Annotated in this window: 52 protein-coding genes and 2 pseudogenes (2 of these 54 running past the window's edge); 37 read left to right on the top strand and 17 right to left on the bottom strand. The window is 60.0% G+C overall.

Annotated elements, in window-relative coordinates; all coding sequences use genetic code 11:
* Positions 1–569, top strand: the 3' end of a protein-coding gene (locus AMC88_RS15325; RefSeq protein WP_012484610.1) for an MATE family efflux transporter. It extends 835 nt beyond the left edge of the window; the window shows 569 of its 1404 coding nt (coding positions 836–1404); its start codon lies beyond the left edge, outside the window; its stop codon occupies positions 567–569.
* An 18-nt stretch (positions 570–587) separates the two neighbouring features.
* Here the strand turns inward: AMC88_RS15325 and AMC88_RS15320 are convergent, their stop codons facing one another.
* Complete coding sequence (locus AMC88_RS15320) at positions 588–908, bottom strand: antibiotic biosynthesis monooxygenase family protein (protein WP_010003937.1); 321 nt, start codon at positions 906–908, stop codon at positions 588–590.
* Between the two features lie 463 nt (positions 909–1371).
* Positions 1372–2688 carry a DUF7256 domain-containing protein gene (locus AMC88_RS15315; protein ID WP_012484609.1) on the bottom strand — a complete coding sequence of 439 codons (1317 nt, stop codon included), beginning with the start codon at positions 2686–2688 and terminating at the stop codon, positions 1372–1374.
* A 393-nt stretch (positions 2689–3081) separates the two neighbouring features.
* On the opposite strand from AMC88_RS15315, the gene AMC88_RS15310 reads away from it, so the two are divergent.
* Positions 3082–4191, top strand: a complete 1110-nt coding sequence (locus AMC88_RS15310) for a sulfite oxidase (protein ID WP_257784688.1) — start codon at positions 3082–3084, stop codon at positions 4189–4191.
* Between the two features lie 174 nt (positions 4192–4365).
* Here the strand turns inward: AMC88_RS15310 and carA are convergent, their stop codons facing one another.
* Positions 4366–5571 (bottom strand): glutamine-hydrolyzing carbamoyl-phosphate synthase small subunit, encoded by a 1206-nt coding sequence (gene carA, locus AMC88_RS15305; RefSeq protein WP_012484607.1) that lies wholly within the window; start codon positions 5569–5571, stop codon positions 4366–4368.
* 270 nt (positions 5572–5841) lie between these two features.
* Between carA and AMC88_RS15300 the strand changes: the two genes are divergently transcribed.
* A complete protein-coding gene (locus tag AMC88_RS15300) occupies positions 5842–6294 on the top strand; it encodes a GatB/YqeY domain-containing protein (protein WP_012484606.1) in 453 nt (150 codons plus the stop codon).
* Between the two features lies 1 nt (position 6295).
* Here the strand turns inward: AMC88_RS15300 and AMC88_RS15295 are convergent, their stop codons facing one another.
* Positions 6296–7183, bottom strand: coding sequence for a hypothetical protein (locus AMC88_RS15295; protein WP_012484605.1), 888 nt, complete (start codon positions 7181–7183; stop codon positions 6296–6298).
* A 671-nt stretch (positions 7184–7854) separates the two neighbouring features.
* Here AMC88_RS15295 and dnaG point away from each other — a divergent pair.
* The 11 genes from dnaG (at position 7855) to AMC88_RS15245 (ending at position 20854) form a co-directional block, all read left to right on the top strand.
* A complete protein-coding gene (gene dnaG / locus AMC88_RS15290; RefSeq protein WP_064825491.1) occupies positions 7855–9855 on the top strand; it encodes a DNA primase in 2001 nt (666 codons plus the stop codon).
* Positions 9855–11720, top strand: coding sequence for a DNA helicase RecQ (recQ, locus tag AMC88_RS15285; protein ID WP_064825490.1), 1866 nt, complete (start codon positions 9855–9857; stop codon positions 11718–11720). Before dnaG ends, recQ begins: the two co-directional genes overlap by 1 nt.
* Before the next feature lie 106 nt (positions 11721–11826).
* A complete protein-coding gene (locus tag AMC88_RS15280; RefSeq protein WP_064825489.1) occupies positions 11827–13014 on the top strand; it encodes a glycine C-acetyltransferase in 1188 nt (395 codons plus the stop codon).
* Between the two features lie 178 nt (positions 13015–13192).
* Entirely contained in the window at positions 13193–14230 is a 1038-nt protein-coding gene (gene tdh, locus AMC88_RS15275) for an L-threonine 3-dehydrogenase (protein ID WP_020921857.1), read from the top strand.
* A gap of 10 nt (positions 14231–14240) precedes the next feature.
* On the top strand, positions 14241–14588 hold the full coding sequence (locus tag AMC88_RS15270; protein ID WP_064825488.1) for a GFA family protein: 348 nt from the start codon (positions 14241–14243) through the stop codon (positions 14586–14588).
* A gap of 474 nt (positions 14589–15062) precedes the next feature.
* Positions 15063–17120, top strand: coding sequence for an RNA polymerase sigma factor RpoD (gene rpoD, locus AMC88_RS15265; RefSeq protein WP_004677699.1), 2058 nt, complete (start codon positions 15063–15065; stop codon positions 17118–17120).
* Positions 17121–17323: 203 nt separating this feature from the next.
* The gene (locus tag AMC88_RS15260; RefSeq protein WP_004677701.1) at positions 17324–17617 is read left to right on the top strand and encodes a GYD domain-containing protein; all 294 of its coding nucleotides are present in this window, start codon (positions 17324–17326) and stop codon (positions 17615–17617) included.
* Positions 17618–17731: 114 nt separating this feature from the next.
* Positions 17732–18832 (top strand): DUF930 domain-containing protein, encoded by a 1101-nt coding sequence (locus tag AMC88_RS15255; RefSeq protein WP_041683711.1) that lies wholly within the window; start codon positions 17732–17734, stop codon positions 18830–18832.
* 101 nt (positions 18833–18933) lie between these two features.
* Complete coding sequence (locus AMC88_RS33665; protein WP_004677707.1) at positions 18934–19095, top strand: hypothetical protein; 162 nt, start codon at positions 18934–18936, stop codon at positions 19093–19095.
* A complete protein-coding gene (locus AMC88_RS15250) occupies positions 19092–19877 on the top strand; it encodes an APH(3')-II family aminoglycoside O-phosphotransferase (protein ID WP_012484598.1) in 786 nt (261 codons plus the stop codon). Before AMC88_RS33665 ends, AMC88_RS15250 begins: the two co-directional genes overlap by 4 nt.
* Before the next feature lie 173 nt (positions 19878–20050).
* Positions 20051–20854: an AraC family transcriptional regulator gene (locus tag AMC88_RS15245; protein WP_012484597.1), complete on the top strand. Its 804-nt coding sequence runs from the start codon at positions 20051–20053 to the stop codon at positions 20852–20854.
* A gap of 607 nt (positions 20855–21461) precedes the next feature.
* Here the strand turns inward: AMC88_RS15245 and AMC88_RS15240 are convergent.
* Positions 21462–22787 carry an IS1182 family transposase gene (locus tag AMC88_RS15240; RefSeq protein WP_049772018.1) on the bottom strand — a complete coding sequence of 442 codons (1326 nt, stop codon included), beginning with the start codon at positions 22785–22787 and terminating at the stop codon, positions 21462–21464.
* A gap of 614 nt (positions 22788–23401) precedes the next feature.
* Here AMC88_RS15240 and AMC88_RS15235 point away from each other — a divergent pair.
* From AMC88_RS15235 to AMC88_RS15225, 3 genes are all read left to right on the top strand, one after another.
* The gene (locus tag AMC88_RS15235; protein WP_012484596.1) at positions 23402–24301 is read left to right on the top strand and encodes a DMT family transporter; all 900 of its coding nucleotides are present in this window, start codon (positions 23402–23404) and stop codon (positions 24299–24301) included.
* 3 nt (positions 24302–24304) lie between these two features.
* A complete protein-coding gene (locus AMC88_RS15230; RefSeq protein WP_012484595.1) occupies positions 24305–24997 on the top strand; it encodes a B3/B4 domain-containing protein in 693 nt (230 codons plus the stop codon).
* A gap of 95 nt (positions 24998–25092) precedes the next feature.
* Positions 25093–25491: a DUF427 domain-containing protein gene (locus AMC88_RS15225; RefSeq protein ID WP_012484594.1), complete on the top strand. Its 399-nt coding sequence runs from the start codon at positions 25093–25095 to the stop codon at positions 25489–25491.
* Positions 25492–25538: 47 nt separating this feature from the next.
* On the opposite strand, the gene AMC88_RS15220 is transcribed toward AMC88_RS15225, so the two are convergent.
* The gene (locus AMC88_RS15220; protein ID WP_012484593.1) at positions 25539–25784 is read right to left on the bottom strand and encodes a DUF6894 family protein; all 246 of its coding nucleotides are present in this window, start codon (positions 25782–25784) and stop codon (positions 25539–25541) included.
* Between the two features lie 193 nt (positions 25785–25977).
* Between AMC88_RS15220 and AMC88_RS15215 the strand changes: the two genes are divergently transcribed.
* The 4 genes from AMC88_RS15215 (at position 25978) to AMC88_RS15200 (ending at position 28151) form a co-directional block, all read left to right on the top strand.
* Positions 25978–26583, top strand: coding sequence for a DUF922 domain-containing Zn-dependent protease (locus AMC88_RS15215; RefSeq protein WP_064825856.1), 606 nt, complete (start codon positions 25978–25980; stop codon positions 26581–26583).
* Positions 26584–26671: 88 nt separating this feature from the next.
* Positions 26672–27094 carry a secondary thiamine-phosphate synthase enzyme YjbQ gene (locus AMC88_RS15210; RefSeq protein ID WP_064825487.1) on the top strand — a complete coding sequence of 141 codons (423 nt, stop codon included), beginning with the start codon at positions 26672–26674 and terminating at the stop codon, positions 27092–27094.
* Between the two features lie 180 nt (positions 27095–27274).
* Positions 27275–27580, top strand: coding sequence for a hypothetical protein (locus tag AMC88_RS15205; protein WP_004677722.1), 306 nt, complete (start codon positions 27275–27277; stop codon positions 27578–27580).
* A gap of 226 nt (positions 27581–27806) precedes the next feature.
* Complete coding sequence (locus AMC88_RS15200) at positions 27807–28151, top strand: hypothetical protein (RefSeq protein ID WP_064825486.1); 345 nt, start codon at positions 27807–27809, stop codon at positions 28149–28151.
* A gap of 430 nt (positions 28152–28581) precedes the next feature.
* On the opposite strand, the gene AMC88_RS15195 is transcribed toward AMC88_RS15200, so the two are convergent.
* A complete protein-coding gene (locus tag AMC88_RS15195) occupies positions 28582–29319 on the bottom strand; it encodes an SIMPL domain-containing protein (protein WP_064825485.1) in 738 nt (245 codons plus the stop codon).
* A gap of 500 nt (positions 29320–29819) precedes the next feature.
* Between AMC88_RS15195 and AMC88_RS15190 the strand changes: the two genes are divergently transcribed.
* Positions 29820–30371 carry a hypothetical protein gene (locus tag AMC88_RS15190; RefSeq protein WP_064829993.1) on the top strand — a complete coding sequence of 184 codons (552 nt, stop codon included), beginning with the start codon at positions 29820–29822 and terminating at the stop codon, positions 30369–30371.
* A 147-nt stretch (positions 30372–30518) separates the two neighbouring features.
* Here the strand turns inward: AMC88_RS15190 and AMC88_RS33660 are convergent, their stop codons facing one another.
* Entirely contained in the window at positions 30519–30665 is a 147-nt protein-coding gene (locus tag AMC88_RS33660; RefSeq protein ID WP_004677729.1) for a hypothetical protein, read from the bottom strand.
* A 228-nt stretch (positions 30666–30893) separates the two neighbouring features.
* Between AMC88_RS33660 and AMC88_RS15185 the strand changes: the two genes are divergently transcribed.
* The 5 genes from AMC88_RS15185 to AMC88_RS15165 all read left to right on the top strand — a co-directional run bounded on the left by AMC88_RS15185 (position 30894) and on the right by AMC88_RS15165 (position 36610).
* The gene (locus tag AMC88_RS15185; RefSeq protein ID WP_064825483.1) at positions 30894–31106 is read left to right on the top strand and encodes a hypothetical protein; all 213 of its coding nucleotides are present in this window, start codon (positions 30894–30896) and stop codon (positions 31104–31106) included.
* Positions 31107–31205: 99 nt separating this feature from the next.
* Positions 31206–32411, top strand: coding sequence for a trypsin-like peptidase domain-containing protein (locus AMC88_RS15180; protein WP_064825482.1), 1206 nt, complete (start codon positions 31206–31208; stop codon positions 32409–32411).
* Positions 32412–32559: 148 nt separating this feature from the next.
* Entirely contained in the window at positions 32560–33474 is a 915-nt protein-coding gene (locus AMC88_RS15175) for a hypothetical protein (protein ID WP_064825481.1), read from the top strand.
* A gap of 764 nt (positions 33475–34238) precedes the next feature.
* On the top strand, positions 34239–35582 hold the full coding sequence (locus AMC88_RS15170; protein ID WP_081282704.1) for a tyrosine-type recombinase/integrase: 1344 nt from the start codon (positions 34239–34241) through the stop codon (positions 35580–35582).
* Positions 35579–36610, top strand: a complete 1032-nt coding sequence (locus AMC88_RS15165; protein ID WP_064829991.1) for a hypothetical protein — start codon at positions 35579–35581, stop codon at positions 36608–36610. Before AMC88_RS15170 ends, AMC88_RS15165 begins: the two co-directional genes overlap by 4 nt.
* Positions 36611–36859: 249 nt before the next feature.
* On the opposite strand, the gene AMC88_RS15160 is transcribed toward AMC88_RS15165, so the two are convergent.
* On the bottom strand, positions 36860–37165 hold the full coding sequence (locus AMC88_RS15160; RefSeq protein WP_064829990.1) for a helix-turn-helix domain-containing protein: 306 nt from the start codon (positions 37163–37165) through the stop codon (positions 36860–36862).
* 516 nt (positions 37166–37681) lie between these two features.
* Here AMC88_RS15160 and AMC88_RS15150 point away from each other — a divergent pair.
* The 3 genes and pseudogenes from AMC88_RS15150 to AMC88_RS34070 all read left to right on the top strand — a co-directional run.
* On the top strand, positions 37682–38068 hold the full coding sequence (locus AMC88_RS15150) for a hypothetical protein (RefSeq protein ID WP_064829988.1): 387 nt from the start codon (positions 37682–37684) through the stop codon (positions 38066–38068).
* Positions 38058–40067: an AAA family ATPase gene (locus tag AMC88_RS15145; RefSeq protein ID WP_064829987.1), complete on the top strand. Its 2010-nt coding sequence runs from the start codon at positions 38058–38060 to the stop codon at positions 40065–40067. The genes AMC88_RS15150 and AMC88_RS15145 overlap by 11 nt, the downstream gene beginning before the upstream one ends.
* 439 nt (positions 40068–40506) lie before the next feature.
* Positions 40507–40655, top strand: a pseudogene (locus AMC88_RS34070) (LysR family transcriptional regulator); the annotation flags it as partial.
* 113 nt (positions 40656–40768) lie between these two features.
* Here AMC88_RS34070 and AMC88_RS15140 read toward each other — a convergent pair.
* The 4 genes from AMC88_RS15140 to AMC88_RS15125 form a co-directional block, all read right to left on the bottom strand.
* Positions 40769–41143: a thermonuclease family protein gene (locus AMC88_RS15140; RefSeq protein ID WP_064829986.1), complete on the bottom strand. Its 375-nt coding sequence runs from the start codon at positions 41141–41143 to the stop codon at positions 40769–40771.
* Complete coding sequence (locus AMC88_RS32085) at positions 41140–41361, bottom strand: hypothetical protein (RefSeq protein WP_081282703.1); 222 nt, start codon at positions 41359–41361, stop codon at positions 41140–41142. Before AMC88_RS32085 ends, AMC88_RS15140 begins: the two co-directional genes overlap by 4 nt.
* A gap of 5 nt (positions 41362–41366) precedes the next feature.
* Entirely contained in the window at positions 41367–42137 is a 771-nt protein-coding gene (locus tag AMC88_RS15135; protein ID WP_064829985.1) for an SOS response-associated peptidase, read from the bottom strand.
* A 638-nt stretch (positions 42138–42775) separates the two neighbouring features.
* Positions 42776–42976 carry a hypothetical protein gene (locus AMC88_RS15125; RefSeq protein WP_064830083.1) on the bottom strand — a complete coding sequence of 67 codons (201 nt, stop codon included), beginning with the start codon at positions 42974–42976 and terminating at the stop codon, positions 42776–42778.
* Between the two features lie 133 nt (positions 42977–43109).
* Here AMC88_RS15125 and ligD point away from each other — a divergent pair.
* Positions 43110–44159: pseudogene (ligD, locus tag AMC88_RS15120) on the top strand (non-homologous end-joining DNA ligase).
* Between the two features lie 121 nt (positions 44160–44280).
* Here ligD and AMC88_RS15115 read toward each other — a convergent pair.
* From AMC88_RS15115 to AMC88_RS15105, 3 genes are all read right to left on the bottom strand, one after another.
* Positions 44281–44955 (bottom strand): tail fiber domain-containing protein, encoded by a 675-nt coding sequence (locus tag AMC88_RS15115; RefSeq protein WP_064829984.1) that lies wholly within the window; start codon positions 44953–44955, stop codon positions 44281–44283.
* 36 nt (positions 44956–44991) lie between these two features.
* Positions 44992–46458, bottom strand: coding sequence for a M12 family metallo-peptidase (locus AMC88_RS15110; protein WP_064829983.1), 1467 nt, complete (start codon positions 46456–46458; stop codon positions 44992–44994).
* A gap of 503 nt (positions 46459–46961) precedes the next feature.
* A complete protein-coding gene (locus AMC88_RS15105) occupies positions 46962–47252 on the bottom strand; it encodes a hypothetical protein (RefSeq protein WP_064829982.1) in 291 nt (96 codons plus the stop codon).
* Between the two features lie 388 nt (positions 47253–47640).
* Between AMC88_RS15105 and AMC88_RS15095 the strand changes: the two genes are divergently transcribed.
* The 5 genes from AMC88_RS15095 to AMC88_RS15085 all read left to right on the top strand — a co-directional run bounded on the left by AMC88_RS15095 (position 47641) and on the right by AMC88_RS15085 (position 51674).
* A complete protein-coding gene (locus AMC88_RS15095; protein ID WP_335726531.1) occupies positions 47641–47841 on the top strand; it encodes a DUF3606 domain-containing protein in 201 nt (66 codons plus the stop codon).
* Positions 47842–48071: 230 nt separating this feature from the next.
* Positions 48072–48245: a hypothetical protein gene (locus AMC88_RS33655; protein WP_167355289.1), complete on the top strand. Its 174-nt coding sequence runs from the start codon at positions 48072–48074 to the stop codon at positions 48243–48245.
* 594 nt (positions 48246–48839) lie between these two features.
* Positions 48840–49925 carry a dsDNA nuclease domain-containing protein gene (locus tag AMC88_RS15090; protein ID WP_064829980.1) on the top strand — a complete coding sequence of 362 codons (1086 nt, stop codon included), beginning with the start codon at positions 48840–48842 and terminating at the stop codon, positions 49923–49925.
* Complete coding sequence (locus tag AMC88_RS33650) at positions 49922–50155, top strand: hypothetical protein (RefSeq protein ID WP_167355288.1); 234 nt, start codon at positions 49922–49924, stop codon at positions 50153–50155. Before AMC88_RS15090 ends, AMC88_RS33650 begins: the two co-directional genes overlap by 4 nt.
* Complete coding sequence (locus AMC88_RS15085) at positions 50109–51674, top strand: hypothetical protein (protein ID WP_167355287.1); 1566 nt, start codon at positions 50109–50111, stop codon at positions 51672–51674. Before AMC88_RS33650 ends, AMC88_RS15085 begins: the two co-directional genes overlap by 47 nt.
* A gap of 266 nt (positions 51675–51940) precedes the next feature.
* Here the strand turns inward: AMC88_RS15085 and AMC88_RS15080 are convergent, their stop codons facing one another.
* Complete coding sequence (locus tag AMC88_RS15080; protein ID WP_237353150.1) at positions 51941–53587, bottom strand: DNA recombination protein RmuC; 1647 nt, start codon at positions 53585–53587, stop codon at positions 51941–51943.
* A 404-nt stretch (positions 53588–53991) separates the two neighbouring features.
* Between AMC88_RS15080 and AMC88_RS15075 the strand changes: the two genes are divergently transcribed.
* Positions 53992–56852 carry the 5' portion of an AAA domain-containing protein gene (locus tag AMC88_RS15075; protein WP_237353149.1) on the top strand. The gene runs 262 nt beyond the window's last position, so only the first 2861 of its 3123 coding nucleotides appear in the window; the start codon lies at positions 53992–53994; the stop codon falls past the right edge of the window.

Below are 56852 nucleotides of genomic sequence, written 5' to 3'. Positions count from 1 at the left end.
TCGGCACCATCGAGCTCGCCGCGCACGGCATCGCCCTGCAATGGGCCTCGATCGCCTTCATGATTCCGCTCGGCCTCAGCCAGGCGGCGACGGTGCGCGTCGGTGTCGCGCACGGGCAGGGCGATTATGACGGTCTGATGCGCGCTTCCATCATGGTTGTCGGCATCGCCTGTGCGATCTCGGCGGTCGGTTCGGTGCTGTTTGCCACCATGCCGCAATTCCTCGGCAGCTGGTTCCTCGACGTGAACTCGCCCGAGGCGCCGCAAGTGCTGGCCTATGCCGGGCCGCTGATCGTCGTTGCCGGACTTTTCCAGCTTGTCGACGGGCTGCAGGTGATCGCCAACGGATTGCTGCGCGGCCTGAAAGATGCGCGCGTGCCGATGATCATGGCGCTGATCGCCTATTGGCCGATCGGCTTCTTCCTCGCCTGGGCCTTTGCCTTCCCGCTCGGCTTCGGCGGCATCGGCATCTGGTTCGGCTTCCTCGTCGGACTGGCGGCTGCCGCCGTCATGCTCTGCGCACGCTTCTATCTTCTCCTTCGCCGGGAGGGAGCGACTTCAGGGGCCTGAGCCTGCCGCGAGCTATCTCTACGCCGCGACAGGTTTGTAGCTGGCGATATCGGCGCGAATGCCGAGACGGGCAAACATTTCCTGCGGATCGAAATTGGCGGCCTTGTGGGCGGCCGCGACAGCTGCCCGCGCGCGCTCGACGACCTCGGTATTTTCCCATTCGGCAATGGTGACGAAATTGAATTCGCCGGAACCGGCGACCTGCTCCAGCACCCGGTGATCGATGAAACCCTCCTGCGCCTCCAGCAGCTTGTGGGTCATCATCACTTTGACAAGAAATTCCTCGCGCGCCGCCGCCGGCACGACGAATTTGTCGACACGATAGAAAGCTCCGCTCATCCCTTTTCTCCTGCATCGGATGTCCGCGGGGCGTTTGTAATTCCTCAAGTGCGGTTGAGGTCAATATGGAAGCGAAGCCGTCCGGTCACTGACTTGGAATTGTGGGCGCCCGCTTCCTGAAGCCGTCGTGTTCCAGAGTGACGGCATTGCCTTCTATATGGTGGTTTTCGACAGCTGGATAGCAACTGTGCGCCGGCAGCGGCAGTCGGTGGGCTCGACGGGAGGAACGACCGGTTTGGGGCCGCGAGCGGACCGGCACCTGACCGGGGCTTGCCGGCAATAGCGGACCATGCATTCGAGAGCTAATACAAGGTCTCGGTTTAGCCCCGAGCGGCCATTGTAGGAACGATCCCTAAATGTCTAAGACTGGCAAATCAGCAGCCTGATCCTTGTCCACGCCGATTGACGCACTCCAGCCGGGCCTGCGCCCCGTCATTGCCAGCCCTCGCCAATCTCTCCGGCGTCAGCAGGCCCATTCGAGCTTCATCTCCTTGAGATCGATCTGGGCGACGCCGCTTCCGAAATTGAAGCCGCCGAAGATTTCCGAGATTTCGATGTAGTAAGGTGAGAAATCGGGATAGCCCTGCATGGGAAACATCGTGCCGCCGAGATGGGCGTGCCAGTCCTGGAAGCGCTCCAGCTCCAGCTCCTGGCCTTCCTCTGAATAGGCGGCGATATAGCCGCTGAGCTCGTTTTGGTGCCTGAATTCGCGCGCCGGCTTGCCGACATTCGGATCGCCCTCGCGCAGCGTGATCTCGATCGGCCAGCCATAATGCAGTGCCTCGCGGCCTGGCAGGTTCTTCCATCCGCCCGGCTTCCGGGTTGCCGCCAGAAGCTCGCGGACGGCAAGTCCGCCGGGCGAAAAGACGTTTTTTGCCTGTTGTTCCGCCACCGTCCTCGGCAGGTTGAATTCTCCGAAATAATCGAGCGGCGATTTCGAGAGCCAGCCGGGGACAGGGGTGCCCTCGATTATTGGAGGGACGCCGAGCGGTGCTGCAAACTCCTCTTCCGTCAGCCAGAAGAGAACGTAGTCGTTGTCCATGAATTCGATGTCGAAGCGGCGCGGATCGGCGCCGCGCGCGCCTCCCGCGCCCACATTTTTGCTTGCCGGCGGCGTCTCCCATTGCTCGTCGACGAAGAGCGAGATTGCCACATACTCATCGCCGAGCATGCGGTATGGCGGCGGCAGTTTCACCGTGAAGGCGTGGCGAAGCGGCATACCGTTGGTAGTGCTGACCGGCCATCTGCTGGCATCGATACCGGGCGGGCAGCCGTGGCACCAGCCACTTTCAGGACGGCGGGCGAGATCGACAGGATCGGTCATCGCCAGGTCATAGGCCTCGGTGAGGTTGGGATCGGCATATTTATAAGGCCGCTCCGGATAGACCGCCGTCGGATCCGTGAGGCTGATGATCCTGACGACACCCTCTCTGATGCCTACGCCGAGCAGGAGCGTATCCGACAGGTTCATCTTCAGCATGGTCCAGCCGTATTTCTCTCTCTCGTCATAAATGCGCTCGGCGACGGGATAAAGCCGATGCAGCTCTTCGGCCGGCATTCCCATCCTGACGCCATGGATAGGGGGAAGTTCGAAGGGGGCGCGGAAATGAACTTCGCCAAGCCTGCCATCGGCGGTAATGCGCGTGCCGAACTCCTCGATATGCAGACGGCCCTCCGCCTGAATGCCCGGTTCCTGCCAGCTCGTCCCCAAAGCCGCCTTCAGCTCCTCTACGGATACACCCGGCTGCATCGGCGCCAATCTCGCATTGTCTATCGGCATGCGCGTCCTCTCTCGCTGACCGTCCCGCGCAAGAGATAGGACGGGTTGGAAACAAGGCAATGACGTAGCGGGAGGTTGAAGGCTAAGCGTGGCGCGGAAGGCGCTCCCAGTCGTTCACGACGAAAGATCACGCCCCAAACCGCGCATTCTTTCTGTTCCTGCTAAGGAGGTTTTCGAGACATCGCAGCACCGACATGGGGGCGCGAAAGAGACTTGGGGCCTATAGCAGCATTCGCGCCCTTTGCTGCCGTTCGAGGTCGATCCGAGGAACGAGCGGGATGTGCTAGAATGGGGACGGAACGCGACAGACGCACTGCGAGGGGCGGTGCGATCGAAGCGGAATTCGCGTGATCGAGTGCCAACGTTGTGCTCTTTGAAGGGGAGATGAGGACGATGCCGACACCTGAGCAACCCAGTCTAATAGTTCGACAGAAATCCCCACCGAACATCGAGTTTCCCTTTGCGTCACTCTCCGCTTGGCTGATCCCAACCGAGCTTTTCTTCGTGCGAAACCATTTCCCATCGCCGGAGCTCGATGCGCGAGACTGGAGATTGCGCGTTGGCGGGGCGGTGGAGCGGCCGCTCGAACTTGACCTCGACAGCATCAAGGCGATGCGGAGCACGACTTTCACTGCCGTCGTCGAGTGCGCAGGGAACGGGCGCGTCTACTATGTGCCGCCGAGGGAGGGGTTGCAGTGGCAGAACGGAGCCGTCGGCAATGCCGCGTGGACAGGTGTTCCTCTGCGCGAGATTTTAGAAATGGCGGGCGTCAAGCCAACCGCACGTGAGGTTCTGCTCGTCGGCGCAGACAGCGGCGTCGTCGACACCAACAAGAAAACGGCGTCTCCAGGCCCCATCGCTTTTGCGCGCAGTTTACCGCTTGAGAAGGCCGTCGCTGACAGCACCATGCTTGCCTATTCGATGAACGGGGAGCCGTTGACGCGCGATCACGGCTACCCGCTGCGCGCGGTCGTGGGTGGCTGGTTCGGCATGGCTTGGGTCAAGTGGATCACTGATATCACTGTCGTGGAGCAACCGTTCCTTGGCTACTGGCAGGCGCGCGACTATTTCCGTTGGGAGCGCAGCCTCGGGGAACCCAGGCTGGTCCCGCTTGCGGAGATGGAGGTCAAAGCGCAGATCGCGCGTCCCGTGCAGGGCGCGCGTCTCGTCGCCGGCCAACCGTATCGGATTTTCGGAGCCGCCTGGGGCGGAGAGGCTGCTATTCGGCAGGTCCAGGTCTGCACCGGAGATGGCAGGGGCTGGCGCGAGGGAAGGCTCCTCGAAACAGAACATCCCTTCGCATGGCGCTTGTGGGAGCACATGTGGACCCCTGAAGAAGCGGGGCGATATATACTGCGATGTCGCGCGATCGATGGTGCGGGGTGCGTGCAGCCCGACCTCCAGCGTTCCGACTGCGAGAGCTACGCGGCCAATTGGATCGTTCCGGTGGAGGTTACGGTCGTTCCCGAGCCACAGACGTACGAGGAGGAATTCGTGATCTAATCACCCGCATGGGGCGGAATGGCGGCCTTTGGCGCAAAGCAGCTTTATTCTTCTATAACGAAAAAAGACCGCTTCGGCAGATAGCGGTCCTTCCTCTCATTGCTGCCTTCAATACCACATCACGTTAGTGGCTGCCGATTTAGCAGGCCCTTGCGAAATCGGCAGTTCTTGAAATCAGCGTTCGGCGAGCGCCGGCTCGCCCTTCTTCTCGCGCACCATGTTGATGAAGCGGCGGAAGAGATAGTGGCTGTCCTGCGGGCCGGGGGAGGCCTCGGGATGGTGCTGGACGGAGAACACCTGCTTGCCGAGGACGCGCAGACCGCAATTGGTGCCGTCGAACAGCGAAATATGAGTCTCTTCAACGCCATCGGGCAGCGACTTCGAGTCGACCGCGAAGCCATGGTTCATCGAGACGATCTCGACCTTGCCGGTCGTGTGATCCTTGACGGGATGGTTGGCGCCGTGATGACCCTGGTGCATCTTTTCGGTCTTGGCGCCGAGGGCCAGCCCGAGCATCTGATGGCCGAGGCAGATGCCGAAGACCGGGATATCGGTCTTAACAAGCGTCTTGATCACCGGCACGGCATATTCGCCGGTTGCCGCCGGATCGCCGGGGCCGTTCGACAGGAAGATGCCGTCCGGTTGCATGGCGAGCACGTCTTCGGCGCTCGTTGTCGCCGGCACGACGGTGACCTTGCAGTCGAGGCCGGCAAACAGGCGCAGAATGTTGCGCTTGACGCCGTAGTCGAGGCAGACGACGTGATACTTGGCATCGGCCGCACCGAGCTCGCCGTAGCCTTCGTTCCAGATCCAGGGCGTCTGGGTCCATTGCGAGGACTGGCCCGACGTGGCGATCTTGGCGAGGTCGAGGCCTTCGAGGCCGCTCCAGGCCTTGGCTTCGGCCTTCAGCGTCTCGATGTCGAAGACACCGTTCGGATCGTGGGCGATCACTGCGTTGGGAGCGCCGTTCTCGCGGATCCAGGCGGTCAGGGCGCGGGTGTCGATGCCGCAGAGACCGATGATGCCGCGCGCTTTCAGCCACTGGTCGAGATGCTTGGCGGCGCGGTAGTTCGACGGTTCGGTGATGTCGGCCTTGAAGATGACGCCGACGGCGCCGTGGCGGGCGGCAGGCGTCAGATCCTCGATGTCTTCATCATTGGTGCCGATATTGCCGATATGGGGAAAGGTGAAGGTGACGATCTGGCCGAGATAGGAAGGGTCGGTCATGATCTCTTCATACCCGGTCAGTGCCGTATTGAAGACGACCTCGGCCTGGATCTTGCCGGTGGCGCCGATGCCCTTACCTTCGATCACCGTGCCGTCGGCAAGAACGAGCAGGGCGGTCGGCTTTTCGATTGTCCAGGGTGCTGTCGCGGTCATCTTCATCCCGTTTCCGGCGGCCGATGCGCGTTGCCGCGCTCGCTGCCATTTGATCTCGCAGGCGTGTGGGCACGGCAATGCCGCGCGCTTCAGGCCTGATCACGAATTTTGGTGCAGGTGGCGGTAGATAGCCACGCAATCGCTGAGCGTCAATCTTTGTAACCGGAAAAGCGGCCGTTTTCCTGCGCTTTATCGCGCCGATCGCGCAATTTATTTGATCCCCCGCATCAGCGTGGTTTATGAAGCGGCATCAAAAACGGAGAATAGACCATGCTGCGCGATCAACTCGCCACCCAGCTGAAAGAGGCGATGAAGGCCAAGGATTCGGAGCGGCTTTCCACCGTCCGGCTGATTCAGGCCGCGATCAAGGATCGCGATATTGCCAATCGCGGCGCCGGCAAGGAGCAGGCGAGCGACGACGAGATCCTGCAGATTCTCGCCAAGATGGTGAAGCAGCGCGACGAATCGGCAAAGATCTACGAGGAGAATTCCCGGCCGGAACTCGCCGCCAAGGAGCGCGCTGAAATCACCGTCATCCAGGATTTCATGCCGAAGCAGCTGTCGGACAGCGAAGTGCGCGCCAATATCTCGGCTGTTATCGCGGAGACGGGCTCCTCTGGCGTCAAGGACATGGGCAAGGTGATGGCGGCGCTCAAGGAGCGTTATGCCGGCCAGATGGATTTCGCCAAGGCGTCGGCGACCGTCAAGGAGCTGCTGAACTGATTCAGACCACCCGTCTCGCCTGCGGTTCGTCCAGGACCGCAGGCCCGAGCACTGCCTCGGCGGCGGCATCGATGATGGCGAACTTTGAAGCCTGATAGTTCCAGTATTCCAGGATGAAGGGGCGCGACAGCCAGAAGGTGCCGTTGCGGGAGGGCTCGGTCCAGCCGACGCTTCCCATATTCGATGCGTGCGTCAGAAGCCGCTTGAGGTGGGTGTTCGATATCATGAACTGCTCGCGCAGCTCCCGCAGCGACAGGGGGCCGACTGCGACGCGCTCGGCCGTCCGGGGAAAATCCGGAAGGCGCGAGATCAGGTAGTCCATCACCAGCCCGCCGGAATTTGCCCAATTGAAGAGGTTGAAGGTCGGGCCTGGACTGCGCACCGCCTGGCTGCCGATGATCGCCTTTGCGATGCGCGGCTGGATCGCTGCCATCATCGCCGCGGGGTCGGCAGCGATCTTCGCGGCGCGCTCGCCGCCGTCGAGGCTGTCGAGGATCATCATGTGCGTGACGAGCCAGCGGGTGAAATGCTGCTCGGCGATTTCGGTGGGTTCCAGATAGCGTGTGCGCCTGTCGGCACCAGGCGCCGGACGCAGGAAGCGATAGGCCAGCATTTCCTGCATGAAGGCCGCTGCCGTGTTGCGGCTGGCGATGTCGTTCTTGACCGCAAAATCGACGAAGCGGCCGGAATAGAGGCCGCTCTTTTCATAATCGGGGTGGCCATAATGAAGCGCGAAGCCGGCATGGGCCATCAGCCAGCGCTGCTGTGCGGCGAAAATCGAGGCGATACGCGGGCTCTCACGATAGATCGCCAGCATCTGATCGGCGCAGTGGAGGATCGCAGCGAGAAAGCGATCGTCCGCCGCAAGAGTTTCAGCGGTAAATGCCATGGGAAGGGGTCCAGGAAAGTCGGCACATACTTCCGTCAGGCAAGCGCCTGATGTCAACGGATTTGTCAATAATCGGTTAATTTCAAAAGGGAATTTGTATCAGGGGAAGCCAAAAATTTAAGAAGGCAGGAGCTGGGGGCGCTCCTGCCTTCTTGCACTTTGCTTCCGCCGGCACGCAGGGCCGAAGCCCAAGCCGGAGGCTATTTGCAAAGGCACCCTTGCGAAGCGGCGCCGGGGGTAGGGATGGTGCTTCGCTCGGGGATCGCTTTGTTGAGATCGAACTTATTGCGGTGCGGCAGCCTATTCAAATTACAAAAAAATAATGATTGCCGGAAATGTCGGTTTTTGGAGGTGTCGAAGCGCAGGCTCGACGGGCGGCGCGAGGATGAGAGCCTGCGGTTGCGGCGAGCAATAATAACTTGTTTTAAAACGATTTATTCGAGAGGCGTGAAAGGCGGGTCTCTTTCCTGGCGCTGTCGCGTCGGCGGATTTTGGGCCTTGCGAGGACAATAATGTCGCACCCCTGTCGCAGGGGCGATAACGTGTTTTTGATTGGATAAGCGACGCCATCAGTGACCGGTGCACTTGCCTGTGAATAGCGGGTTTTCGTGACAAGTTTCATGGCATGGTGCGGCAAAGCAGCTTATATGGAGGCTGGCCAAGAGGTATAAATGCGCTTTTCCAACACCTTTCTCGATGAGATCCGTGACCGCGTTCCGATTTCGAACGTGATCGCGCGCCGTGTGAGCTGGGACAAGCGCAAGACCAATGTGTCGCGCGGCGATTACTGGGCCTGCTGCCCGTTCCACGGCGAAAAATCGCCGAGCTTTCACTGCGAGGACCGGAAGGGCCGCTATCACTGCTTCGGCTGCGGCGTCACCGGCGACCATTTCCGCTTCCTCACCGAGCTTGAGGGCCTGAGTTTTCCCGAGGCGGTGCAGCAGATCGCTGATATGGCCGGCGTGCCGATGCCACTTGCCGATCCTGTCATGGAAAAGCGCGAGAAGGAGCGCGGCTCGCTGATCGACGTCATGGAAATGGCGACAGCCTTCTTCCAGGACCAGCTGCAGACGGCCAATGGTGCGAAGGCGCGCGCCTATCTGCGCGATCGCGGGCTGACCGGGCGTACCATCGAGACCTTCCGCCTCGGTTATGCGCCCGACAGCCGCAATGCGCTCAAGGAATTCCTCGCCGGCAAGGGCGTCTCGAAGGAGCAGATCGAGGCCTGCGGCCTTGTAGTCCACGAGAACGTGCCGGTTTCCTACGATCGCTTCCGAGACCGCATCATGTTTCCGATTCTGTCGTCGCGGGAAAAGGTGATCGCCTTCGGCGGACGCGCCATGTCGGCGGATGCGCCGGCGAAATATCTGAACTCCAACGAGACCGAGCTCTTCCACAAGGGCAATGTGCTCTACAATTTCGCCCGCGCCCGCCGCGCGATCCAGGGGCCGGGCCGCGGCGATCAGCAGGACGATAATGCGAGCGGCACCATCATTGCCGTCGAAGGTTATATGGACGTGATCGCGCTCCATCAGGCGGGCGTCGAGAACGCCGTTGCGCCGCTCGGCACGGCGCTCACCGAAAACCAGCTCGAGCTGCTCTGGAAGATGGTGCCGCAGCCGGTGCTCTGCTTCGACGGCGACGGCGCCGGCATCCGCGCCGCCAATCGTGCTGCCGAATTGGCGCTGCCGCATCTGAAGCCCGGCCGCTCCGTCCGCTTCGCGCTTCTGCCCGACGGCAAGGATCCTGATGATCTCGTGCGCGATGAGGGCCGCGCCCCCTTCGACAAGGTTATGAGCCAGGCAAAACCGCTTTCGGAGATGCTGTGGAGCCGGGAGATCAACACCGGCAAGTTCGACACGCCCGAGGCACGCGCCGAGCTCGAGGCGCGGCTGAAGCAGCTTGTGGCCGTTATCGCCGACGAGAATGTGCGCCGTCATTACCAGCAGGATATCCGCGACCGGCTGAACGCCTTCTTCCAGCCGCAGTTCCAGAACCGCAACAATGGCGAGCGGCGCGGTTTCAGCGGAAATTCCCGGACGGGTCGCGACAATGCCGGCAAGGCAGGGCCGAAAAGCCCGAGCCTGATTTCCGACCGGCTTGCCCGCTCCGGCCCCGTGCGCGGCCACCGGGACAATACGGCGCTGCGCGAAAGCGTGCTGGCGCTCACCATCGTCAATCATCCGGCGCTGATGATCGACGATTATGACGAGATCGCCGCGATCGAATATGACAGCCGCGAGCTGCAACGGTTGTGGTCGGCGGTGCTTGGCGCAGCGGCCGCCGTTGCCGGTCCGCATCTGACGCGCGACTATCTGACCGAACGGCTGGAATTCGAAGGCTTCGGTCCGCTGATCAAGAGCCTCGACCAGCAGGTGCGCAATGCCAGGCTCTGGACGGCGACCGAGGAGGCGGCGATGGAAGATGCGCGTGAGGGCTATCGCCAGGCGCTCGCCTTCCACAAACGGGCGAAGGCGCTGCGTCGGCAGAAGATGGAGCTCGAACGCGAGATTGCGCTGGCGACCGAGGCCGGCGACGGCGAGGCGATCGTTCAGCTGATACGGGCACAGCAGGAAGTGCATCTGGAAGGCGTACGCCTGGAGAACCAGGAGGCGATCATCGACGGCTTCGGCGTACTTTCCGGCCGCGTCAAAGGGGCGGCGAACCACTGATGTCGCTGAGCGAAGGCAACGAAGCTGGCTTTTCCGCCTCCGATGCGCTGTTTTCCGCGCCCCGCTCGCCGCTCGAGGTGTTGAAGCAGGTTTACGGCTACTCCTCCTTCCGTGGCAAGCAGCAGCAGGTGGTCGAGCACGTCGTCTCAGGCGGCGATGCGGTGGTGCTGTTTCCGACAGGCGCGGGCAAATCGCTGTGCTTCCAGATTCCGGCGCTCTGCCGCGATGGCGTCGGCATCGTCGTTTCGCCGTTGATCGCGCTGATGCGCGATCAGGTGGAGGCGATGAAGCAGCTCGGCATCCGCGCTGCCGCACTCAATTCGTCGCTGTCGCGGGAGGAATTCGTCGAGGTCCGCCGCGCGCTTTCGGCCGGCAAGCTCGATCTTCTCTACGTGACGCCGGAGCGCATCCTGACCGACGGCTTCCGCGAGCTGATCGCCAATGAGAAGATCGCGCTGTTTGCGATTGATGAAGCCCATTGCGTTTCGCAATGGGGGCATGATTTCCGGCCGGAATACCGTGAGCTCGGCCGGCTCGGCGAGCAATATCCCGGTGTTCCCAGAATAGCGCTGACGGCAACGGCCGATCCGCATACCCGCGATGATATCGTCGAGCGGCTGGGGCTCGACGCTGCCGAGATCTTCACCACCAGCTTCGACCGGCCGAACATCAGCTATGAGATCGTCGAGCGCGATCAGCCGCGCCAGCAGCTTCTGCGCTTCCTGTCAGAGCACAGGGGCGACAGCGGCATCGTCTACTGCCTGTCGCGCGCCAAGGTCGAGGACACGGCCGACTGGCTGAACGGGCAGGGGGTTCGCGCACTGCCTTATCATGCCGGCATGGACCGGGCGCTTCGTGACGCCAATCAGGATGCCTTCCTGAAGGAAGAGAGCCTCTGCCTGGTTGCCACCGTCGCCTTCGGCATGGGCATCGACAAACCGAATGTGCGTTACGTCGCCCATCTCGACCTGCCGGGTTCGGTGGAAGCCTATTACCAGGAGACCGGGCGCGCCGGCCGCGACGGCCTGCCGTCGGAGGTCTGGATGGCCTATGGCATGGCCGATGTCATCCAGCGCCGCCGGATGATCGACGAGGGCAATGCCGCCGCGGAGATCAAGCGGGTCGAGCGCGCCAAGCTCAATGCCTTGCTGGCGATCTGCGAGACTGCCTCCTGCCGCCGGCAGGCGATCCTCGCCCATTTCGGCGAAGCCCATGCCGGCCAGTGCGGCAATTGCGACACCTGCCTGAAGCCGGTGGAGACCTGGGAAGGCACGGAAGCGGCGATAAAGGCGCTGGCCGCCATCTATCGCACCGGCGAGCGCTTCGGCGCCGGCCACGTCATCGACGTGCTCGTCGGCAATGTCAATGAGAAGACCGAGCGTTTCGGCCATGTCGATATGCCCGTTTTCGGCGCCGGCAAGGACATTCCTGTTCGCACCTGGCAATCCGTCTGCCGGCAGCTGCTCGCCATGGGGCTGATCCGGGTCGATCACGAGGCCTATGGGGCGCTTAAATTGGAGCCGGAAGCGCGCGCCGTCTTCAAGCACGAGCGACAGGTATTCTTCCGCAAGGACCGGCCTGCCTCGGAACGGCGCACGAAGAAGGTGGAGCGCAGCGAGCGCAAATCGGCGCTGTCGGGCGCCGACGGCAGCCTGTTCGAGGCGTTGCGGGCCGAGCGCATGGCGATCGCCAAATCGCTCGGCGTGCCGCCCTATGTCGTCTTCCCCGATACGACGCTGATTGCCTTCGCCACCGAACGGCCGCGCAGCCGCAAGGAGCTGCTCGCCATATCGGGCGTCGGGCAGGCGAAGCTCGAACGCTATGGCGACGCCTTCCTGGAGATCATCCTGGCGCATGACGATTGAACGGATCGGCCGATGTGCCTGCCGGTCTCGGCCCGGCGCTGAACAAGACAAGCCGATGGCGATATGCTAACCCGGAAGCTATAAAAAACATCAGGAAGGGCCGCCGATGACATCGCCATTTCTCTCCCATCTCCGCGCCGAGATTTCGGCGCTGAAGGATGCGGGGCTCTATAAGTCCGAACGGGTCATCAGCTCCAAGCAGGCGGGCGAAATTGCGATTTCCACCGGCGAGCGGGTGCTGAATTTCTGCGCCAACAACTATCTCGGCCTCGCCGATAACGAGGAATTGGCTGAGGCCGGCAAGCAGGCGCTCGACCGCTACGGCTACGGCATGGCCTCGGTGCGCTTCATCTGCGGCACCCAGGAGGAGCATAAGCAGCTCGAAGCGCGGATCTCCTCTTTCCTCGGCATGGAAGACACGGTTCTCTATTCCTCCTGCTTCGACGCCAATGGCGGTCTGTTCGAGACGCTGCTTTCCGAGGAGGACGCGATCATCTCGGATGCGCTGAACCACGCCTCGATCATCGATGGTGTCAGGCTGTCGAAGGCCAAGCGCTTCCGCTACGCCAATAACGACATGGCGGCACTCGAAGAAGAGCTGAAAAAGGCCGAAGGCAGCCGCTTCAAGCTGATCGCCACCGACGGCGTCTTCTCGATGGACGGCATCATCGCCAATCTCCGCGGCGTCTGCGATCTCGCCGAGAAATACGGCGCCATCGTCATGGTCGATGACAGCCATGCGGTCGGCTTCGTCGGCAGGCACGGCCGCGGCTCGCCCGAACATTGCGGCGTCGAGGGCCGGGTCGACATCATCACCGGCACACTCGGCAAGGCGCTCGGCGGTGCTTCGGGTGGTTATACCTCGGCGAAAGCCGAAGTCGTCGAATGGCTGCGGCAGCGCTCGCGGCCCTATCTGTTCTCGAACACGCTGGCGCCGGTCATTGCTGCCGCTTCGCTGAAAGTGTTCGACCTGATCGAAAATGGCGGCGCCCTGCGCAAGCGCCTTTCCGACAATGCCGACCTCTTCCGCAGCGAGATGACCAAGCTCGGCTTCACGCTCGCCGGCGAAGGCCATCCGATCATCCCGGTCATGCTCGGCGATGCCAAGCTTGCCCAGGATATGGCAAGGCTGATGCTGAAGAAGGGCATCTATGTCATCGGGTTCTCCTTCCCGGTTGTACCGAAAGGCCAGGCGCGCATCCGCACGCAGATGTCGGCGGCGCATTCCAGGGCGGATGTCGAGCGGGCGATTGCGGCTTTTGCGGAAGCCGGGCGGGAATTGGGTGTGATTTGAGAATGAGGTTTGCCCCTCATCCTAACCCTCTCCCCGTAAACGGGGCGAGGGGACGTGCCCTGCGAGAGGTAGGTGGGGACGGAGAGGTCGCCGCTTGTCCCCTTCGCCCCGCATGCGGGGAGAAGGTGCCGGCAGGCGGATGAGGGGCCGAAATAGGTACTGACCAAGGGATACAGATATGTCGAACATGATGAAGGCGCTGGTCAAATCCAAACCCGAGGTCGGGCTCTGGATGGAGAATGTGCCGGTGCCGGAGGTCGGGCCGAATGATGTGCTGATCCGGGTGAAGAAATCAGCGATCTGCGGCACCGACGTGCATATCTGGAACTGGGACCAGTGGGCGCAGAAGACCATTCCGGTGCCGATGGTGGTCGGCCATGAATTTTCCGGCGAGATCGCTGAGATCGGTTCGGCGGTCACCCGCTATCATGTCGGCGAGCGGGTTTCCGGCGAAGGGCATATCGTCTGCGGCAAGTGCCGCAACTGCCGGGCGGGCAGGGGGCATCTCTGCCGCAACACGCTCGGCGTCGGCGTCAACCGGCCGGGTTCGTTCGGCGAGTTCGTCTGCATTCCCGAGAGCAATGTCGTGCCGATCCCGGACGATATTTCCGACGAGATCGCCGCGATCTTCGATCCGTTCGGCAATGCCGTGCACACCGCACTCTCCTTCGATCTCGTCGGCGAGGACGTGCTTGTTACCGGCGCCGGGCCGATCGGCATCATGGGGGCGCTCGTCGCCAAACGGTCGGGCGCCCGCAAGGTCGTCATCACCGATATCAATCCGCATCGGCTCGATCTGGCGCGCAAGCTCGGCATCAACCACGTCGTCGATGCTTCGAAGGAAAATCTCGCCGACGTGATGAAGGCGATCGGCATGACCGAGGGTTTTGATGTCGGGCTCGAAATGTCGGGGGCGGCACCCGCCTTCCGCGACATGATCGACAAGATGAACAATGGCGGCAAGATCGCCATTCTCGGCATCGCGCCGGCTGGCTTCGAGATCGACTGGAACAAGGTGATCTTCAAGATGCTCAATCTCAAGGGCATCTACGGCCGCGAGATGTTCGAGACCTGGTACAAGATGATCGCCTTTGTCCAGGGCGGCCTGGACCTGTCGCCGATCATCACCCATCGCATCAAGATCGACGATTTCCGCGACGGCTTCGAGGCGATGCGGTCGGGCAACTCCGGCAAGGTCGTCATGGATTGGATGTGAGGAGGACAAGATGATTTATGAAGGAAGCTGCCATTGCGGCAACGTTGCTTTCGAGGTCGAAGGCGAATTCAGCGAGGCGCTCGACTGCAACTGTTCGCTCTGCCGCCGGCGCGGCGGGCTTCTGGCCTTCGTGCCGCGTGAGAAGCTGGTGCTGAAGACGCCGGAAGAGAATATCTCGACCTATACTTTCAACAGGCATGTCATCCGGCATCACTTCTGCGCCAAGTGCGGTATTGCGCCCTTCGGCGAGGGGGTGGCCCCGAATGGCGCTGCCATGGCGTCGATCAATCTGCGCTGCATCCCCGCGATCGATCTCGGCACGCTGAAAGTGACGGCCTATGACGGTGCCGCGCATTAGGCACGGAGCAATGGTGTCTGCCGGAACGGCGAATATACCGCGGAAAAACTGCAAAAACGGCCGAAACAACTGCTGCGACGGGCAAAATCTAAGCTGCCCTTGTCTTTTGTTCGACGCTTCTTAAATAAGGTTCGCAATCGCAGCCGCGGTTCAAAGCCTGTGGATAAGGCTTTTTCCGATATTTCGTGAGCTTTTTTTCTGGAAAAGCTTGACGAGAACAAAAAATGTGGGAATCACCGTTCGACTTGTTGAAACGGTGAACTGGGTCAAGGCGGATCGCGCAACCATGGCCGGAACTCCAAAAGCAAAAAAGCTTTGCTGTCCGGTGCCGGCGATCGTGGTTAATCAGGCTTTAAATGTCATCCCGTTAGGTGGGCAAAGGTGATTCTAGGGCGGCGCGAGCGACGCGTCCGGCCCTGAGGCGGCCCATTCACCGTAGCGAGATTGGATAGCGTCAGGAAGGCGACGATATAAATGGCAACCAAGGTCAAAGAGAACGAAGACGCGGAAGTCGAACGCGACGGCGCAAGCGACGGCCCTCTTCTCGATCTTTCCGACGACGCGGTCAAGAAGATGATCAAGGCCGCCAAGAAGCGCGGCTATGTGACGATGGATGAGCTCAACGCCGTTCTGCCGTCCGAGGAAGTGACGTCCGAGCAGATCGAAGACACGATGTCGATGCTGTCGGACATGGGCATCAACGTCATCGAGGACGAAGAAGCCGAGGAAGCCGGCGCTTCCGGCGGCGGCGATGACGACGATGCCGGCGGCGACGAAGACAGCGAAGGCGGCGAACTCGCGCCTTCCGGCGGCACCGCGCTGGCGACCGCCAAGAAGAAAGAACCGACCGACCGGACCGACGATCCGGTGCGCATGTATCTGCGCGAAATGGGCTCGGTGGAGCTGCTGTCGCGCGAAGGCGAAATCGCGATCGCCAAGCGCATCGAGGCCGGCCGCGAGACGATGATCGCAGGCCTCTGCGAGAGCCCGCTGACCTTCCAGGCGCTGATCATCTGGCGCGACGAGCTCAACGAAGGCACGACGCTGCTGCGCGAGATCATCGATCTCGAAACCACCTATTCCGGTCCTGAGGCCAAGGCTGCGCCGCAGTTCCAGAGCCCGGAGAAGATCGAGGCCGACCGCAAGGCTGCCGAGGAAAAGGAAAAGACCCGCCGCGCCCGCTCCGGCGACGACGACATCACCGATGTCGGCGGCGAAGGCCTGCCTCCCGAAGAGGAGGAAGAGGACGAGGACGAATCCAACCTTTCGCTGGCGGCGATGGAAGCCGAGCTTCGCCCGCAGGTGATGGAGACGCTCGATACGATCGCCGAGACCTACAAGAAGCTGCGCAAGCTGCAGGACCAGCAGGTCGAGCAGCGCCTGTCGGCGTCCGGCACGCTGTCTTCAGCCCAGGAGCGCCGCTACAAGGAGCTCAAGGATGAGCTCATCAAGGCCGTCAAGTCGCTGTCGCTCAACCAGAACCGCATCGACGCCCTGGTCGAGCAGCTTTATGACATCAACAAGCGCCTCGTTTCCAACGAGGGCCGCCTGCTGCGTCTGGCCGAATCCTACGGCGTCAAGCGCGATAGCTTCCTGGAACAGTATCAGGGCGCCGAGCTCGATCCGAACTGGATGAAGTCGATCGGCAATCTGGCCGCTCGCGGCTGGAAGGAATTCGCCAAGGGCGAAAACACGACGATCCGCGACATCCGCCAGGAGATCCAGAATCTGGCGACCGAGACCGGCATCTCGATCTCGGAATTCCGCCGCATCGTGCACATGGTGCAGAAGGGCGAGCGCGAAGCGCGCATCGCCAAGAAGGAAATGGTCGAAGCGAACCTTCGCCTCGTCATCTCGATCGCCAAGAAGTACACGAACCGCGGCCTGCAGTTCCTCGACCTTATTCAGGAAGGCAATATCGGCCTGATGAAGGCGGTCGACAAGTTCGAATACCGCCGCGGCTACAAGTTCTCGACCTATGCGACCTGGTGGATCCGTCAGGCGATCACCCGCTCGATCGCCGACCAGGCCCGCACGATCCGCATTCCGGTGCACATGATCGAGACGATCAACAAGATCGTCCGTACCTCGCGCCAGATGCTGCACGAGATCGGCCGCGAGCCGACGCCGGAAGAGCTGGCCGAAAAGCTCGCCATGCCGCTCGAAAAGGTCCGCAAGGTCCTGAAGATCGCCAAGGAGCCGATCTCGCTCGAAACCCCGGTCGGTGACGAAGAGGATTCGCATCTCGGCGATTTCATCGAGGACAAGAACGCGCTGCTGCCGATCGATGCGGCCATCCAGGCGAACCTGCGCGAGACGACCACCCGCGTTCTCGCCTCGCTGACGCCGCGCGAGGAACGCGTGCTGCGCATGCGCTTCGGCATCGGCATGAACACCGACCATACGCTCGAAGAAGTCGGCCAACAGTTCTCGGTTACCCGCGAACGTATCCGCCAGATCGAAGCGAAGGCGCTGCGCAAGCTCAAGCATCCGAGCCGTTCGCGCAAGCTGCGCTCGTTCCTCGACAGCTGAGGTTTCGACACCATTGCGATTGGAAAAGCCGGGCCTCGTGCCCGGCTTTTGCTTTGGTGATTAACACCAATGATCAGGGCTGCTTTCTTGTCGCTGCCTGGTGACAAGACTATAATCGCGGCCCACGGGGGAAAGGATCGATCGCGACGCGCGAGCGAGGTCGATGTGTACCTGTCGGCCAATCCTCCGTTAGGAGGTGCGACATGACCACTTACATTCTTTTGATCGATTGGACTGACCAAGGCATCCGCACTGTTCGCGATTCGACAAAGCGGCTGGACGCGGCGAAGAAGCTGCTCGCCGGCGTCGGCGGCTCCTTCAACCAGTTCTATCTGACGATGGGCGGACACGACATGGTCGCCGTCTGCGAGGCGCCCGATGACGCGGTGATGGCGCATTTTACGCTGTCGCTCGCCATGGCGGGCAATGTCCGCACCGAGACGCTGAAGGCGTTCCCGGAGGCTGCCTATCGGGATCTCATCGGCTCGCTCGGCTGACTGCTGCTCAAGCCGGTTCGGATACCAAGGCACGGCGCGCCGGAGACCGCGTGGCGCTGACTGATGACGGCCTGCTGGCCACAGCTGCGGCAGCGATCACGCGGATTTTTGCTTTTGTGGCTTGATGCTGCCGGCTTTAAAGGCCACATCGCTGCTGTGACAGAAGAAGACGTCGAACCGGCAGAAGCGCATGAAGCGCCAGAACAGCGGCCTGAAATCCGCTGGGGCGTCGGCGCGTCCGTGCTTCTGCACGTGCCGCTCATCGCCCTTCTCATTTTCGGGCTGCCGAAGATCGAGCCGAAGCCGCCTGAAGACGAGAGCGTGAAGGTCGAGCTCGTTCCGCCGCCGGAGGAGAAGAAGCCGGAAGAAAAGAAGCCGGAAGAAAAGAAGCCGGAGAAGCCGCCGGAGCCTAAGCCGCCGGAACAGGCGAAGAAGCAACCGCCACCTCCACCACCGCCGCCGCCCCCGCCGGCAAAGAAGGCTTCCGAGCAAGCTAAACCGCCGATGCCGACTCTCAACCCTGTCACCGCGTTCGGGGACAAAAATAGCGGCCCTGACAAATTCCTTGCGGGAAATTCTTCCGAGGGTGAAAGAAAACCGGCGAAAACTTCGCCGCAGCACACCTCAGGGCAGGTGCCGCCGAAGTCTGTTGCCGAAGAGCCGAAACCTGAGGCGCCCCCATCAAAACCCGTGCCGGATGACGTGAAGCTTCCCGAAGTGGCTGTGATGGACGTTTCGCCGGAGCGCAACGGACCGCCGACAGACGCGTCCGGCGACGCCAAGACCACTTTTGAGGAGACCAAGCCGCCTGAGCAGAAGAGCGCTGACAAACCGAAAACACTGCCTGAAACCAACGACCTGCCCGCCGCAAAAACGCTGTTTTCACGGGCTGCAGATGGCAATGTGCTTGCGCAGACCGCGATGGAAGGGCTTTCACGCAAAGAGCGAGTGGCCACGCTCTGCACCACCGAACTCCAGGGCCAGCTTGTTCACGGATCGCCAGCTTATTTCCCGCTCGCATTGCCGAGTTTCGGGTTGCGCGCCGGTACCATTCTCGATGTGAAGGATGCAGCCTTTGGCACTGCCAAGGGGTGGTTCCAAGTCCGTTTCCGCTGCGAGGTGGATGAGGGAGCTACCAAAGTGATGTCCTTTGCCCACCAGGTCGGCGGGCCGATCCCTCGCAGCCAATTTTCGAAGTATGATATTAATGAATAAAGCGCGCCGTGATCTTTCCCGCCCGCAACCAGCCACACGCAAGCAACCGCATCTAGCCTCTCCCTATGGCCGTGATGGTACGGTGAAGAAGGGACAATGATATGTCGAACGAGATCGAGCGTTTTCTGGAGCGTCAGGATGAAGCCGTCAGCGCGCTGTTCCTGGAAAACAAGGGCGACGAGCTGACCGATATTCTGGTGGCGGCGCTCGAAGAGGCCTTCGAGATCCTGCTCGAAGCAGCACCCGCCGAAACGCTGCATTGACATTTTCCAAGACATTGCCGGCAGCGCTTGGCGAGCGGCTGTCCGGCTACCGGTTCGAACGCGATGCGCTCGGCCGTTCCGCCGCAAGCGTCTTCCGGCTGGAAGGCGAGGGCCTGCCGGCGCTTTATCTGAAGGTCGAGGCGGCCGGGCCGTTCGGCGAGCTTGCCGATGAAGCCGCCCGGCTCTCCTGGCTCAAGGCCGCCGGCCTGCCGTGCCCCGACGTCATCGCCCGCGAAAGCGACGGCGAGCGCAACTGGCTGCTGATCGGCGCGCTGCCGGGGGCCGATCTTGTCAGCGCATCGGCGCTGACGCCGATGGCGCGCGTCGAACTGCTGGCGGCGGCACTTTCCGATCTCCATGACCTGCCGATCGCCTCTTGCCCCTTCGATCACCGGCTGGAAAACCGCCTGCCCACCGCCAAGGCGCGCATGGAGGCAGGAATTGTCGATGAAGAGGATTTCGATGCGGCGCGGCTTGGAAAAAACGCTGCGGCACTCTTTGACGACCTCATGCGCCTGCGCCCCGGCAACGAGGATCTCGTCGTCACCCATGGCGATGCCTGCCTGCCGAACTTCGTTGCATCCAACGGGAAATTCTCCGGCTATATCGATTGCAGCCGCCTTGGTGTCGCCGACCGCCATCAGGATATCGCGCTCGCCTGCCGCAGCATCGCTTCTAATTTCGGCGAGGCGCTGATCCGGCCCTTCCTCGAACGCTACGGGCTGACGGCTCCGGATGCGACAAAGCTTCATTATTTCCAACTGCTCGACGAGTTCTTCTAGAACAGGATAATTTAAGGCCGGGTCGGCCTCAAATTTGAGTCCTGTTCTAAATTAAAGAGTTAGCACATGATGTCGTCCGAAAACCGCGCACACTTTTCGGCATCATGCTCTAAGCATTGCGCCATCCCCGTCCGGCTGGCAGAGTGGCCGGCAATCGGATCTGCGGACGGACGATGGCGAAAAACCAGTTCAGAATGCTGCGCTCGGCGCTGGCCGGGGTCGAAGCGGTGGAAGCGGCAACGCATCACAGCTTCAGCAGGCATACGCATGAGCAGTTCGGCATCGGCCTCGTTTCGTCAGGGGCGCAGCGGTCGCTGAGCGGGCGCGGCATGGTCGAGGCTGCGGCCGGCGATATCATCACCGTCAATCCGAACGAGGTGCATGACGGCGCGCCGATCGGCCGCGGCAGATCGTGGCGCATCCTCTATGTCGATCCGGAGATCGTCACCCATCTGTCGCGCGAGATCGGCGGCGGAGCAGGGCGGCAGGAAATCCCCCATCCGGTCATCCGCAATGGCGCGATCGCCGCCCGCTTCGAGATGCTGTTTGACGCGATGACCGAGGCAGAGGCGGTCGACGGGCTGCTCCTGGAGGAGTTGCTGGTGCAACTCGTCGCCGATGTCATGCGGGAAGACGGCGATCGCGAGGAGCGGCCGCCGGTGCCGGCCTCCATCCGCGCAGCGCGGGCTCTGATCGACGACAATCCTCTTGCCGCCGTCTCGCTTGCCGATCTCGCCCGGGAAAGCGGCCTCAGCCGCTTCCAGGTGCTGCGCGGTTTTGCCAAGGCGACCGGGCTGACGCCGCATGCCTATCTCCTCCAGGCCCGCATCCATCGCGCCCGCCGGCTGATTGCTCGGGGCACGCCGCTGGCGGAAGCGGCCTTTGCCAGCGGCTTTGCCGACCAGAGCCACATGACCCGCGTCTTCGTACGCAAATACGGCCTGTCGCCGCGGCTCTATGCCGGCGCCTTTCTCTGAGCGGTCACGTCGAGCTTCGCTATCGGGATGGTCGAGTCCCGATCCGAGGCCACCCCAGCACCCGCATCGTCCTTCGAGGCCACTGTGGGACACCTCAGGATGAGGCTCTCTGGAAGGACGCGTTTGCCTTCAAGACTGCTGCGACCCCCTCAGGATGGGGCTCTCTTGACGGCCGTGCTCCTCCTGCCGTCCACGGTTAACGGCGCGGCACCCACCAAGGTCCCTCATCCTGAGGCGCGTAGCCCGTGAGGGCGAATCCTCGAAGGACACGCTCGACGCCGCTTCTTGCAGTCATCGAACGTCGCAGCACCCGCCTCGTCCTTCGAGGCCCCTTGCGGGGCACCTCAGGATGAGGCTCTCTTGAAGGCCGCGTTCTCCCTCAAGACCGCTGCGAGCACCTCGTAATGAGGCTCTTGAAGCCCGTGCATCCTCCTGCCGTCCACTGTTAATGGCGCGGCACCCTCTCTCCGCCCTCATCCTGAGAGCTTGTGAAGCTTTTGAGTTGGTGCGGTTCTGGCCGGTCTTGGCTGGCCGATGCAATCGAACGTTAGACGATTGCGCGGTGCGTGCGGATGGTCGCTAGTTGGCGTTTGGGTGATGGCACTAGCTATCCATTGGCAAGCCGACGGCCTTGCAAGATATTGTTGGTGAGTGCGTAGCAGAGCACGACGGCACGGACCTTTTCGATACCGCGGACCGTCAATTGTCGCAGATTCCAGTTGCGCCAGCGGGCATGGATGCATTCGCAGATCGATCGGGGTTTGTACTGAGCCTTGCCCGCCTCGCTTGCCATGCGGGCCCGCCAGGTCGACACACCCGGACCGTCGCCGCGCCGCGGCAAGAAGGGATCGGTTCCGTGCTTGGACTGAGTGGGCGGACAAAAGACCTCAACCCCTTCGCCGTGCGCCCACTCGATATCTTCAGCGCTGCCAAAGCCGCCATCGGCGAGATAGCGCCGCGGCAGATGGCCGCTTAACGCGCGCAACCGCTCCAGCATCGGCCGCATGAGGCCGCGATCGGAGCCGGCATTGGTCACCTCGAGCCCGACCACGAACTGCTCACCGGCCGTGCTCGCAACCTGCACATTATAACCCGGACGGAAGCCGCCGTCGGCCATCTTCATCACCCGCGCCTGTGCATCCGTGCTGGAGGCGCGCGGCTCCTTCGGCTTTTTGCCATTGCCGCGCTTTTCTTCGCGCGCCTGACGCTGGCGCTGGATCTCGTCAAGAGCGACCTGGGCTGCTCTGACCCGCTCACCACGCTCGCGCGCCGCTCGTTCCCTGGCCGCTTTGATACGCCGAGTGCTGGCATCCGAACGCGCATCAACCTCGTGCTTGAGCTGATCCACAACCGCCTCGGCAATCGAAAGATGTCGATCAAGCTTCGCCTTGCGGCCGAACGAGGCGGCCCCCGCGCTCGCCCGGATCCGCACGCCATCCTGCGCCAGACTGTCGAGAGTGACGAGGCCGGCATCGGCAAGCGCCGCCAGATGCTCGGCCAGCAGCCGGTCGAGCAGATCGGCGCAACCAACCCGAAAATCCGACAGCGTGTGATAGTTCACCGAGACACCGCCGCACAGCCAGCGATAGACGTCGTGGCTCTCGCACAGCCGTTCCAGAGCCCGCGCGCTGCCTACACCGTCGCTGCTGGCATAGAGCCACAGCGCCAGCAAAAGCCGTGGCGAAATCGGCGGATGGCCCGGCCGGTGCTCGCGCGCTTTGATCCGACCTTCAAGCGCGCTCAGATCCAGCCCCTCGACATAGCTCCAAATGACGCGCACCGCGTGATCCTGGCCGATCAAGCTGTCGATATCGACGGCACGCAACTCGATCTGATCGCGCACCGGCTCGCGCATGCGCGCCGCCCCGCGCCCCACCTGAGCACTGCGCCGCGATCCCTGCGCCGGCAATCCCTCGAACAGCTCGTCGTCCATCACCGTCCTCCAAGCAAATCAACGACCCAACAGAATCACAATAAAATCGCCTCCGCCACTAAACATTCACAGGCTCTGAGGCGCGTAGCCCGTGAGGGCGAAGCCTCGAAGGACACGCTCAACGCTGCTTCTTGCAGTCATCGAGGGTCGGAGCACCCGCCTCGTCCTTCGAGGCCCCTGCGGGGCACCTCAGGATGAGGCTCTCTTTAAGGCCGTCCATCCTCCTGCCGTCCACGGTTAATGGCGCGGCACCCACCAAGGTCCCTCATCCTGAAGCGCGTAGCCCATGAGGGCGAAGCCTCGAAGGGCACGCTCAACGCCGCTTCTTGCAGTCACCGAACCTCGGAGCACCCGCCTCGTCCTTCGAGGCCCCTGCGGGCACCTCAGGATGAGGCTCTCTGAAAGGCCGCGTTTGCCTTCAAAACTGCTGCGAGCACCTCAGGATCAGGGCTGATTTTGGGTGCCGCCGGATGCGACCTCTCTCCAGCCTCATCCTGAGGCGCCCCGCAAGGGGCCTCGAAGGACGGGGCTGGCCGAGGCGCCGCCCTGCAATTTCGTTCAAGACCTCACCCAACCCCTGCTGTTTCCTCGGCGCATCCAACAGGAGACGCGGAATGTCGAAACAGGTTCAAGGTTATGTCTATCTGACGCTGGCCATGCTGACGGTCGGAAGCACCGTCATAGCCAGCAAACTCATCGCCGCAGGCCTTCCGCCGTTTACTGCCACCGCCTTGCGCTTCGCGCTCGCCTTTCCGGTCTTTCTCCTGCTGATGCGGGTGACCGGCGTGCGGCTGCCGAAGCTTGCCCGGCGGGATCGCCTGATCCTGGTCATCCAGGCGGGCGCCGGCAGCGTCGGCTATACGACGCTGCTGATCTCCGGCCTCAGCCTGACATCGGCGGCCGATGCCGGCGTCATCATCGGCACGCTGCCGGTGGTCTCGGCGGCAATTTCCATCCTGCTGCTCGGCGAGCGCCCCCAGCCCGCCCTGCTACTCGCCGTGGCGCTGGCGACGGCCGGCGTGCTGTCGATCGCCTTCACGCCGGATGCGGCCGGCGGGTCGCTCGCCGGCAATATGCTGATCCTGCTCGCGGTCGTCTGCGAGGGGCTGTTCATCCTGTTGAACAAGCGGCTGACGGTCGATATCCCGCCGCTTGCCCAATCGACGCTGATGACCGGTATCGGCTTTGCCGTCGCCGTCATCCCCGCCGTCTTCGAGGCGCCGTCCGCCCAAGGGTTTTCCGCAAGCGCTGCGGCGGCCGTCGGCTATTATGCACTGGTGCCGACCGTCGCCGGCTTCCTGCTCTGGTATGCCGGGGCCGAACGGGTGAGCGGCACGGAAGCCTCGCTCTTTACCGCGCTGGCACCCGTGTCCGCCGTCCTGCTCGCCTTCGTCACCCTTGGCGAGCCGATCGGCTTCGGCCAGCTTGCCGGCATTGCCTGCGTGCTCGCGGCGGTGCTCGGGCTCGCTCTGGCTGGCAATCGCATCGCAACCCAACCGACCGAGGGGAGATAGGCCATGCATTTCAACCATTCCGCCGCCCTGTGGCAGGCCTTTCCCGAGCTTCGCGCCGGCACCCTCCATGCCACCGGCATCCATGCGAATGTCGATGTCGAGGCGACGATAACAAGCTTCAGCGTGATTGCCGAGGACCGGCTGGCCGCAACGCAGGAAGGCGAATTTCCGGAGATCCAGGCCTGGCGGCGCGGCTTTTCCCGCATGGGGCTGAAGCCGACGCAATATCGCTCGGCCTCCGAAGCGCTACTGCGCCGCTTCCGTCAGGAGCATGCGCTGCCGCGCCTGCATCCGCTCGTCGATCTCTGCAATGCGGTCTCGCTCGCCTTCGCCATTCCCATTGCCGTCTTCGACGTCGCAAAGATCGCCGGCGATCTCGAGGTCCGGCGGGCGACGGGTGACGAGACCTATCTGACCTTCGGCGGCGATATCGAACATCCAGAGCCGAACGAGGTGATCTTCGCCGATGGCGAGGCAAGGGCGCATGCGCGGCGCTGGACGAACCGGCAGAGCGGGCTTTCGGCGGTGCGGCAAGCGACTCGGTCGGTGCTGATCGTTGCCGAGGCGCTGCATGCCTCGGCCGAGGCGGATATCGGCAGGCTGGTCGCGACGCTCGCGGATCGGCTGGCGCAGATCTGGCCGGCGCCGCCGAAAACGGCGCTGCTCAGCGCAGCATCGCCGCGTTTCGAATTCTGATGCGGGTCGCGCTCGGCAAAGGGAGCGTTCACACCTTGGGCCGGCGGCATGCCCGCCCTATCTTCACTGGATCGGTCGCTTGTGGAGACGAACCCATGTCAGAGAAATCGATCAGGATCCCCGGGCCGGATCACCCGATCACCGTCGAGCATAACCCTTGTCGCGTCGTCGTCACGCTCGGCGGCAGGACGATCGCCGATAGCCGCGATGCGCTGACGCTGCGCGAAGCCTCCTATCCGCCGGTACAGTATATCCCGCGAAGGGATGTCGACATGTCGCTGCTTCGCCGCACCGATCACAGCAGCCATTGTCCCTATAAGGGCGATGCCGCCTATTACAGCATCGTTCCGGGCGGCGAACGCGGCGAGAATGCCGTCTGGACCTATGAGGCGCCGAATGCCGCCGTCAGCAACATCAAGGATCATCTCGCCTTCTATCCCGAGCGGGTCGACAGCATCGAGGAAATGGCCTCTCCGGAAGCCGGCACCTTCTGAGGCGGGCCTGGCTTCGATAAAGCCGGCGCCTCCGTCAACGGCGGCCGCTATCGCAGCATGTCGAGCCATTCATTGCTGAAGACGAGGCTGGCGACCGTGACGGCCTCGCCCCTTTCGTCGCGCACAGTGACGGCGATTGTCATGCGATCGGTTGCGGGCAGTTCGTCGCGGGCCACATCCAGCAGGATGCGGGTCACCTCTTTTGGAATGTCTTCACGAGATTTGAGCTCCGTGCCGTGCTCGTCGCGCGTTGGACCTTCCCCATTGTGCAGATCGAAATAGTAGCGAGCCATGTTCTTTCCTGCGCGTCAGAGGAGAAATCACTTGTGAGGACAATTGTTCCCGCGGCTAGCCGTTGATTCCTATGGAAAATAGCCGTCGCATCGACATGCACGGGCCGTCTGCTGACACGGGGTTGCCGGCGCATGATGCGTTGAAAGCTTCGATCGCTGCCGTTAGGGTCGCGCCAAACTTTGCTTGTCGGAGATGCGCGTGAGGGCAGAATTCATATCTTGCATGTTGGCGGCGGCTTTCGCCTCGTTGCCGGCCGCAGCACTGGCGGAGGGATGGCAGGCAGTGGAAGAGGTGCGGCCCTATGCGATTTCGGGCACGTCGGGTGCTGCGCTCTACGAATCGATCGGGGCGCGGGGACCTGAGGTCGGTGCGAGCCGGGTGATCGCGCATACGACGTTCAAGCTGACCTGGACGCGGAAATACGAACCGCAGGGCAACGCCTGCGTCATCACGACCAACAAGCCGAAGCTCATCATCACCTATACGCTGCCAAAGCCCTCGGTCGCGCTGCCGCCCGCCGTCAAGAGCAGCTGGGAGAGCTTCGTATCGGGCGTTGCGGCACATGAGCGGGTGCATGGCGAGACGATCAAGGAGATGGTCAAGGAAATCGAGACGATGAGCATCGGGCTGACGGTTGCCGATGACCCGGAGTGCAAGAAGATCCGGGCCGAACTGACCCGCCGCCTCGGCGAAATCTCCGGCAGGCAGCGCCAGCGCGGCCGCGATTTCGACAAGGTGGAAATGGGCGACGGCGGCAATGTCCAGCAGCTCATTCTCAAGCTGGTGAACGGGCCCTGATTGCCGGCTGCTGGCCGAGCCGGGCATTGACTTGGTCCCCCTGGTGCGCCAACTCGCCGGGGAAATCATTGCGAGACGGAGAGCGCCTGTGCCCCAGACGATCCTCACCCTGGCCACGCGCGGCCAAGGCCTTTACGAATTCACCGATCAGGCCGAAGCCTTCGTCAATGCCGCGGGGCGGGAGGAGGGGCTTCTCACCGTCTTCGTGCGCCACACCTCCTGTTCGCTGCTGATCCAGGAAAATGCCGATCCGGATGTGCGCACCGACCTTCTTTCCTTCTTCCGCCGCCTGGTACCGCCGGCCTCCGATCCTTCGATGGGCTGGGTGGTGCACAGGGCCGAGGGGCCGGATGATATGCCGGCGCATATCAAAGCGGCGCTGACGCAGGTGTCGATCGGCATTCCGGTCGCGCGCGGCCGGCTGATGCTCGGTACCTGGCAGGGCATCTACCTCTTCGAACATCGCGACCGGCCGCACCGGCGCGAAATCGTGCTGCATCTCGGCGCCTGAGAGGTCGGGCCTGCGGATCGAGCGTGAATCCCATCGGACAAAGGCGCCGAGAACGCTCCTCTTCTGGTGAATGCAAACTGAATGGCCGGTTCGAGCACCATTCAGTTTACGGCGTTTATTGTCGACACAATCCCCTCAGCGGGAGGTTGAAAAAACAACGACAATCGACGGAGACACCTGATGACGCATTTCCTCACCAAGGCCTGCCTTGCCGCAGTGCTCGCCCTTGCATCCATCCCGGCCACGGTTTCCACGGCGGCTGCCGCCGGGCCGCAGACGAGTTTCCTCGTCGAGGCGCAATATCATCGCCCGATCCGCGGCTGCTCACCGATGCATGCGGTGCGCAAGGCGCGTTATTTCGGCCTGCATAGAGCCCACATCACCCGCATGTCGCCGCGCGTCGTCGTCGTTGCCGGGCGCGACCACCGCGGCTGGGACAGGATGGTCTTCGCCAATGTCCGCGGCTGCCCGGTGATCCGGCGCTGACGAACCGGCCCGAGAGCCTGCAGCGTCCTTCGTGTGCAAAAAGACACGCGGCGCATTCGGAACCCGGCCGGCAAGTGCCGATGCAAGGCTTGCCGGCCGTTTTGCCTTGACGGCGACACTTTCCGCCGTCTCTTCTCTGATCCGTATAAGTGATTCCCGGTGACGCCTCAGGCGAGATGGGGGACGGCGGCTTGGCCGCACCGACTTTGAAACGAAAGGTTTTTCGATGATGCAGTTTCTGGCAAAGGCGGGTCTTGCCGCCATGCTGATAACAGGCACCCTTGCCAGCACGGCCGCCCCGGCCGCCGCGCAGTTCAGTATCATTATCGGCGATCAGGACCGTGAGCCGCCGCGCGATTACCGCCGTCCGCCTCCGGGCTTCGAGCGCCGCCCGCGCGGCTGTGATCCGAGACTCGCCGAAGATCTCGCCCGCGACTACGGTTTCCGCCGCGCCCGCGTCGTCGACATCACCCCGCGCCGCGTCGTCGTCCAGGGCTGGACCCGCCGCGGCCCCGGCGAAATGAGCTTCGCCAACGTTCGCGGCTGCCCGGCGCTGCGTCGCGCGTATTAATCAGAATCCCGCCTCGTCTCCCCGATGCGGCGGCCAGAACCGCCTTTGCCAGTCTCCCCGATCGGCAAGGGCGGTTTTGTTTTTGTGAGCTTGTTTGATGACAGCTGCGCTCCTTCCCGGCGCCGTCCCTTGGCCCTGGCTTCGGCCCCACAACTGCCCCTCACCCTAACCCTCTCCCCGTAAAAACGGGGAGAGGGGACGTGTCCTACGAGAGGTTTGTGGGGGATTAAGAGGATGCGGCATATTCCCTTCTCCCCGTCAGAACGGGGAGAAGGTGCCGGCAGGCGGATGAGGGGCTGATCTCCCTCAGGCGCCTATCAACCGAAGACAAATGCTCACGCCACAAGCCCGAACACGTCGAAAGAGCAATTGACCGACCTCATCAGCGGTCTGAATGCCGCACATCGGAAGGACGCAATGCCCCTTCATTTCACGGCTCGATCGCAAACGTCACCGTGACGCTGACATTGTAAGTGGTCTCGCCGGCCTGGACGGGAACTGCCGCGTCCGCTTCCTTCATCATCGTGGCGCGATAGGCCGGCTGCGGCAGCGGGCGCGGCTCATTCTCGTTGATCTCGATGATGCGGCCGAGCTTGACGCCGGCCGCTTCGCTCAGCGTCTTCGCCTTTTTGACAGCCTCGGCGACGGCGTCCTTGCGCGCCTCTTCGATCGCTGCTTCCGGCTTGTCGTTGGTGAACTGGATGTCGCCGCCCTGGTTGATGCCGAGGGTGACGGACTGGTCGATCACCTGGCCGAGCTTGGCAAGATCGCGCAGCCTGACGGTGACCGCGTTGATGGTCTGGTAGCCGATCAGCTGCGGCTGCTGCTGCTGGCCGTCGACCGGCTGCGGATAATTATATTGCGGCTGGATGGAAAAGCCGGAGGTCTGCAGGTCGCGCTCGGCAATGCCGCCGCTCTTCAGCGCGTCGAGCACGTCTTTCATCGCCTTGTTGTTCTCATCGAGCGCTTCGCGGGCGGTTTTCGCCTGCTTGACGACGGAAAGCGTGACGACCGCCATATCCGGCGCCACGGACGATTCGCCATCCCCCGTCACCGAAATCACCGCCTCGCGCGGCTTTGCCTCCTGCGCCATTACAGGCGCTGCCGCTGCCAGCGGCAGGGCCAGAAGGGCAGTCATCAGAACAGTCTTCGACAGAATCGGCGCCATGTTTCATTCCCTAGTTGTCGTTTCCCGGATGAACTTTCTGTCGGTTGATTGTGAAGCTATTGCGGCGGAAGGGACGGGTGCGCGTGTGATGAGAGAAAAATATGCGGGATGGGAGGATTATCTGTCTCGATAGGGAATACGGGGAGGGCGTGCCGTGGCCGCCCCCCTCTGCCCTGCCGGGCATCTCCCCCACGGGTGGGGAGATCACAAGCGGCCAAACCTTCGCACCCCTCTATCGTTTCACCGTGCTGACCGACGTTAGTTGTTTGGGGAAGCCAGCGCGCCCAGCCAATCTCCCCACCTGTGGGGGAGATGCCCGGCAGGGCAGAGGGGGGCGGCACGGCGTGCCCTCTCCATTCTTGCCTATTCACTATCGCAAAGGCCGCATGAGAAACGCCAGCGCCCCCAACACCTTCCCAAATCCCCCAAACCTGCTAGCAAATAGGGCGGGTTAAGAAACAGGGGCTTCCGGACACGCTGTGCCCGGCAAAGGGGACACCATGCGCGTCATCACAATTCTATCAATCGCTCTCGCCATCGGCCTGGCGGGCTGCACGCAGGTGGCGGAAAAGGCGGAAAACGCCGCCAACCGCTCCTTCACCAGCTATGCGCTCGGCAAACCCTATACTGACATCGCCAATCTCGGCCAGTCGCCGATGGCGCAGCTTTCCGGCTCCGACGCCACCTACGGCCCGATGATCGGCGCGACGCCATTGAAGAACGGCTTGACCGTCTACCGGCATCTGGCGCCCGCCGCCAAAACCGAGACCGGCACGAATTTCGCCGGCCTGGTCGGCAGCTCAACCGTATCTCAGAATAACCGGCTTTCCTATTTCCTGGTCGGCGCCGACGGCATCGTCAAGGATTGGGCGACGGGCTCGGTGCAGGGCAGCGCCAGCGACTGCGTGCAATATATCGGCGGCATCATCAACCGCTGCAACGATATGCGCCAGTTGCAGGCTTCGCTCGCGCTCTACGATGCGCGCGTGGCGACCAAGGGCGGCCAACCGATATCGAGCTGGGGCGAACCGGCAGCGCCCGTAGTCAACTGAGCACGCGCGCCGGCCGGGATAAGGTCGTATTCCTTATCCGCCGGCGAACATATTGTATGTCGGCAAAAGCGATGCGCGGTTTGCGCAAGACATGCAAAGAATCGAAGAGGCAAGGGCGGCAAGCGATCGGAACGACCGCGCCCCGCTTCAGGCGCCGAAATCATCCATGAAAGAGGGATGAATGGCAGGCTTGCGTTCTTCGCGGGCTTCGCGAAAACGCTGGGGAACCGCACCGAGACCGGTCACGAAACGGGACAGGAGATTGCGGTTGAAAAGTTTCTGTATGGCACTCATGGCATTTCACTCATTCTTTTTTTTGTTAGCCGGCAGCGTATATTTTGCCCAGGTTGCCGTCGCAATGGGCAATTTTGCATGACAGTTATGTGACAGTCGCGGATCACATTGGCGTTAGGCGGGGCCGCCGAGGCCGCTCTGCCGCCATAAATCCTCGCAGACACAGGGGATCGCGTGGTAAATTGTCCGCTTGCGGCTAAAGCCTGCCCCTCCGAAGGAGAAGCTCAGATGAACCGATTTTTCGCCCTTGTCGCGACCGGAACGCTGATCAGCCTTGCCACGATCACCTCGGCCTGCACTTCGTCAGGATACCTCGATCAGACGTCGTCGATCGACGGCGGTTATTATCACGACGGCGGTTACCATTACGAGAGCCAACCGCTCAACCCGGCCTGCGCGGATGGATTCAGGCCGAGTGATGGACGCTCCTGCAGTTATTAAACCCGTGTCGATCGGCAGTTGGCATTAAGCTTGAATACAAGAACCGGTTGAAAAGCACCCGCTCGAAGGTCTAGTCTCCAGACAACTGGGGATATACTGATGGCAACCGCGTGTCGCGCAACTTTGAGCGCTTTCTTTACCGCTGTCTTTGCTTCCACATGTCTTGCCGATGGCCCGACGTCATCGGGAACCGGTTTTGCAGTAACGACGGACGGCTGGTTGCTGACCAACGCGCATGTTGTTCAGGGATGCCAGCGGATCGAGGTAAAGGGCAGGGGTGACGCCATTGATCCCCGCATCGACGCCGCCAACGATCTGGCGTTGGTCAAGATCAACGCTGCGGAGCCGTTCAAGCCGCTCGTCTTCCGGCACGCGCCAACGCGGCTCGGCGACGACATCCTCGCCATAGGCTTCCCGCTGGCGACGTTGCTGTCGGATTCGGTCAAGGTCACTACAGGCAACGTCAATGCGCTTGCGGGACTTCGAAACGACACTCGGTATATCCAGATTTCGACACCGATCCAGCCCGGTAATTCCGGCGGCCCGGTCGTTGACCGCGACGGTTTTCTTGTTGGCATTACCAGTGCGACGCTGTCGAAAGGCATCGCGGACGAGATCGGCATCACAGCGCAGAACGTGAACTTCGCAATCCGCGCTTCCGTTGCCGAGCTTTTCCTGCAGTCTCAAAGCATCGCGGGGCAATCCGGCGACAGGGCAGCAAACCAGCAGACGATCTCGACAGCTGACTTGGCCGACAAGATTACGCCCTCCGTGTTCCAGATTCTCTGCTACGGCGAGGAGCAGGAACAGGCGTCGACTAAAGCACCAAGCGCGACGACTAATCTGCCCGCACAGCCCGCCGCTTCACTCATCGATGCTCGCGGCTACGACGCGATCGGCTTCGACTACCGAGCCGTCAAGGATATCACTTATTCGGGGTGCCGCGAGATTTGCGAAGGCGACAGCCAGTGCAGAGCGATTACCTACAACACGAAGTACAGCGTTTGCTTCCTCAAGGATAATGTTGTCGCTCTGATACGGAATTCGGACGCGGTCGCCGCCTATGCATCGTCAAAGGCAGCCGATGTGATCGTGTCTGATTTTACGAGCTATTCCGGCATCGATCTTCCCGGTGGTGACTACAAGCGCTTGAGAGGCAGCAACTATTTGCAGTGTTTCACCGCCTGTATTGGCGACAACGCTTGTAAGGCGTTTTCCTATGTTCCCAAAAAATCGGAGTGCTGGCTCAAGGACACGATCGGTCGGCCTAAGGCGACTAAAGGTGTGGAGTTAGGGATCAAGTAAAACAGTGAAGGCGGCCTCACCGAACAAACTCGCACACGATGCCATGACGTCGAATTGACCTATTCACTGGGGGAAAAGGTAGGAGTGAGAAGGAAGTGATGTCCGCGCGCACGCTTTCGAAGTCTACTGGAGTGCTGGAGGAGTAAGGATGGGAAATTCTCAGTCAAGCCTGACGAGTATTCGTCAAGGTGCATCCGGGGGGAAGAAAACTGATTTGCAGGATGATATGTTCTATCCGCCGCGAAACATGGTGTGCACAGAAGCCTTTAGCCTCTTTCTGGATGAATATCATCGTAACCTCGACTACTTCTTCTTTGTTGTGCGGCTCGTAAGCTTCGTTGACCAAGGACGAGTTCGAGCTGCAAAGGCGCTCGTTACAGCGGAGGCCGACGCAGATGAACGTGCGCGTTTGGAAAAAACTGCCAACGATCCAGATGCCGCTCTGCGCGAGTTGACGAAGCACTCGACAGTGCAGTCACGTAATTTAACTAACGGCATCGTTAATGCCTTCCAGCGCTACTTTTCTTCAGTCATTCACAGTGCGGCGCTCAAGAAACCTATAATAATGGCTTCGTCACAGACGATCAGGGTAGATGACATTTTTCGTTTCACGCGCCATCAAGACTTGGTGGCCTTCATAATCGATCGCAGAATTAACGATCTCTCTTACGGCGGTCTTTCCGAAATGGAGAAGTATTTCGATGATCGGTTAGGCGTCCAAATGTTTGACGCGGATCGTCAACGTCAGCTGCTCCGTCTTTTCGTCGAAGTGCGGAACATCAATGTCCACAATGGAGGTCTCGTGAACGAGCTCTTCGCGAATCGTGTCGGAGTGGTAGAAGGCTTCCCCTATAAAAAGGGAAGGTCTTTCCACGTCGATATGGATGCTCTCGTGTCACTATCCGAAAACGCGATGCAGGTGGCTCGGCGTATCGATGAGATGGTCAGCAAAAAGTTTGGGTTGAAGCGGAGGAGCCATCTTGTCTGGCAAGAGAATCGAAAAGCGGGAGGTGCAAAGAGCAAAGATCTATCGAAGACCGATCTAGGAGCCTCACACCGATAGTAGTGGACTAAACTGGCGTCGGCTTAGAAATTTCGAAACCCTGTGTCAAAAATTGCGGAATTTTTGCGTCCGATCATAAAGGGCGAGCCTTAGTCGTCGAAATGCTACTAAGCTACTGAAAAAATGGTGGGCCCGGAGGGACTCGAACCCCCAACCAAGCGGTTATGAGGCGCCCGCCGCGACCGGGCGGAAACGTTCACAACTCTCCAAGAGCGACGCAACCGGCTGAAATCCCCTGCGCTTTGCCCAAGCGCCGCCACCACCGGCATTCACACACCGTCACCGGCGCCACCTCCCATGTTGTCAGATTTGTTGTCGGAAATTTCGACCCGTCGCAGCCGATCGCGCCAGATCACGCGACCTCCGACGGACCGCCGCTACGTTCCAGCGTCGTGGCGCGAGCCGGAGTCGGTCGAGAAGCGCCACCTCGCCGTGCGCCCCAGAAGGCGGCCACGTCTTCCTCGAAAGACAGACGTGGGCAAGCTGCTCGGGTTCAGCCCAATTTCCGGAAAAGGACGGACGAGGCCAACTGCGCTATCGATCCGAGAACTGCCGCAAGCGAAAGACGCGCGTCCCGCTCTCAGTGCGGCCGGCGTGGCATTGTAATAGCTAGCGCCCAAGCCGCCGAGAGCGGTCAAATGCGGTCTTTAGCGGCCAGGAGCTGCCTATATAATTGATAATATTGACTAATTTGTTCGTTTGGAGTTTCCTTAGGGCGTGGGCTGCCGTACCCGCGGCTGCGGAACCGAACAGAGGATCGTGCGATGGAGAGCATGGGCCGGGGCGACAGGAAGAGCGTGAAGAGCTCCGGAAAGGAGGGCAAGGTGCGGTTCATCCGCGACGGCGACGTCCCCAGCCTCGAGCTGCGGATCGGCGCCAAGGGAATGCGGACCTGGGTGATGTCCGCTCGGTTCGGCAGCGCGAAGAACCCGACGCGGAGGGCTGTGGGAGACGCGCACACGATGTCGGTCGACGATGCGCGCGCGAAAGTGCTCGAGTGGAGGGCGCTGAACAGGCGCGGAATCGATCCGGCGGAAGAGGCCATCCTCGCCAGCCTGGAGGATGAAAGGCTGAGCCGGATGACATTCCGCAAGGCGATGGAAGACTACGTCGCCTGGCTCCCGGAACGCAAGCGGAACCGCAGGGCCGCGGGCGACCAGAAGCTGTGCCGTCGCGAGTTTCTCGATCCGGAGCGGAACCGATGGATCGACAAACCGCTTCACAAGGTCACCGAACTCGACGTCCAGAACCTGATCGAAGCCATTCGCGACCGGCCTGCTCCGACCGAGGCCTACAACGCCTTCAGCATGTTGAGAACCTTCTTCAAGTGGATACTGAACCCTAAACGCAAGGACGACTACGGCATCGCCCATTCGCCGGTGATCGATCTCACGAACGAGCACATGGAGCTGCGAAAGAACAAACGCAAACGTACCCATAACTCCGATGAAATCCGCGCGTACTGGGCCGCCACCGAAGCGACGCCTTATCCCTGGGGACATTTCTTCCAGGCGCTCCTTCTCACCGGCCAGCGCAACTCGGACGTCAGAAAGGCGGCGTGGCCGGAGTTCGACTTGAAGAGACGGATGTGGACGATCCCCGCGTCTCGCTTCAAATCCGACCGCGAGCAGCTCGTTCCGCTCTCCGTGCCGATGATGCAACTGCTGGAGCGCATCAGGGCGCTGCAACCGACGGTCCATGGTCCGTACGTCTTCAGCACCACGGACGGATGGAAGCCCATCAGCGGAATATCGAATGCGACGAGGCAGTTCCGGCAGAAGATGGCCGAGATCTACGCCGAGGCGCACGACGAGCCACTCGAACCCTGGGTTCTCCACGACGACCGTCGCACGGTCCGCAGCGGACTGAGCAACATCGGCGTCCCGACGGACGTGGCGGAGGCAGTCATCGGACACATGAAAAAGGACCTTGAAGAGACGTACAACACCCACTCCTTCAAAATCCAGCGCCGTCACGCCCTTCACCTCTGGGCGGAGGAGTTAAAGTACGTCATCGACGATCCCGAGCGCAGCCTCGACGCGGAGGAGAACGAGATGCCCGACTGGCCTTCGCGCTGGAACGAGACGAAGCCGGTAGGGGCGAGATGATCACCCGCGACGAACTCTACCGTCTAGTTTGGGCGGAGCCGGCCTCCACTCTCGCCTTGAAGCTGAGGGTGTCCGACAGCTATCTCTGCCGGGTCTGTACCGCGCTCGAGGTCCCGCGGCCGCCGCGTGGGTACTGGACGAGAAGGAAGGCTGGCCTGGAGGCGCCTGTTCCGGAGCTTCCGCCCCTGCGGCTAGGCAGCCCCGACAGATGGTCCCGCGACCGGGCGGAGCAAGTTCAGATCAGACCCTTCTACAGTAGGTTTCGAAGGCGTTCTCCGGGGCTGACCGAGACCGAGCATCCGCTGGTTGCTGCGTCGCGTCCTCATTTCCGAGCCGCAGCATCGAGGTCCGCTCAGCTCGAGGAGGCGGACGACGCCGATGACTTGCCCGCCGACGCCGCCATCAAGGATAGGGAAGACGCCGCGGACGCGGCCGACGCCGCGGCTGCCGCCGAGAGCTATCTCAGGCTACCGAAGCGGCTTTCTATCATCGACGTGACCACGTCACGCTCAAGACTTTCGGCCAGCCTGGAACTGGCCGACAAGCTTTACAGAGCCATCGAGGCGCGTGGCCACCGCGTGCTCATTGCGGCGTCCTTCGAGAGCTTCGCGCGGCTGTCAGTCGATCGGGACGCTGTGATCCTCGGCCGCCCTCGGGATCCACGGGAGGATCATGCGCGACGGAGGCCGACCGTGGCGTACGTCGGGTCGACTCCGATCGGACTCGCGGTCGTCGAAGCCGGCAGGGAGACAAGGCTGCACTACGCCGGACACGGGAGGTTCCTGTCGGAGGCACGGTGGAAGAAGCGAAGGCGTGCCGGACATTCCTGGTCGGTGACGCGGTGGCTGCCGACAGGTCTCCTGAAGATCGTCGCCTACAGCCCGTTTCCCTCTGTCGGATGGCGGCGGGAGTGGAACGAGACTAGGGAGGGCGCGCTGACGGAGCTGGTCGATCAGATCGCCCTTGACCTCGAGAAGGTCGCGACGCGGGTCGGAGACTGGCAAAAAGCAGACCGACTGTCGGGATAGGACTCACCGCGATCGGACGTGTGGCGTGGCTGACAGTTCCGGACGGTCGAGAAGATCGGAGCAGGTCAGCGCCGTGACTGTCGTCGAGCCTCGCTGTGCTGCAGCGATCGGGGAGAGAGTTCGGACCTTATTTGGTTGCTAGCGCTCGAAGTCCGACGTGGGCAAACGTCCCAACAATGACGAGCCTGCATTAGGATCGACATATACCTCGAACGAAGGCCGAGAGGCCCCAATGACGCTCAATTCGGATCAACTTACTGCTTTCTTACGTTTGGAGGGCGGAACATTTTCTAAGGCATTCAACTTCGCTGGATCAGCCTTGGTATTCGCGTTGAATATTCCCCACCCTCTCTCGTCAGCGGGCGGTACAAACTCTATCCCTTGATCTTCGTAGAAGCGCTGAAGTGAAGCGACGTAGTGGACGATCACGTCGTCGCCTCGCTCAATTCGCTGAATGGTTTTCCGCGAAACTCCGAGCACGGCTTCGACGTCGTCCTGGCTAAGGCCGAGGAACTCTCTAGCGATCTTTAAGATTGGGCGCGGCACCGGCTGCATAAGGATTCATAACCACAGATTTCGAGCCCGGCAAAACGCAGGAGCAATAAATGTTGACGCCCGCGCGTCTTTGCGCATATTCAGACGCCAAAGGCGCCTTACAGTCTCTTAGGGTCCGGGTTCCCGTGTGTGGAATCCTTCCGTCTCTTTCTAAATTCATCCGGAGATACGAATCATGAATTTTCGCATCACATCGTCGATAACTGGCTTGAAGAGGCACACGTCCGACCTCGAGCGTCTGCAAGCGAGCGGCATCTTCGCTCCAGCACTCATGGCTTCACCGGTCCTCACGCATTGGCGTCGCGGTTTTAGAGAGGTCGGGTGCCTGGAGGGCATTGTCGAAGGGCATTCGTCTCTTCCGGATGGTCACGTCATCTCCACGAGCCAGGTGTGGGCGCAGTTCCATGACGAAGATGAGCGCTTCGTTCGAACACTCAACCGCTGGCATCGTCTCGGTTCGCGGAGCAGTGTTGGCCATGCGCCCGCGGACGGGCCGCTTTTTGGGGGCCGACGCGGATGAAACTTCTGAGATTCGGCGAGTTCGATGGCAACTCGTCCCTTCGGGCCATCAATTCGAGGCTGCGTATCCACCAGCAACTGGCGGACGATCTCCGGCTGCTCTTGAAGGAGCGGTCCATTCCGCACCTCGATCCCGATTTCGTGACCTTGGTCGAGGATTGGACGATCGAGAACTACGTGTGCCCGGTGCTCGTCGGCCGCTTTCAAGATCCGAGAAGGCCCGGCGGCCTTCCTGCCGATTGGTTGAGCTTCAGCACTCAGCTGGAGCTGGTTTCAGTAGAAGCAAAGGCGGCCCGCTCTCTGACGCAATGGTATCGCCTCGGCGAACCGTCGCCTTTGGCCAAGGACGCCGTCGATATCTGGAGTTTTCCGGATGGCCGATAGCGATCAATATCTTGTAGAAATCCGTCCGCGAATCGCCTCCGGCCGCCTTCGCGACATCGTCGGGAAATCCCCTGGAGTCTTTCTTCTGCATGCAGCATTTCGCCGGGCACTGCGGTCCCAGCATCGGCTCCGGAATGGGCTTCCATCTCTTGTGATCGTTATTGTTGACACTGAGGAAATCGGCGATGTCTATCGAAAGGCCGCTGAGCTCGCGCTGAGAGCCCGGATCGAACCATGGCAGCACCTTCGGCGGCAATCGCAGGCCGTTGTCCATGTGTTGCCACAGCTATCGAGAAAGAAATCGAAGTCAAAAACGCTCTCATTCCTTGAGGAGTATGGACGGTTCGATTCTGTCCTGGTCCTTGCGCGCAATCGGTCCGACTTGCCGGAAGAGTTGGCAATCTTGGCGGACGGCGTCGTCGATCTCGAACCCCCGACGGCAGATCACATCAACGCGGCCCGCCTGTTTCTGGGCCGTCAGCCGCTGGAGGAAGCCGTTGCTACGGCGATCGGCCGTTTAGATCTCCCGTTGATGGTGACACTCACGACCAAAGCCCGCGTCTCTCCGGAAGTCGTCCGCAAACTAAATGCCGCCAACCCTGCCCCAGCTACAGAGGCTGTACCATTCCTGGAGGAATTGCCAGGTTATGGACGCGCGAAAGAATGGGGCTTGGCTTTCGTCGAAGACGTTCGCCGCTTCGGTTGTGGAGAGATGGATTGGGGACATCTGGATCGAGGCGTCCTTCTCCATGGTCCACCCGGAACCGGAAAGACCCTGCTTGCGCAGGCGCTTGCCAAATCGGCAGGCCTGCCGTTGATCACGGCATCGGTCTCGCAATGGCAATCGTATGGCCATTTGGGAGATTTGCTCGGGGCGATGCGTCGGACCTTTGAGACAGCTCAGGCGCAACAACCCTCAATCATCTTCCTTGATGAGCTCGATGCGATCGGCGACCGAACACAGTTCGCAAACAATCATGCAAATTATTCGCGTCAGGTGGTCAACTACCTTCTCGAATCCATAGACGGCGCCGGAGGACGACACCAGATCGTCGTTATCGGGGCAACGAACTTCCCGGAAGCTATCGACGACGCACTGCTGCGAAGCGGACGCCTGGAAAGACATATCCGGATAGGCCTGCCAAACGAGCGGGAGCGCTTCGACATTCTGCAATTTCACCTCAAGCTGACGGACGACATGGCGGGGCTGAGAGACATAGCGGCCGATCTTGAGGGTTGGAATGGTGCCGACCTTGAGATGATCGCTCGGGAAGCCAGAAGGATTGGACGCAGACAGAGCCGGCCGGTCCAGGTCGCTGACGTTGCCAGCTCGCTTCCGCCGGTTCAGGAACTATCCGAGGAGAGCCTACGACGGATCGCTGTCCACGAAGCGGGTCATGCCATCGTTGTCCATGTGTTGTCACCACGAGCCAAAATCAGCGTGGCGATCCGGCGGCAAGTGAGATTGCTGGGGTCGAAGGCGCGCCTGCGTGGCGGCGCCGTAAGATATGAGCTGCCGGAGGACGAGCGCTCACTCGATACTCGCGATCAGTTTGAATCTTTGATCTGTCGGCTACTCGCTGGCGCTGCAGCCGAGGAAATCGTCCTGGGCTGCCGTTCGAGCGGCTTCTCGGGATCGAAGGGAAGCGACCTCGACGAAGCCACTGTCCTGGCGACCCAAATGGCCGCCTCGTTCGGAATGGGCAGAAGCCTGCCATTTCTCATAGAATCTCGTCAAGTGACCACAGAGAGTGCGAGAAGGCTGCCGAATGCGCTCCGTGAAGATGTCAGTCGAATCCTTGACCAGCAATATTCCCGCGCCACCGCCATTCTAATCGAACATTCTGCCCTACTCGATAGGGTTGCTGCCGAGCTGTTTGATAGAGCAACGCTGACAGCGGGGGACTTCGATGAGCTGATCGCCGGTTGTGCAGCGGCGCCAAGGCAAGCCGCGCCCAAGGTAACTGCAGGAGTTACGCAATCGCCATTCTCAGATTAAAATCGCCGGGACTAGTGACCGTCAGGTGGCGCGCTTTTTGAGGGCTTCGCGCGGCCGGCCCTGTGTGACGAGCTTTCGTTGTCTTGGCCGATCACCATGAGTTGAGTTGTCCCGCGATGCCATATCCGCATGATCGCCGTCCCGCTTCGTATTGGACATGAGTTCCGGCCTCTCGGCTGGCACGCGCCGGACGTCATCCCTTTCGTTCGCGGTCATCCCAGAAGCCTCATAGATAGAGCCAAGTCTGCTGCATTATATTACCAAACTAGGCGCCATCATTCCATGAGTAACAGCCTCGCTATGGCGGCGCGCCGACGATTTCACTTCCCGCTGCGTTTTCCGTGCCCGAATACATGCGACGTACAGAGTCGCCGCTCCGTCTCATTTACCTCGTCAAGCTACGCCTCCTCGGCCGGAGCCAGGACGCGTTCATCAAGGGGTCCTGGTTACGGGTGCCGCGCGTCACATGTGCGGCGAGCCATGGCTTCTTACGCAGGGAGAGCCCGCAAGAGGAAACGCGACCGCCTGTTCACTGAATTTATATCGCGGAGGCTTGCACTGCATTCGGCGGCGCTCGCGGGGCTGTCCGGGACCCCCAGGTGGATGGTGTCATTACGTCACCGGCGAAACACACCTCATGACGATTATCATGCAGTGCTGAGCGTCGCTTTGGGAGCAGACCGGGAAATTGCAATGCCCGGCTAATTACACCAGTTGTTTCGATGACCTGGCGCCCACGATCGAGCGAACCCCTCCTGTAGCAGCCTCTTCCCGATCTCTTCCCCATTCGTTCGATAGATGTTGATGAGCGGCCGGTGCGACTGCGTTTTGTCTACCGCGCCGCTCCATTCGATCCGCAAGCCCTTTTCTGCCAGAAGCTCTTTAAGCCTTCCCTTGGCGATCAGCGCCAGCTTCCGTTCCTTCATGCACTTCGCGTGCGATCCGATCTCCGGCGTGTCGATGCCCGATACGAACGGGACACCTTCCCCCAAAAGCCGCATATTCCGCCCATCGCATTTCACAGTGTCGCCGTCGACGGCAGTGAGCGAGGCACATAGGATCAAGCCCGTTATCAATTCGGTGCCTCTTTCTCTGCCGCATCGAGCTTTCGTCTCAGAGCCTGCTCCTGCTCGTAGGTCTTGTGCGGAAAATGCTCCCAGCACCACCATCGAACCGGAATTGCCTTCGAAGGGCTATTGCCGAAGCCTCCCCATTCCTCGCAGCCGGGCTCTTCGCAATAATGTTCAAAGTGCACATTGGCACCTGGTGCCGATGAGTGGTCGGTGATGCTCATGGCGTTTATAGCAAATCCGTTTGCGCCGGCTCCCCGGCGGTGCTGACGATGGTCGAGCCGTAGGCTTCGCGCGATATCACCTTGATTGCGTCGTTCGTCAGCGGGCGAGCGAGCGCCTTTGCCTCTTCCCAAGGGGCGTGCATCCATACGTCAACTTCCTCTTGGGTCAGCAGCAGGACAGGCATTGCCTTCGCGTGGATGGGTTTGACGACGTCATTCGGGTCGGTGGTCAAGAAGGCGTATAGGTCGTCGGTCGTAAGGCCATCCTTGACTTGCCGGACGCTTTGCCATTGCGGAACGTGGATACCCGCGAAGAACATCAACGGCTTGCCTTCGTCTCGGGCGAACCAGGCGTTCGGCGTGCTTCCGCCGTCCTGTTTGCTGGCTGGATCAGGCTCGGCAAAGCTGGTCACGGGGACAATGCAACGGCTCTGGACACCGAACCATTTCTTCCAGTGGGGAACATAGAGGCTCCGGATGTTGGTAACACCCTTGTCCGGCTCCATACGGATGAGCGTGTCCATGTCGGCGGGCTTGCCCTTCTGCCGCAACTTCTCTGCCCGAGCCTCGGCCGCCTGCTTTATGACGAAAAATGGCGAGGGAAGGCCCCACCTGGCATGGACAAGCTGCTTGCGACCATCGGCAGTGTTGCGAACGATCGGGCCCATTTGGTCCGGGTTCATCTGGTAGGCCGGCATCAAGTTGACCAGACTCTCGACGTCTTGCGCCCGCTTATTGACCCAATCCTTCGCATCCATCCGGTATAGATTGCACACATGTCCCTCCGTCGGCGTCCAGGCCCCATTGCTGTCCACTTCGTCCGTGCCGATGAACTGGCCGTTCCAGCGATCCCTGAATTGCTCTGCAGCTTCGCGGCTGCTGAAGCGAAAGACAAGATAGCTATCCCACTCGATCGACGCGCTATAGCCCTCCGATCTACTGTCCAGTGCGAACGCCGAGGTGATGACCTTGCCCCGATCTCGAACGGAATAGGGGTGCTCGCCGGAGTGATAGTTGCCCCATCAGAGTATGGCGTGATGAGGAAGATCAGTTTTTAGGCGCCAGCGGGCGCTAGGGTTATCTCGGCGCGACACCATCCTATAAAACTCCATCTTCCCATATCGGCTTTTTGACCGACGTCACTTTGACCAGTCGGCGCACTGAAAGCTTGCCGATTTCAGACCCCCAAATCTGGACGATCTTCAGGTTCGTGTATTCCCTTCGGTCACAGAGCTGACATCGGAACCGGCCGGCCAAGCGATCGAGGCTCACGTCTTTCGTCAGCTTCAACAAGTCTCTCGGAAAAAACCGATAGAGCAGAGCTGGCACGTTACCTCGAGCACTTGATTAGCCTCAGCCGCGTCGCGCAGACTCCACCCGCGCAACTTCTTGCTATAGTTCATTTCCGGCATTATCAGTCTCGGTCGTATCTCGGCCGCCACCCGCGCGTGATGCCTCGGCCCATAGCGCCTTCGGTCAGCACTAACTGCCAGCGAAGGTGACGGATGTCTGCCAGGAGGGTTCCTATCGCCGCTTGCGCATCGCCTTTGTGATAAGCAAGCACCTCGGCAATCTCATCATCAACCATGGCTTCGCCGATCGGCTGCTCGCGCATTCCGTGCTCCATATTTCCGTTTTTTCAGATCGGCGGCCGCACACCGATGTTCTTATTATGTTCTCGTCGACGGATGAGTCAATTATCAATCTTGGTCAATTGCTTTTTAAGGTGTTGCTGATGAACTGCTGGCATGACAAATCCGCCGCGCAAGCCTTCCCAGCCGCTCCTCGGCGAGGCCGACGCACCGCTCCGCAGCCGGCCGCGCCGCCGGCGCGATCCCGCCCAATCTCAACTGCTTCTCGACCCCATGCCGGCACGCATCGATCCGTGCCTGGCGCTGCTGAAGCCACGACCGCCGAAAGGCCGGCGGTGGGCGTTCGAGGTGAAATGGGATGGCTATCGCCTGGCTGTCACATTGAGCCCAAGGGCGTCCGCATCCTGACGCGGGGCGGGCACGACTGGACGGCTCGCTTCCCCGCGATCCTGGCGGCTGCAAAGCGCCTTCCTGTCTCGACGGCGATACTGGATGGCGAGGCGGTCGTGTTCGATGAGCTCGGCAGGTCTGATTTCGGCAAACTTCAGCAGTCACTCGGGGGGAAGGGCGGCAAGCGGATATCGTGGGAATCGGTCTGTATGGTCTTCGATCTACTCTATTTCGATGGTTATGACCTCACCGAGACAGAGCTCACCGCCAGGCGCCACCTCCTTGAGGGTTAGTGCCCGCCGGCGGGGAGGAGGCTATTGGTCTCTCAGAGGAGATCGGGGCGGACGGGGATACGCTCCTGCGCATCGCTTGTGAGCATGGGCTCGAAGGGATCATCGCTAAGGACCGCAACAGCACCTATCGCAGCGGCAAGTCCGGTGATTGGCTGAAAATCAAATGCATCAGAGCGACGGCTTTGCGATCGTTGGTTATCAGAGGTCCGGCTCGGCGTTCGGAAATTTCGGCGCGCTGCTTCTCGCTGCGCGCAAGGGTGGCGAGCTTGTTTACGTCGGATCGGTCGGCACGGGCTTCAAGGCAGACGAGGCGATGAAGCTTCGCGCGAGGATGGACAAGATCAAGGCGACCAAACCGGCCGTCAAATATTCCGGTGGTCGCAAGCACCTGATCTGGATTAAGCCGAAGCTGGTTGCCGAGATCCAATACGGAGGCTGGACGCATGACGGGAAGCTCCGACATGCGTCCTTTAAGGGGCTGCGCGAGGAACAGGATCGCGCACCAGTTTATGGATTGGAATAAACTGCCACTACCAACAGCGATGAACACAACGTTTTGAATTACAAACCAAGGCCAGAAATTGTTCGCGGAATGAAAAGGCCTCTGCCACGTCACTTTAACGCGCAGAGGCACAATTCGCAGATCAGTTTACCATTGTAAATCCAACGTCGATCTTACTGTAGTCTACAGCCATGAGACCGCCGGAGAGTCTGTGAACCGCATCAGGCTTTTTACCAAGCACGTCCTGCGCTAACACACCTCGCCACCGAGTCGATGTTCCTAAATACGAAAACTCATAGATGCCAAGGCCGCTCGGAGATTGTCCGAGATAGACTATATTCTCTTTAAGACGTTGGTCTGAGAACACCATGCCTCCGATGATCACCGCTTTGGCCACGTCGTCTAGTACATCCGCCTCAGCAGCCGAACCTTCCGACTTTAGTGTAGGGTCCGAACGGAGCATGTCCAGCGCTACACCTATGCTGACAGCTAGTTTTACGTCTTGCGCTGCTTTGGGATCAGCCACATCGAGATTATTTTTATCCAACAGAGGCTTTATTTTCTTTGCGATCTCCACCATTCTCTCAGCATCACTCAGAACATCAGCATCTAGCCCTGCCTTGGAAAGATCAGCATTCGCTAGATCGTTTCCGCTCTTGTCCAGGAGATTGATGACGGGAACGTATGGCAAGATTAATTTCTGATGTTTGGCTATGAGAGCAGAAATGTCTTGCGCATCAGCACTTGTCTTATCCTGTGCCAAAGAAACTGTAGCTGACATAGCCAACAAGGCTATTCCTGTTATGACATGTTTCATTTTCTCCTCCTATATTTGCTTCCCTCAGTAATTGTCCTACCGATAGGCAGCGACAATAGCTCCAAACATTTGGATTGCGGTTCGTGTGCTCATATCTTTATCTTCTGTTGGAACAATAATCTTGCTATTTGGCCACTCGGGACCGCCGAAGATCCTTTCCCTTGGGCACTGTTCCTCAATCTTTCCCCTTGGGACATTGAGCTTGTCCACACAGTAGTTGGAGTAAGCCATGATATCTCGACAATACAAATTCACTCCGCATGTATAGGTTATGCCGTGGTTGCGGTCGATCGGCATTCCCTCCAGATTATCTCTGTATCTGTCATGACGCGCACCTAATACGTGCGCGAACTCATGTGCAAACGATAGATTTCCTTCCGCACATTGCCGAACAACCACAAAATACCCATATTCGCGATAATCCTTTTTGATATCTTCAGGAATAAACGAAATTCCGCAGATCGGCAGACCCCGTTCAACTATGAGAGAAACCACATCTATCTTGTTTTGATCGCGAATTTTCTGGACGTCATCGAGTTTACCGTCACCACTTGCTTGCAAAGCATCGCGCGTCTGGAGAACGTCACCAGTCTCCGTGAGATCGATTGTGCCAGAGTATGCTTTTTTTACATTATGCTGAATCGCGCTGGACTGAAAAATATCGTTCAGCTCTTCAATGAGGCCGTCGACAAACAACGCCATAGCCTCTTGGCCACCTTGTGCCTCCATGGCATCTCGAGTGTATAAAATGGCCATCCTTATCTCGTGCGCAGGAATTTTACTCGGATCAAGCCCGCCGTTAATGTCTAGGTCCTGATCGTTCCGCAATGGTACATCGGCAGGAGCTGAAGGCTGCGGCTCGGCCTCGTTAGGAAAGGGCTCAATTATTTCGTCGACGGCCGTAAGGCCCTGGGAGGGTGCATCTGCGGCAGCGAGACCCTTGAACGGATATATGTTGTAGCTAGATCCGCCAGCCTGAATCGTTCCGGTGATGATTGGACCTTTCATCGTAAGAACCACCCGAGATCCAGGTTGATCTTTTACTTCCCCAAGGACAATCGTATTTCCTTCTTCCGTGGTTTTGACCCGGCGAGGAATGAGTTCGACATTAACCTTGCGGCCATCAGGCGTATCAGGGAATAAATCCAACGAGAGAACAGGCAATACGTCTGCAGCTGCATTTTGCATTGAAGACAGTGCTGAGCTCAGGTCTGAATTGTTAAGAACGACAATGTTCCGGCGAGCAATTCTGTTATCGTCAGGTTTCATCACCGAAACGATAGACCCTGCGTCAGTGGGAGACACCGTCCCTCCTGGAAGGGCGTCCAGGGAGAATTGCAATTGGTTTGTCCTGGCAAGTGGTTTTAGCCGCTCGATGAAATTGGCTGCGTTGACCGGTGAAAATACGCTCACCCTCTTTAAATCTTGAGCCTCACTCATTGAAGCAAGCAGGATCAACGATACAGCAGCTACTCCGTAACCCACGCGATAGAGAGGCATCATTTCTCCCTCCTAGCAATTAGTAAAACGCGGTGTCTCAGCAACGGTAGCTCATGGCGATTGCAACTACTATGCGTCATCGTAAAGTAAAAAGCAAGCAAATACCATGAATGGTTGGGCGGCTTTTGATCAACGCTGCTTTGGAATGGAGAAAAGGGTAGCAGTATTATCAGGAAGGAAACGCAAAAATATCGAACGAATTCATGGACAGGAGCGCGGTATTACGCAACTTTAATTAATCCATACAGGTTGCCAAGAATTGTTTCTAAATAGAAGGCAAGCGGTTGAGGCGAATACGCTGAAATTCACTAACGAATCCAGGCACTATATGCCCCCTCAAACTCCACCATTCATTGAAATCAAATGCTCATTAACGGAAATGCAAGTCCTGCAGGAGTGCCAATCATTCGCGGCGCCGCCGCATCTGGCGCCGCTTCATCTCGGAACCGTCGCCATAGACCGGCCGGTCGAATTCGTGGCCCATCTAGATCGGCCTGCAATGTGGCTCAGGCGTTCCCGCCCACATCGCCATCCTCATCGAGCAGGTTTACCGGCAAATAGGTGTTCTTCTCCATCCACTCACGGACGATATACCTGATTGTGTCGTTGCGCGTCATCCCCAGTTCACCGGCCACGTCGCGGAGGACTTCTTCCACATCATCATCCATCGAGACGGCCGCGGCGTTGCGCAGCCTGAGCGCGGCTCGCCGTAACATGATCTGCAGATCTGGGCGCGATATGTCCGCGATCCGATCGGCGGCGTCTTCGAGGAGGGCAGCGGTGTCAGGATTGGTCAAGGTGTCTCGCCCAGAGCTGGTTCCTTAGCGGGCTCCGCGCACCTGAATGTGTCCCCGATCGAAACCGTTCTTTCAGTCGGGCAATCATCCAAATTGCGTTGGAATGGAAATGCGCAGCCGCCGAGGAGCGCACTTGCGAGAAATATGCAAATAAGGCGGATCATCATTTCATTGGTACAACCGTCGTCGCGATTTGCCAATGCTGGGCCTGGACGCATGACGGGAAGCTGCGCCACTCCTCCTATAAGGGGCTCCGGGAGACGGCCGACAATTCGGAAGTCTGCGAGTTGGAATGAAGCGGGCATTCGCGACGTAGGGGTCGAGTAGCCCGCTGCCTACTCGATGGCATGAGGAACCGCGGAACTGCTTAAGCGTTCGGTCTCCGCAAATGGAGGAAATGACGATGGCCGACGATAAGTCTAAACGAGGCGGCGCAGACCGCAGGAGGATATCTGCGAGTGAACCTTACGAAGTCGCATACTTCGCCCGTAAACACGGCATAAGCCGAGACGAGGCCGAGAAGATCGTAAAGCGTCATGGGTCCGACAGAGATGAGGCGAATAAGGCAGCCGAGCGTCTCAAGAAATAGCAAACGCGCCGAGCTCGACCCGAAGGGAGCACGGCGAGCCACTATGCGATCGACGCTGCTCCGTCGAACTCGCGAGTCTCAAACGTCCGCGGTTAGCGCCACGATCAAATAACGATTGGCCAAGTGCACAAGGCTGATCACTGACCGACCGGTTACCTGTAAGAATATGCGCTTGATTGCCATGGCAGCATCATCATCTCAGATACTCGACCTCGATCTGGAGCCTCGAGATGGACGATGACCTCCCAAACGAACTGATCGCCAGTCACGACATTGAAATCATTCCGCCGCGTCACGGCGCCTTCTTCGGTGCGGGCGCAATGACTTGTCTCTGTTGTCGACAATCCCGTCTTTTCATTGACGAGGATGCCTGTGGCATTTGCGAGGAATGCCTCGCGCCGTGACCGGTCACAAGGATTCGTAACCAGAGGACTTAGTGGGCTGGGCCGTCGTCCCGCACCTGCGGAAGGCTGTTGTCGAGCTACGGAGGGACGGGCTGCGACGTGCTCGCCAGGAGGCACTGTCCCCGCCAACGGCAGAATCGCCTACCACTTTCTTTCGCCACGTGATCGCGCGGACTGTAACCATGACGCCCGCCTTTGTTGCGGAGCTCGTCCGCGCAGCTAACGAGATCGACAAGATCTCCACTCTTGAAGTGACCAGATCGCTTCAACCGGCGATCGTCAGCGTTAGCAATCACCGAGAACTCCTTGGGAATCCCCGGAAGCGGCACCGCCGCGGACGAAGCCATCGGCTTTTTCGAGGCGGCGGCGACGGATTCCGAAGAGCGGGAGGCCGCTTACCGCGTCGTGGCCCTGCTGAAGGCTGCGGCGCGCGCGTCTGGGTCTACGAGCCGACACCGCTGACGTAATGGCTCTTCATTGCGATGCCGATGACCGCCATTGAAGCGACAACGTGCAGAGCCGCACGGTTTTGCGTACACTTCCATTTTATGCAAGAAAGAGTAGAAGATTTCGATCGCTCCGGAAAAGAATTCGTTGTCAAAACCTTCCTTATCAACAGTAGCAAAAAAGAAGCCTCGCGAGACCGCCGGAGCCGACGCGTTTCGCGCCTTCGACTTTCAGGTCAACACGTCGATGGCGCACATCCTCGACCTGTATCGCCAGGGCAAGGAGTTCGTCGCCGTCTTCGATCATCACGACGATTTGGTGCTCTTCGTCGGGGAAGACGAGGAATCTGAACTGTCGTTCTATCAGGTGAAATCGACCAGCGAGCTGACCTGGACGTCCGCAAGGTTGGCGAAACGTGCGGCCAAGGAGCTGCCAAAATCCATAATCGGCAAGGCCTATTACAACGTGGTCCAGTTCGGCCCCCAAATCCGCCGCGCGTCCATAGTCTCGAATCGGCCGCTCAGCGCTACGCTGGCGGCGTCGGCTACGTGTAGCCTGCATGATGGAGAGCTGTCGGTGGCGGATCTCTGCGACGATGATCAGACGCCGCTTATCAAATCGCTCGAGGCTGACTTTCCCGGTAGTTTCGACAAGACGCATACGAACCTGCTAACCTTTCAGCGGGTACCGTTCGATCTCGACAGCTATCGTGCCACGGTGCTCGGTAGGGTCGTAACGATGTTGGAGGAGCTGCACCCCGACTTTACTGCATGCGCAAGCCCGTTTTTCACCGCGCTGCTAGCAGCCGCTGGAGAATGCACTGGTAACAAGATCAAATCGGCCACGGTGGAGGAGTTGAAGGAACGCGTCTCTCTCAGTCGCGACGATATCAGCCGCATGATCGCCAGGGTTAAGGGACGGGCAAAGAACCTTGTCGAGTGGTGGCCCAGCGTGCATGAGGAACTCGTCGCAGGAGGCAGTCGTGCCCTGCAGGTCCAGCGGATTAAGAACACGTGCATGTCCTACGCGCATGCGCGGCGGGCAGGCGAGATGGCGGCTTCCGAGCTGAGCTTTGCAATCAGGGCAGCGATCGCGAAAACGCCCTTGGACGGGATGGACAGTGTTCTTGAAGCGGTCGCAGCCTTGAAGGCGCACGGTCTTTCCGAGCCGTCGTCCGCCCCTTACAACCTTCAGTCCGCGATGATCGTTGAAATCATGGAAACGATGACATGACGAACGACGATATGTCGAGACTTCGCCGCGTCCTTCGAAAACTGAGCGAGAGCAGCGATGCCAAGGGTAAAATTCACAAATCTCTACCTGTTGTCCCAGGTAGAAAAGAGAGCGTTACACGTACCCTTGAACTCGCCAAAGCTGTTGATCCAAGGCGAAAACGGCTTTGGAAAGTCGGCGATCATGAAGAGCCTTTACGAAGCTCTCGGGACGACGCCGAACAAGATTGACGAGCGCTGGAAGGGTGCTGACGTCGCAAGCTGTCTGGAATTCGAGTTCAAGGGTTCGTCTTGGTTCGCCGTGAAGGCGTTCGGCGCCTATTCCCTTTTCGACGACAACGGAGCCAGACGTTTCGGGGGGCAGCGTCTTGTCAAAGACTGGGGACCAAAGCTCGCCGAATTCTTCGAGTTCAAGCTTGAGATGGTGGACAAAGAAGGGGAGACGGTCGTACCCCCTCCGGCGTATCTGGTCGCTCCGTTCTACGTCGATCAGGACGGCGGATGGAAGGATCCGTGGAAGTCCTTCACGGATTACTACCTGCCAGAAAGCGCCGCAACGCTCGCCGATTACCACTCGGGGATCAAGCCGGACGGCTACTACGCCGCCAAAGCGGAGCTGACGAAGGAGAGGACCGCGCTTTCGAGCCTCGATACCGCTGTCGAGACACTTCGCCGGGCAGTGGAGCAGATTCAGAATATTGAGGGTACGACACCGACCTACGACCTGCAGGAATTCGCGAGCGAGTGCGACGACCTGGTAGCGGAAAGCGAACGCCTTCTTTCAGCCCAGGCTCGGCACCGTCGGATCGTCGCCGACCTCCACGAAGAAGGGCACCTTCTGAGAAGGGAGGCCGATCTCATCGCGCAGACGCTTAAGGAAATGCGCGGGGAGTTCGAGTTGGCGTCGTCGCTGCCGCGGGAGGTCGAATGCCCGACCTGCGGACATGAATACCAGAACTCGTTCGCCGACAGGTTCGCATTGATCGCCGACGAGGGCGTGCTGTCGAAGGCCCTGACCGACGCCAGGTCGAAGTTCGAAAGGATTGCCGAGAAGGAGCGAACGGAGCGTGACAGGCTTGGCGAGGTCAGCGAAAGCCTCGCCCGCATCGAAAAGATACTCGAGGTACAGAAGCGTTCGCTATCGCTCAACGACATCCTGCTTTCCACCGGCAAGACTGAAGCGGCAAGGATTCTCCGTGTCTCGCTTAACGAGAAGATCGTTGAGGCGGACGGATCAAGAAGCAGGGTCGAGTCCTTCAGATCCTCCATGAACGAGTATACCGATGCGAAGAGGACGGCGGTCATCCGGAAGTTCTACCGAAATCGTCTCGCCTCCTTCTCGCAGGAACTAGACGTCCATCTCGAAGAGCCCGATAAGCAGTCGATTTCATCGGTAAAGGCCGCACGAGGTAGCGAAGGGCCGCGAGCGCTACTCGCGTACTATTACGCGTTCCTCCACACGAAGATCGAATTTACGGAAAACGTCAGGTTCCCAGTGGTTATCGACTCTCCGAACCAGCAGGGACAAGACAAATTTCATCTTCCCCAGATGATGAAGTTCATCTTCGACCACGTGCCGGACGAGGCGCAGACGATCGTGGCGACGGAGGATGCGACAGGATTGGATTTGGATGGTGTGACGATCGTAAGGTATGGAGAAACGAAGCGTCAGGTTCTCAGGGAGAACGAGTTCGACGCCGTGAAGGCGTTTTTCGATCCCTATTTTCAGAAGATCCTCGCAATGGAGTGATCTGGTCTGTAGCGGCCCGCAGTTGGGGCCGTACGGGCGAACGAGTTCTTCGGGCAATGAAGATGACAACCCGAGTGGCCAAGATTTCCTCAGAATGGCGAGTTCCCTTTCCAGATCGCGGTTTGCCTATAGGGCCAGTATGTGATTGTCTGCCCGTCTTACAAGTGCCGAAGCCACTTCCTCGGTTCCAGCCGGCGGCGACGGCTGCGTGAAGTAGGTATCCGTGCTTACACATCCACGATGTCTACGAAAGCCCCTCACGGCGGCTACGCGAGGACCCTCGTGTCCGTGTCCTCGGAGTCGTCGTCGCTCGGCACGAGTTCATCACAAAGATTTTCGAGTAAAGCAGGGGCGTCATTGGCCCCAAGAATTTCTACGTTCCGTAGCTTTCTGTTCAGAGCGCGCTCGCGAACACCTACATGATCAAGCTGGGTGGAAGCCTCCTGAAGTTTTTTCTTTACCTTTTCAAGAACGGGACCGAACTTACTGAACTCGAGCTTAACTTCTGATAAGACCTGCCAAACCTCGCTTGAACGTTTCTGGATGGCGAGCGTCCGGAAGCCCATCTGCAGACTATTAAGGAGAGCAGCAAGAGTGCTTGGGCCGGCTACAGCTACACGATGCACACGCTGTAGTTCGTCTGCAAGGCCGGGCCGTTTGATGGCCTCCGCGTAGAGTCCTTCGGTCGGAAGGAACAGGATCGCGAAATCCGTTGTCCGAGGCGGCCGGATATACTTGTTGGAAATGTCTTTCGCAGAGTTTTTGATTCGGAGTTCAAGCGCCTTGGAGGCTTCTTCGACGGCTGCTGCATCGCCGACCTCTGAGGCGGCCTGCAGCCGCTCATAATCTTCTATGGGGAATTTCGCATCTATTGGAAGCAAGCATTCTTCGCTTTCGCTAGAACCGGGAAGACGAATTGCATACTCGACGCGTTCGTTCCCGAACTCTGACGTCATTGCGTTCGCAATGTACTGCGATGGCGTTAGGATCTGTTCCAGAAGCGCGCCGAGCTGCACTTCTCCCCAAGCACCACGAGATTTGACGTTGGTGAGGACGCGCTTCAGGTCGCCAACGCCGGTCGCCAAGTGCTGCATTTCGCCAAGACCCTGATGCACAGCTTCGAGGCGCTCGCTAACAATCTTGAAGGATTCCCCAAGCCGCTTATCGAGTGTCCCCTGGAGTTTCTCGTCGACTGTTACCCGCATTTGCTCGAGTTTATCGCCGTTCTCCTTGCGCAAAACACCGAGCTGATTCTCGAGACTTGTCTTCAGTGCCTCGCCCGATTTCGCGCTTGTCTCGCTGAGAGACTCAAGCCGCTTCGTGAAGTCCTCGTATTGATTCCGCTGTATTTCGAAGAGCTGCTGCGATTGCTCACGCTGGCTAGTGCCGAAACGATCTAAACTGATCGTCAACGTCTCACCCAAGGCTTTCGCTTGATCAGCGGTGGCGTTCTTCATGGTCTCCAGGGTGTTCCCGACCTGATCTCGAATCTCCTTGACCGAGACCAAGAGCGCGTTCTGGTTCTTTTCAAGCTGTGCCGCTGTATCCGCTGAATTTTGACGAAAATTATGAGAGACCTGCTCAAGATGTTCCTTTTGGTGCCGCGCGGTCTCTGTCGCTTGTGTTCTAAGTGCCTCGGCCAGAATGGTGATGTTTCGGGCGACTTCCTCGCGAAGATCCTTCGCGGAGGCGCTACTCTCTTCACGCGCCGTTCGAAGGTCCTCTCGAACGCTACGCTCCAATTTTTCCTGCGCCGCCTCAAGCCGATCGAGCTTTGCCAGGACATCGCGTTCATCCAGCCTCGCTACGACCCGCGAAAGCCGCTTAACGCCGACCAACGCGACGATCATCGCAAGAATGGAACCCACAGCGGCTACGCCCCACAGTCCCCATTGAATATATTCCTGCTCCACCGGGAGTTCTCCATCAAGGCAAAGGGCGATCAGAGCTCACAACGCTCTTTGCAGTAACCCGGCAATGCAGTTACACACAATTATTATTGAACATGCGACTTTAGATGCTCGTCACCCGGAGCACGACGAGCGAAGAGCCCTTACAGCCTTCTTTCAACAGTGTTGGAATTCTTGCAGCGATAGTTCTGGCCGCGTAACTCAAAAGACACTCCGTCGAACATTCAGGTCTTATCAATGGGCCGTGTCAAAGTTGAGCTTGGATTGCGCCTTTGCAACCCATTGACATGCGTTCTAGTCACCTTCACACCTGGTCTCAGGGTGAAGTCATGCGCGTTTGATTTACGCGCATTTGGGTGCGTCGTAACTTAATGTCAGTGCTTCTGCGAACGATCTCGTCCTTTCCTATGGGTAGGACGACCAATGAGTTATTTGCTCTGCTGGACGTGGAATTCGATCCTCGCAGGCGCACGGAGCTTTATGCGGAACTTTCCGCTCTTACCGAGGCGGGGAAGATCAGTCGTGATCGAAACGGCCGTTGGCGAAGCGTATCCTCTTTTGTCCGGAAGGAAGTCGCCCCGGACAACACGGGTGGAAGACAAGCAGCGCCGTCGCTCGGCTCCACGCTGACGGCAGCCGGCGCGACTTATCGCACCCGCGCCCAGGAAGCCATCGCCGAGCCTGAAGTGACGTTTGCCGGCGTCGATCCCAACGCTCTCCTGCGCTACTACCGGTCCGCACTTCGGGCGGATCCGAGGGGAGCGATCTCGCAGATACCGGATCGCCACGGCGTCCAATGGCACCTCATTTCCGGTTCGGGACCGCTTACGCCGGGAGACGGCGAGCAACTTTCGATTTCCGTGGTTCTTGACGACCTGGCCGATGAATTCAGAAAAGCTCTTCTCAAACGCGAGGCGAACGATCAGGCTGTCGCCATCGGCTGGCCGATCGCGGTTGCTCGCAAACAAGGTGCTCCGGTCATCTGGCCGGTCGGGCTGGTAAGCGGCGAGTGGCGTCGCGAGCCGGGCCATATAGAGATCGTCATCGACACTGACGATATCGTACCGAATCCTGACTGGATAAAGGGTGCGGCCCGCAGGGCGGGCTGGACGGAGGCCGATCTCCGGGAGGTCTTCACTCAGCCGGAAGGCATTGGTTTTCGCCGCGACGATTTTCTAAGCCGTCTTCGAGAGGCTGTCGCAGGAGACTTCAAGGGCACCATCGCTGGAAGCAAGCTGAAGACCGAGCTTGATAGCGAGAACGTCGGCATCTACGACATCGCAGCCGTCTTCATTCCCACCGACAACACGTTTACGACTGGTGCGGTACGGGATCTCGATGCGATCGCCACCTGGTCGACGGAACGCCTTGGAAGGACCGCCCTTGCGCCGATCCTGGGGATTCCGCATGACGTTACAGACGTAGCGCCGCCAGTCGTGAACATAGGCTCGCTAAACCGCGAGCAAATTCGGTCCGTTCGTCTTTCAGGCACGTCGCCTCTGACAGTAGTGACGGGACCGCCTGGCACTGGCAAAAGCCAGGCGATCGTCTCGATGGCCGCTTCTGTCCTTGCGGCGGGAGGAAGCGTTTTAGTCGCTTCGAAGAACCATCAGGCGCTCGACGCAGTGGAGACACGCCTGTCCGGCATGGCCAGCGAGGCCCAATTTCTGGTCAGAACCCTTGACCCCGCAAGGGAGATCGACCGATCATTCGATGATGTCCTCTCCGCGCTTCTTCAGGAGCCGTCCGGCGGCGGGGCGGAGGTCGACCGAGTCCTACGCTCAAAGCTGACGAATCTTTGTCAGGCTAGGCTTCGGGTCTTGGATCAGCTCGACGAGCAGGGCAGATTGAACGGTTTGGTTGCCGATCTCCTCGAGCGGATCGAAAGCCGGGAAATTGAGGAGCGCGAAAGTGAAACGCCGGCCGGGGCGAAACCAGCTCCGCGCACCGGCATGCTACTTCGCATGTTGCTCATCCTGCTGAAAATCTTTGGCAGATCGCCACCCGCCGTTGCACATGAGGAAGCGGCTCTTGAAGTCGCCGATCTTCCACGGCTTAAGTCCGCATTGGCAAAGGCCAGGGAAGAGCTTGCAGCGATAGATGTAAAAATGGATCCCGTCGCCCTGACAGAGGAAATAGCCGCGGTTGTCGGCTCCATCTTGCCGCGAATCCTTTCTAACCGTACCGCTCTGCCGGAAGAGGAGCGGCTCGAACTCGGTAAGGAAAAGGCCAATCTCGAGCTGATGCAGAATTTCCGATCGCTTCCCGGTGGGATTGCGAGCAAGATCGTCGCGCGCAGGCCACTGTGGCTCGCGTCAGTGTTGGGCGCGCCCCGTCGCATACCTCTTGTCGACGGTCTCTTCGATCTCGTCATCTTCGATGAAGCGAGCCAGTGCGACGTCGCGTCGGCCCTGCCGTTATTCGCACGCGCCAAGCGGGCGGTCGTGGTCGGCGACGACAAGCAGCTCTCGTTCATCAGCCAGCTCGGCGTCGCGCACGACCGCAACCTTATGCAGGCACAGGGACTGGCCGTGACGAGCATGGGACGTTTCGCACAGAGCAGACAGTCCCTCTTCGATGTTGCGAACCTAACGCGGGAGACCGCAAAGGTGATGCTGCGCAACCAGTATCGGTCGGCTCCTGACATCGTCAGCTATATCAACGATCAATTTTATGGAAAGATGCTTCGCGTATCGGGCGATGAGAAGACGCTGAAGCCCCCGGCTGGACAGAAGCCTGGTATTGCGTGGGCCGACGTGAAAGGGCCGACAATGCCGATGGTTGGCAACGTGAACGTCGCCGAGGTGGCAGCCATCAAAGAGCAGGTGGAGACCCTCCTCGTGAAGGAGGGCTACACCGGATCCATTGGAGTGATCGCGCCCTTTAGGCCGCAAGTGCAGGCGCTAAGCGAGGCGATCGGCACAGCCCTGCCTGCTGATTTGCTGAGCCGCGCCGAGTTTCGCGTAGGGACAGTGGATTCATTCCAGGGGCAGGAGCGAGACCTCATCCTCTTTTCGCCTTGCCTTGGCTATGCGAGTGCGACCAGCGCCCTGACATTCGTGCAGAAGGATTGGAGGCGGCTCAACGTTGCGATAAGCCGTGCAAGGGCGGTGGCACACGTGTTTGGAGATCTTTCTTTTGCGCGTTCGGGCAAAGTGAAAAGCCTCCAGAAGCTTGCGGCGTATGCGACTGAGCCGAGGCCGCGCGTGGCGGAAGGGACATTCGACAGCGCCTGGGAGCACACCGTGTATCACGCGCTGAAGGCCAA

This window comes from Rhizobium phaseoli (assembly GCF_001664385.1).
GTDB lineage: Bacteria > Pseudomonadota > Alphaproteobacteria > Rhizobiales > Rhizobiaceae > Rhizobium > Rhizobium phaseoli.
Note: the sequence above shows the minus strand (reverse complement) of the source record. Positions and strands in the feature narration are given on the sequence as shown.

What these genes read in the sequence shown, in the direction of transcription:
- AMC88_RS15320 (WP_010003937.1), bottom strand. Translation starts at nt 908, where the DNA reads ATGAGCGGAGCTTTCTATCGTGTCGACAAATTCGTCGTGCCGGCGGCG.
- AMC88_RS15315 (WP_012484609.1), bottom strand. Translation starts at nt 2,688, where the DNA reads ATGCCGATAGACAATGCGAGATTGGCGCCGATGCAGCCGGGTGTATCC.
- AMC88_RS15310 (WP_257784688.1), top strand. Translation starts at nt 3,082, where the DNA reads ATGCCGACACCTGAGCAACCCAGTCTAATAGTTCGACAGAAATCCCCA.
- carA (WP_012484607.1), bottom strand. Translation starts at nt 5,571, where the DNA reads ATGACCGCGACAGCACCCTGGACAATCGAAAAGCCGACCGCCCTGCTC.
- AMC88_RS15300 (WP_012484606.1), top strand. Translation starts at nt 5,842, where the DNA reads ATGCTGCGCGATCAACTCGCCACCCAGCTGAAAGAGGCGATGAAGGCC.
- AMC88_RS15295 (WP_012484605.1), bottom strand. Translation starts at nt 7,183, where the DNA reads ATGGCATTTACCGCTGAAACTCTTGCGGCGGACGATCGCTTTCTCGCT.
- dnaG (WP_064825491.1), top strand. Translation starts at nt 7,855, where the DNA reads ATGCGCTTTTCCAACACCTTTCTCGATGAGATCCGTGACCGCGTTCCG.
- recQ (WP_064825490.1), top strand. Translation starts at nt 9,855, where the DNA reads ATGTCGCTGAGCGAAGGCAACGAAGCTGGCTTTTCCGCCTCCGATGCG.
- AMC88_RS15280 (WP_064825489.1), top strand. Translation starts at nt 11,827, where the DNA reads ATGACATCGCCATTTCTCTCCCATCTCCGCGCCGAGATTTCGGCGCTG.
- tdh (WP_020921857.1), top strand. Translation starts at nt 13,193, where the DNA reads ATGTCGAACATGATGAAGGCGCTGGTCAAATCCAAACCCGAGGTCGGG.
- AMC88_RS15270 (WP_064825488.1), top strand. Translation starts at nt 14,241, where the DNA reads ATGATTTATGAAGGAAGCTGCCATTGCGGCAACGTTGCTTTCGAGGTC.
- rpoD (WP_004677699.1), top strand. Translation starts at nt 15,063, where the DNA reads ATGGCAACCAAGGTCAAAGAGAACGAAGACGCGGAAGTCGAACGCGAC.
- AMC88_RS15260 (WP_004677701.1), top strand. Translation starts at nt 17,324, where the DNA reads ATGACCACTTACATTCTTTTGATCGATTGGACTGACCAAGGCATCCGC.
- AMC88_RS33665 (WP_004677707.1), top strand. Translation starts at nt 18,934, where the DNA reads ATGTCGAACGAGATCGAGCGTTTTCTGGAGCGTCAGGATGAAGCCGTC.
- AMC88_RS15245 (WP_012484597.1), top strand. Translation starts at nt 20,051, where the DNA reads ATGGCGAAAAACCAGTTCAGAATGCTGCGCTCGGCGCTGGCCGGGGTC.
- AMC88_RS15240 (WP_049772018.1), bottom strand. Translation starts at nt 22,787, where the DNA reads ATGGACGACGAGCTGTTCGAGGGATTGCCGGCGCAGGGATCGCGGCGC.
- AMC88_RS15235 (WP_012484596.1), top strand. Translation starts at nt 23,402, where the DNA reads ATGTCGAAACAGGTTCAAGGTTATGTCTATCTGACGCTGGCCATGCTG.
- AMC88_RS15230 (WP_012484595.1), top strand. Translation starts at nt 24,305, where the DNA reads ATGCATTTCAACCATTCCGCCGCCCTGTGGCAGGCCTTTCCCGAGCTT.
- AMC88_RS15225 (WP_012484594.1), top strand. Translation starts at nt 25,093, where the DNA reads ATGTCAGAGAAATCGATCAGGATCCCCGGGCCGGATCACCCGATCACC.
- AMC88_RS15220 (WP_012484593.1), bottom strand. Translation starts at nt 25,784, where the DNA reads ATGGCTCGCTACTATTTCGATCTGCACAATGGGGAAGGTCCAACGCGC.
- AMC88_RS15215 (WP_064825856.1), top strand. Translation starts at nt 25,978, where the DNA reads ATGCGCGTGAGGGCAGAATTCATATCTTGCATGTTGGCGGCGGCTTTC.
- AMC88_RS15205 (WP_004677722.1), top strand. Translation starts at nt 27,275, where the DNA reads ATGACGCATTTCCTCACCAAGGCCTGCCTTGCCGCAGTGCTCGCCCTT.
- AMC88_RS15200 (WP_064825486.1), top strand. Translation starts at nt 27,807, where the DNA reads ATGATGCAGTTTCTGGCAAAGGCGGGTCTTGCCGCCATGCTGATAACA.
- AMC88_RS15195 (WP_064825485.1), bottom strand. Translation starts at nt 29,319, where the DNA reads ATGGCGCCGATTCTGTCGAAGACTGTTCTGATGACTGCCCTTCTGGCC.
- AMC88_RS15190 (WP_064829993.1), top strand. Translation starts at nt 29,820, where the DNA reads ATGCGCGTCATCACAATTCTATCAATCGCTCTCGCCATCGGCCTGGCG.
- AMC88_RS33660 (WP_004677729.1), bottom strand. Translation starts at nt 30,665, where the DNA reads ATGAGTGCCATACAGAAACTTTTCAACCGCAATCTCCTGTCCCGTTTC.
- AMC88_RS15185 (WP_064825483.1), top strand. Translation starts at nt 30,894, where the DNA reads ATGAACCGATTTTTCGCCCTTGTCGCGACCGGAACGCTGATCAGCCTT.
- AMC88_RS15180 (WP_064825482.1), top strand. Translation starts at nt 31,206, where the DNA reads ATGGCAACCGCGTGTCGCGCAACTTTGAGCGCTTTCTTTACCGCTGTC.
- AMC88_RS15175 (WP_064825481.1), top strand. Translation starts at nt 32,560, where the DNA reads ATGGGAAATTCTCAGTCAAGCCTGACGAGTATTCGTCAAGGTGCATCC.
- AMC88_RS15170 (WP_081282704.1), top strand. Translation starts at nt 34,239, where the DNA reads ATGGAGAGCATGGGCCGGGGCGACAGGAAGAGCGTGAAGAGCTCCGGA.
- AMC88_RS15165 (WP_064829991.1), top strand. Translation starts at nt 35,579, where the DNA reads ATGATCACCCGCGACGAACTCTACCGTCTAGTTTGGGCGGAGCCGGCC.
- AMC88_RS15160 (WP_064829990.1), bottom strand. Translation starts at nt 37,165, where the DNA reads ATGCAGCCGGTGCCGCGCCCAATCTTAAAGATCGCTAGAGAGTTCCTC.
- AMC88_RS15150 (WP_064829988.1), top strand. Translation starts at nt 37,682, where the DNA reads ATGAAACTTCTGAGATTCGGCGAGTTCGATGGCAACTCGTCCCTTCGG.
- AMC88_RS15145 (WP_064829987.1), top strand. Translation starts at nt 38,058, where the DNA reads ATGGCCGATAGCGATCAATATCTTGTAGAAATCCGTCCGCGAATCGCC.
- AMC88_RS32085 (WP_081282703.1), bottom strand. Translation starts at nt 41,361, where the DNA reads ATGAGCATCACCGACCACTCATCGGCACCAGGTGCCAATGTGCACTTT.
- AMC88_RS15125 (WP_064830083.1), bottom strand. Translation starts at nt 42,976, where the DNA reads ATGCGCGAGCAGCCGATCGGCGAAGCCATGGTTGATGATGAGATTGCC.
- AMC88_RS15115 (WP_064829984.1), bottom strand. Translation starts at nt 44,955, where the DNA reads ATGAAACATGTCATAACAGGAATAGCCTTGTTGGCTATGTCAGCTACA.
- AMC88_RS15110 (WP_064829983.1), bottom strand. Translation starts at nt 46,458, where the DNA reads ATGATGCCTCTCTATCGCGTGGGTTACGGAGTAGCTGCTGTATCGTTG.
- AMC88_RS15095 (WP_335726531.1), top strand. Translation starts at nt 47,641, where the DNA reads ATGGAGGAAATGACGATGGCCGACGATAAGTCTAAACGAGGCGGCGCA.
- AMC88_RS33655 (WP_167355289.1), top strand. Translation starts at nt 48,072, where the DNA reads ATGGACGATGACCTCCCAAACGAACTGATCGCCAGTCACGACATTGAA.
- AMC88_RS33650 (WP_167355288.1), top strand. Translation starts at nt 49,922, where the DNA reads ATGACGAACGACGATATGTCGAGACTTCGCCGCGTCCTTCGAAAACTG.
- AMC88_RS15085 (WP_167355287.1), top strand. Translation starts at nt 50,109, where the DNA reads ATGAAGAGCCTTTACGAAGCTCTCGGGACGACGCCGAACAAGATTGAC.